Here is a 57,671-nt window from a genome sequence, read left to right on the forward strand (position 1 = left end):
CTGCTGGGGCAAAAGGTTTCTCGAAGAAAGTGTTATTGCCCGTAATGAGCTGCATCGGAAGTATATAGTTACCTGTCGATTTACTCATACGTTGCCCATTCATTGTCAGCATATTAGCGTGCATCCAATAACGTACGGGACTTTCACCGTGCCCTGCCTTACCTTGTGCTATCTCGCATTCGTGGTGTGGGAACTTCAAGTCCATTCCGCCTCCGTGTATATCGAACTGATTACCGAGATATTTGGTGCTCATCACGGTACATTCGAGGTGCCAACCAGGGAAGCCATCGCCCCAAGGAGAAGCCCAACGCATTATATGAGCGGGAGACGCTTTTTTCCACAGTGCAAAATCTTGTGGATTGCGCTTCTCTCCTTGACCGTCTAAATCGCGGGTATTAGCAAAAAGTTCTTCTATATTTCTGCGTGAAAGCTCGCCATAATTTAAGCCACGCTTATTGTATTCTAACACATCAAAGTAGACAGACCCATTGCTTTCGTAGGCAAAACCGTCTTTCAGCAGCTTTTCGGTAAGCTGTATCTGCTCTAAAATATGCCCTGTAGCGGTAGGCTCGATAGTAGGTGGCAAGAGGTTGAAAATTTCTAATACTTTATGAAAATCAACCGTATACTTCTGTACTATCTCCATAGGTTCGAGCTTCTCTAAGCGCGATTGCTTCACGAAGCGGTCGTTATTTACATCGCCATCATCAGTTAGGTGACCTGCATCGGTAATGTTGCGCACATAACGTACCTTGTAACCTAAAAACTTAAGGGCACGATAAATAAAGTCAAACGACATAAAGGTACGCACATTACCCAAGTGTACATTACTATACACGGTAGGGCCGCACACGTACATACCCACATTATTTTCGTGCAAAGGTACAAAGACCTCTTTTTCTCCTGTTAAGGAATTAAATATTTTTAATTGATGTTTCATTGCTATTATATTATTTGCTATTTTTTCCATTTACTAATTCGCTAATCTTATAGCGCTCTTCATTATTCTTGGTCTTCAGAATAATCTCACCCAAAAAACCTGCAATAAAAAACTGAGTGCCGATAAGCATTGTGGTTAGCGCCAAATAAAACTGAGGGCGGTCGGCTATGAGCCTTCCGTTAGGGTTGATAAACAGTTTATCAATACCCAAATAAGCTGAAAATAGAAACCCTATAAAAAACATCAGCACCCCTAATGCCCCAAAAAAGTGCATAGGTCGCTTGCCAAAATGCGACAAAAAGCTAATGGTAATAAGATCTAAAAAACCATTGATAAATCGGCTCATACCAAACTTTGTAACTCCGTATTTGCGCGCTTGATGCTGCACCACTTTCTCTGTAATACGATTGAAGCCCGCATTCTTTGCCAATACCGGTATATAGCGGTGCATTTCGCCCGATACCTCTACATTTTTTATCACCTCTTTCTTGTAGGCTTTCAGTCCGCAATTGAAGTCGTGTAGGGTAAGTCCAGAAGTTTTTCGCGCTGCCCAATTAAATAACTTTGAAGGAAGATTCTTTGCAAGCACCGAATCGTAGCGCTTCTTCTTCCAACCTGACACCAAGTCATAATTATCCTTAGTTATCATCTCGTACAAGGCAGGAATTTCATCAGGGCTATCTTGTAGGTCAGCGTCCATTGTAATGACCACCTCGCCTTCTGCAGCCTTAAAACCTGCGTGTAGGGCTTGTGATTTGCCATAATTGCGCAAAAAGCGAATACCTCGTACCTGTGCATCTTTTTCAGCCAACTGCATAATCACTCGCCAAGAACCATCGGTACTACCATCATCAACAAAGATAATTTCATACGAAAATCTATTGAGCGTCAGCACCTTAGTAAGCCATTGATAAAGCTCTGCCAATGACTCTTCTTCATTGAGAAGTGGTATTACTATTGATATTTGCATAGGGCGATATTCCGTTTAGCTGTTAATAAAGGGCAAAGATAGTAATTTTTTTATTATCTTCAGAAGATATTTACCTCAAATTCTAACGCAACACCAAATTTTTCAAATACTTGGTCTTTCACATAATGCGCTACGGCTAATATTTCTTTACCTGTAGCCTTTCCGTAATTGACTAATACTAATGCTTGCTGGGTATGTACGCCCGCATCGCCTACTCGATGACCTTTCAGTCCACAAGTATCAATAAGCCAACCGGCAGGCACTTTTACATTAAAGTCGTCTACTTTATATGAGGGTATTTGCGGATACAGCTGCTGTAGTTCTATATACTTCTCCTTTGGCAATATGGGATTTTTGAAGAAACTTCCACAGTTGCCTAACTCTGCCGGATTAGGCAATTTACGCTGCCTGATAGCTATCACTACTTCTGAAAGTTGCTGAGGGGTAGGAGTGGTTATGTGTCGCTCGCGTAGCACTTCCTCTATAGCTCCGTATTGTGTGTGTAGCAAATGGTTGCGCTTAGTAAGTTTGAAAGTAACCGCCGTGATGATATAATGACCTTTCTCCTCACCTTTGAAAATAGACTCGCGATAGCCAAAACAACAATCAGCATTGCTAAAGACGCGTTTTTGTAGGGTGCGCACATCTATCGCCTCGCAGCTGGTCATTACATCTTTAATCTCGACCCCATACGCCCCTATGTTCTGCACGGGAGTAGTACCGACATTGCCATAGATAAGAGAGAGGTTTTCAAGTCCGCCATAACCTTTGCTTAAGGTATATTGGACAAACTGATGCCAATTTTCGCCCGCAGCCGCCTTAATCAACACATAATCATCTGTTTCCTCTTGCACTTCTATCCCTTTGAGTAGGATATGCAGCACAGGCTGAGAGATTTTTTGAGTAATAAGCATATTACTGCCTCCGCCCAAAACAAACGGATTAGGATACATATGCAGCGCCTCGATAAGAGCCTGTTCAGAATGAATATCGAGCAAGACATCGGCTTCTGCCTCAACGTTGAATGTATTAGGTATCAACATAATAAAAAAGATTAAATGTGAATGCTGTAAGGAGTTTCTAATTTTGCCCCAAATCAGACCCGGCTATTTTAATAAAATAAGCGTAATTAGTTCATTATCAAACTAATTACGCCTTTCTTGTAGCGAAGACGGGAGGGTCTTCCAGAATACTAAAAGCCGTAACTATCTAATTATCAAGCCTTTCTTTTTTATGAAAGGTATATAAATATTACATATAAGTCCCAAAATAGTCCCAGACCACAAGGGTACTATATATAATAATAATTATTTTATTTTTTTACGTATATTAATAGTAATAATATTTATATGATTTATGTGCAGTAGGGTAAGTTACTGATTTACAGGGTGATTTTTGCACACAAACTGCACATAAATTCATTTCTGCACATAAATTATTTATGTGCAAGCTGCAAATTAGTCTTCAATAGGCTTGAAAATCTCATCAAAATACTTTTGGGTATCATCTAAGGTTTGTTCTAAGCTCTCAGTTTTACTTTGCTTATCATCTAATGTATCATCACTAAATGGCAGAGTAAATATCGACACATCAACGCCAAGTTCTTTGTATTTCAGCATTCCGAGTTTATCCAATTTTGCGTTTACCCCTGCGAGCAATTCATATATTTGCTCCATAAGTTCCCTATCGGTTAGCTGCCGATGGTTTCTAATTTTATTATTAGCTGCAAATTCTTCTTTCATTGTTTTATTTCTTTATTTTCTCCTCCATCAGCTGTATTATTTTATCTTTCAGCCCTGAGCTTTCTTGTGTCAATCGTTGGTTTTCTTATTTTCTCTCCACCAAGCTATTTTTATATGCTGAATTTCATCTTCATAATCTGAAGGAAAAATATTATAATATATTTTACTCCCGTTTAATACTTTTCCATCTGTTTTCACAAATAAAATATAGCTTTGTGCTCCTATTTGTGTTCTATCACTATTGAATGTCATAATAGATATAACACTGCCCCTTATAATTCCTTTGCAAAAAAAATTCTTTGTTTCCCCAAGAAGAGGTTTGGTTATAATTATTGTTCCTTTTATTTCTTGTCCAACTTGTTTTAAATAAATAGTAGATTTATCTATACCATCATCTTCATACCAAGTTCCTGCTACTATATATCCACTATAACTAATCTTCTTTAAAAAAGGAATTAATTTTTCACCCCATAATGATTTGAAAAACCATAATAAAAATGCTGTGACAATACCTGAAATAATTCCTAAAAATAAATTATAAAACATAACTACTTATTCAATATTTCCAAGTTATTATCCCCAAAAATAAGCTTCATTACTTGCTCCTTTTTGTCCTTTTTAAGTTCAATCTGCAATACCGCTTTTACCTCATCATCGCTATTGTTATATTCTCTATTAGGATAAGTAATAATATCTTTTACATCTACCCCCAGAAAAATAGCAATTTGCAATAAACGTTCTATAGATAATTCTCTCCTACCTTTCTCAATAAGGCTATAACTACCCTGTTCTATGCCTAAATGTTCCGCTACATTTTGTTGTGTAAACCCTTTATCTGTACGGATTTTTAGAATATTCTTTAATATTTGTTCTTGTGTTATCATAAGGCGTAAAATTAAACAATTAATAATCAATAACATATATTCTATCCGAAATAAATTATTACAAAATGATATATTTTTTATTGCATATTGAAATATTATTTATATATTTGCCCCCGAAATAGTAACCCAAAGTAGTATTCCTAAAAAGGCTGCCAAAAGAGAGTTCAAAATACGCACCTTATTTAAGCGACAAATATACGAACTATTTCCGAGATTTAAAACAGAAACCCAAAAAAAAGAACGTTATGTACACAGAAAGAAAAACAGAAAACCAAAAACGCATCGCCATAACAGAATGGCTCGAAGCACATCTTAGTCAGTTTGAAAACAAAAAAAACAACTTTTTAGAGATGCGCAATGCTCTCTTCAAAGCCATAAACTATAAGGTAAGCACACAATACCTTAAAACGCTTTTTGAAGAAGTAGCCCAACAGCAAGGGTATAATGTTAGCTTTGAAACAGAAACAATCAAAGCCGAAAGACGAAATATAACTGTTTTCGTTTTAACCCAAATACAAACCCCAAAAAGAAACGCTATGTACACAGAGAGAAAAACAGAAATCGAAAAACGCATCGCCATAACAAAATGGCTCGAAGCACATTTTAGTGAGTTTAAAAAAGAAAAAACTAACTTTTTTGAACTGTACAATGGCCTCAAAAAAGCCATAGGCTATAGTGGGTTAACCATACAATGTTTTAAAACGCTTCTTGAAGAAGTAGCCCAACAACAAGGGTATAATGTTAGCTTTGAAACAGAAACAATCAAAGCCGAAAGACGGAATATAACTGTTTTCGTTTTAACCCAAACACAAACCCCTCCAGAAACACCCCAAAAGGATACTATCGAAACGTCCCTAACCATAGACATTCGTGCCCACAGCTACAACCCCGATGTACGCAGCGGCAAAGCCCCCATTACCGCATTCGATGTACTACAATGGCTGCACGCTAATACAGACAGTGGCATAACCCCCAATATCACCGCTGACGGCTCTATATATCTTACTGTATCACTTAAGTTTAGTGATAGTTTTTTATACAAAAAAATAGCCCAATGGGATATACGTTACCCTTATTTAGACCAGCAACCTATATCGCTGATTAAAGCACTTGCTCCCTATTACCAGTCCACTAATTTCATAGAAAAAATGCAACACATTAGCAACGCTGCTAATAAATAAAACCGAAAAAACAATGAAAAAAGAACCTTCCCTACTGACCATTTTGGGCATCAGTGTTTGTCTTCTCGCGGCTCTTTATTTGTCCAAAAATATAACCGATAAGACTACTTATAAGAGTTGCATAGATAGTCTCGCTAACGCACTTTGTAAATACCAAAATACTAAGTACAATAAAAAGGATAGCAATCAGCCCCGTGTGAGTGAGAAAGTGAACCCGCCTATTGAAATACCACAATTGCATACGCCGCTCCTCAAAGGAGAGCCTACGCTCAACAGTGGGAGCGTTATCAACAGTAGGGGCGTCTCCCTTTTTGTTGATGAAATTAGCAATACTAAGCAACAGAGCCTGCCCCGCTTCTGTTTTAGCAATATTCTCGAGGAAATTGCTGCCATTGCTTTCCTCTTTGCAGTTGTCCTGCTTTTCTTGTTCGTTTTGCATATGTTATAAATGAATTAAAACACAAAGATAATAAATAAATATGATACAAGCCCACACCATACAAGTAAACCTAAAACCAGAGATAATAGCACAGATAGACGACACCGCTATCGCGCACCTGCATATTAAAACCTCCGAAAACACCAGCACCCTAAAGAAGTGGATGCGCTACGGAAGCGAAAAACTAACCCATTATTCATTCCTCATAGCCCTTTCAGAAGTATTTAGCCTGCCTGTAGAAGACCTTGTCGAGGTACACCGAAGCTAAAGCGAACACGTACCGAACACGAAGCGAACACGTACCCTATCAATAATCACAAATAAAACCATAAAAACAATGAACCAGATAGAACAAGTAGAAACGCACCTAAATGCCGTCCTAAACATCGATGATATTAGAACCAATATGATAACCATTGAGGATAATATGCTTATCATCGACCTAAATTATTACAGCGAAAACGCCCTTGCTAATCTTTACAACCGAGCTGCTGGGGGCTACCTCTCAATTCGTCCAGAGATAAGCGCGGGGCAACTCTCCTATGCCCTTGTACCAGAAAACACCTCAAAACCAGTAGAAGCATTTGCCCACCCATAAATAGTAAAATAACGTTAGTTAGTTGTTAGATAAGCCGTGCATAAGTGCACCACGTGCACGGCTTCTTTTATCTCTCACCTAACCTAACTGCTAACATCTAACAGACTATGAACGATTATAAATACACCGCCGAAAAACTCTATGAGCATACCGACAGAGGGCTTGACATACTCCACCGCTACCTACCCGACAGCGTAGGCTGCGAGCGCACACGCAAACCCTTTCGTTACCGCGACGAAAAAACCCCTTCAGCCTATCTATATCTACCCCCACAGGGCAAATGCTGGGTAGTAAAAGACTTTGGCGGCGATACCCATTCCCCTATACAGATATACCAGCACCTTACTGGCGATACCGATTTCCTAAACACCCTAAAAACACTATTCGCTGAATTTAATATAGGCGAAAACACCCTTAATCTCACCCCAAACAAAACATTTGCACCCCGTGGCGACCACCCCGACGGCTATTTTCGCATATACCCTAAAGAAAAAATAGAAAATGCCAAGCTTATAAATCGTTTTATCACCCCCGAAATATGCGCACGCTATAACGTTCACGAACTCCAAAAAGTAGAACGCATCACCTCTACCACAGGCAAACTAATGACCATCGAAGCCACCCCACAATACCCAATGTTTGCCTATTCTGATGACCTAAACGTATGGGCAAAAACCTACTACCCAGCCGAGAAAAAACGCAAAATAACCGATGAAAATGGACACACCAAAACCGAAAACTTCAAACACGGCTATTTAGGCAAAAAACCAGCCGTATATGTGCACGGACTGCAATATATAAAAAGCATCATCACCCCCGACCGCTACCAAAGAATAATAGACCTAAGAGAGCAAATAACCCTAACCGATTTTCCCGAAATGAAAAAGGAACTACAAGAGCAACTCGATGAACTCCTGTTGCCCTATGTTATCATTTGCTCCGGAGGCTCCGACGGGCTTACCCTCGCATCGCTTTCCCCCGATTTCTACCCCGTATGGGGCAATTCCGAAGGCGATATAATCAATCATACCGATTACCAATACCTAAAAACCATAAGTCAGCACCTTATCAACCTGCCCGATGTAGATACTTCGGGCATAGAGTTCGCCTATAAATACTCCCGCCGCTATTGGCAGCTGCCCACCGTATTCCTACCAAAGTACTATTTAGGCGAAAAAGGCAAAGATTTTCGTGATTACGTAGATTATTTTAAAGAAAGTGAACAACAAAGTATTGCCAACGAGTTCAAAAAACTATTAAACGTACCCGTTTGCTGCGATTTCGTAACTGTAGAAGACAAAAAATACACCATAAACCACGAAAATCTGTATTACTTCTTGCAAGTAAACCATTTTTTTGTATTTCAGTCAGATATAGCCGTCAATCTCGACAACGAAAACAAAGGCACATTAGTCAAAGTAGACGATTATAAGCTATCCGTACCGCAAACCGCTGCCGTACGCGAGTTTTGCGTCGATTACTATATACGCAAAGGCACCTCGCAAAAAGTATTGCGCCTATTACGCACCTGCAAAGCCCTAAGTGCTCCCGAACTCAAAAATGCTACCTACAAAAAATTCGACCTTACCAAGCACGACAAAGAATACCAGCTGTTTTTCTTTCAGAATACCGCTATAAAGGTAACCCCAGACCGCATTTTCACCCAAAACCGCGATGATATAAATAACTATATCTTCGAGAACGCCGTATTGCCCACCAATATCACCCTAATCAAAGAAACCTTTTTTGAACCCTATATTGATGAGCAAGGGCGCAACCGCGTAAATATCAAAACCGAAAAATGCGAATACCTAAATTTCCTTATCAACGGAAGCCGCGTATACTGGGCAAAAGAATACCCCTACGAAAAAGACCGTTGGGGCACCTTTTTCACCCTCAACAGTCCACACCTTACAGAAGAAGAGCAAATCACCCAAGAGCAGCATTTTCTATCCAAGTGCTACGCTATAGGCTACCTATTGCACCGCTACAAAATGCCCAATTTCGAGCGATTTGTATATGTTGTTGATGATGAGATGAAAGGAATGCTAAGCCAGAGCAACGGCGGAACCGGTAAAGGCATATTTTCAAAGGCAATCAAACTCACCACCAGCGTATTCAATTGCGCCGGTAAAGACAGCAAACTATTCGAAAACACCCATATATTCGACGAACTCAACGAAAACCACGATGTAATATGCTTCGACGATATGGCAGAACAACGTTTTGAAAAGCTGTATAACTACATCACCGACGGTATACGAGTAAACCCAAAATTCAGGCCCAGCTTTTTCATTCCGCCCGACAAAAGCCCCAAACTCTTTGGCACTTTCAATCACGGACTTAAGAACGGAGCAGACAGCGACTATCGTAGGCTATTTTTCATCACATTTTCATCTTATTACCACTATTCGCACTCCGAAATGGGCAAACAGTGGCAGCCCTCCGATGATTTTGGGCACAACCTCTATGACGACTGGGACGCTCGCCAATGGGACTTATTTTACAACTTTATGCTACGTTGCACCCAATTCTATATGCAAAACCGTATGAGCCCCTATTTTGCCCCTATGGAAAGAATAAATTACAACAATCTAAAAGCCTCAATAGGCGACAACTTTTTAGACTGGGCAGACGAGTATTTCACCCCCGACCGTCTCAATATCGAAGTAGCCCGCCGCGAAATGCAAGACGACTACAAAGCCTCTTGTGGTAATTTCAAACTAACGGCACAAGGCTTCCGCAACAAGTTAGGACAATACTGCCAGCTAAAAGGCTACACGCTATCCGATATAATCAAAAAGACCGAATACACTTTAGATAACCGCCGTACCTCTGTTGATTATTTCATCATAAAGACAGAAACCGACACCAAAAAACCAGAAGAAACCACCCCAGCTGCCCCAAAGACAAACAACCTTGCCGGCATCGAGGACGATATACCATTTTAATTATGCTGAAAAACCCGAATGAATTTGCAAAGGCGATGACCTATTTAAATGCGCACGGCATCAGTGTATATAAAACGGCGGTCAGCAACTTCGACCAGCTGCGCATCTACATAGATAACAACGGACAAATAAAGCCGAGCCAGCAGCTATACACCCATAAGAGCGTCACCGCCGCACTCGAAGAACTAGTCCTACTGCTATATAAAAAAGTAAGTAATCAGTTAAATACTAACACCTAATAACAATGAAGATAATAGACCTATTCAGCGGTATAGGAGGCTTTTCGCTCGGCTTTCAGCGAGCAGGCTACAATTTTACTGAACACTATTTTTCAGAGATAGACAAACACGCAATAGCTAATTATAAATACAATTTTCCAAATGCAAAACACATCGGAGACATTACCACTATTCAGCCCGCAAACCTTGCAGGAGCAGACATTATCACTTTCGGTTCGCCTTGCGTCGATTTCTCAGTTGCTGGACGGCGTGCCGGTCTCGCAGGCACAAAAAGTAGCCTTATCCAATACGCAATTGCCCTCATTACTTGCGTCCGACCAAGTGTATTTATCTGGGAGAACGTTAAAGGCGCATTCTCCTCAAATGCTCGCGCAGACTTTTGGGCAATTCTCCAAGCGTTTGCCAACATTGGGGGTTATAGACTTGAATGGCAATTGCTTAATACAAGCTGGGTATTACCCCAAAATAGAGAGCGGATATACCTTGTCGGACATCTTGCAGGAAGAAGTGAGACAGGAGTATTTCCTATCCGAGAAGATGATTTTTTTACTACAGAAAAAGCGCAAATACAATCACAAACCCCGATTTGTACCACACTCAAAGCAAGCGGTTCTATGAGACCAGAAGACACCTATATCATTCCTAAAGAAGCCAATACGCTAACAGGAGGCGGCAAATCTGGCGGCTTACATTCCGATATGACGGTAATAGGGGGCGTGCGCCGCCTCACTGAAATAGAATGCGAACGCTTGCAAGGCTTTCCAGACAATTATACGCAATACGGCAACTACAACGGCAGAATAAGGCGTATTTCAAAGACAAATCGCTACAAACTCATTGGCAACGCCGTAACCGTAGATATTGTAGAATTAATAGCAAAACGATTAAAATTTACAGAACAATGAATAACACCCTACACCTCACTATCAAAAAGCAGTGGTTTGATATGATACTCTCAGGTGAGAAAACAGAAGAGTACCGCGACATCAAGCCGTATTACAACCTTCGGTTTATCGGAAAAGAGTACGACACTGTCGTCTTTAGAAATGGTTATGCTCGTGATGCTCCAAGCCTCACCATAGAATTAAAATCTATACGCTTTGGCACAGGAAACCCCGAATGGGGCGCAGAAGCCAATAAGAAGTACTTCGTGCTATACTTAGGAAAAATTATTAACAAAAAAAATATCAACAAATGAAAACAAAAACATTTAAAGAATTATCAATAAAGGTTACATACTCTGTAGACCTTTCAGAGGTAGAAATACCAGAAAAAATTGCAGAACAAATGGAGCAAGCATACGATAGAAGAGAAATAATTTGTCTATCGAGCCCATTAAAATATCCGAATTTAGAACAATGGTTGATAAACTATGCCAAAGAAGAGGATAGTGAAGACCTTGAATACAAAATAGAAATTTTAAAAGCCGAATAAAATGAACACACAAAATTTAACAATCCAAGAACTTGTGCCCCTTATCCAAGAATGGGCAAAAAAAAGAGAAATCTATAAGAAAATAACAAGTTTTAACCAGCTCCTCAAAACACACGAGGATGTTGGCGAACTTATCAAAGCGTGTTATGACGATGACCGTCCTGCTATTCAGGACGCCATAGGCGATGTAATGGTAACCCTCATTAACTACTGCTATATGGAAAGAATAGACGTATTAGAGCAAATCAATGATGTTTTGAATTTTGAAAGAAAGCGAGCAGATAGCAAAGTGGTGTTAGCATTAAGCATTCAAGATAGTTTAACTCGTCTAATGCACGCTAATTTTAGATTGTTAGGGATAGGAGGAGAAACGCCCTTTTTGTATTTTTATGAAATCATTACTATAATTGGTTATTTAGATGATATAGCTTTCTTAGAAAATACCACCCTTAAGGAGTGCCTAAATATCGCCTACAACGAAATCAAAAACAGAACAGGAAGAATTATTAACGGAAAATTTGTAAAAGATTAATTAAAAAAGAAAATGATGCAAATTATAAATAATACAGGCGCTATAATCAAAGAACAAATTAACTTAGGTAACATTGATAATTTGAATATTGATGATTTGTTTAAAAATAATACTAACAATAAGAAAATGAAAAATAACAACTGTCCTAATTGGCTTGTCCCTTTTGATATAGCCTTTATGTTAGAACGAATAGGCTTTGATGAAAAATGTCTATTTGTATATCGCAAAAGCGATGAAATAAAATTCAAAATGGATTTAGATAAGGTATTTGAGGATACATCTGAATATTATTTTGAGGACTTAGAACCTTATGAGGAAGCCCCTTTGTTATGCATTCTATGCCCCAATTGGGAACAAGTATTTGCGTGGTTTAGAGCTCGTGGCTTATACAGCTATATTCGCCCTTACATTGCACCAGAAAATTTCTATATCTACTCTATTTACGATAACAATAATTTTGATAAATGCTGTGGACGTAGAGACACTTACGAAGAAGCCCAAAAAGAATGCGTAAAAGCCCTCATACAAACCTATAAAAATGAACTCAAAAAAAACAATCTTTAAACCCCATAATTACTATGAAGCACCTCCCTACTATTCGCACCAAAAAACAACTATACGAATATTACGCCCTCGAAATGAACAAGCGTGATTTTCGGTATTTTATCAACGATATAATAGAAGAATGCAGCCCCCATCGCTCCTGCTTTTGCAGAAGTTTAACCTTTAAAGAATTCCTCACGTTTGTTGCTCGCTATGGCACCCCACAAGGCTACGAACTCTCTCCCTATATCAAAGAGGAAATACAAAAAAGAGGCATTAATTAGCCGAAGCGTACCAAAACGTACCAGAGCGTACCAAAAGCCCCGCGCCCCACTGTATATTTGCCCCGACAATTATTCTATTTGCCAATACCTAACGGCAAATAGACAAATCGGCAAAGCAACGAATGACAACCAGCGAAATAAACAACTCTTTATACCGTCCTTTGCAGGCAGGCTCTTTATACGCTCCTTATATGCCCGCGTCCGACTGTAGTTCTAAGCTACTCGGTCGCGGCGATACTTCATTTGCCATAACCAATATGGCAGCCACAGCCCGCAAGTATCAGCATCACACCAAGTTACTTACATTACGTTTCTTTTCTTCATACAAATCTCTCTATTCTCTCTGTAGTGCCTTGCATCAGTTTCTTTTTTGGCACTTCCAGTACGCTATAGACGGCGATGCCCAGATGCTACGCTCCCCCGCCTGCAGCTGGGCATCTCGCTATAGCGGTATAGACTGCAAGAGTTACACCATTTTTGGCAGCACCGTGCTACTCAATCTGGGCATAAAGCACTATATGAGGCGTATTGTACAACCGTCCCACCCCGACGGCTACACCCACGTATATTTGGTGATACCTAAAAACCAAAAAACCGCCAACCTCAATAGCGGTTATTACGTAATTGACGGCACTATCAATACGGAAAAAGAACTACCGTATTTAAAAAAAGATGATGTGCTAATGAGCTCATCGGCAAATCAGTCCGTTGGCAAAGCCCTTAGTGCCCCAGCCCAACCAACCCTTACCGATGTGATGAACGCCAGCTATACCGCTTCAACACAGATAGCCCAGCTCACACACGAACAAATCGTAGCCCAACGCACTCAAGTAACCAACCTTGTAGGTACCATATTAGCCTCATCAGCCGAGATAACAGGCATATTTTTCCCGCCTGCTCTCATCGTTGGGGCAGCTATCGAGGCAGTAACCGCTATTGTATCGCTTGCTTTCCTCACCCTCTCCAACCCGTGCGGAGCTGCCTTTTACAAAGCCGATTATATCAATCAGCACCTAAAAGACGAATTTTACCCACAGTTTAGCCAGCGGATACAATACCTACAAAAACACCTCGAACAAGGCAGTTACCCAGCCGCTATCCCCGTGCTCAACCTCGTATTGCGCGAAGTCGATTTAGCTTATGCCCAATACCACGCCGAAATAAACCGCTCACACGAAAACGAATGCTCCAAAAATGCCCTTTTGGCATATCAATTCTTTTTCAATCATATCAAAACCACCGTCAATCAGCTATACAATAACATACGCATATTGCTGAAGATGCACGGCTATAGGCTCAACGAAAAAGAAGTCAAAGGCAGTTCCACAAGCCGAATATGGTATATGATAGTACCAATTACGGGCACCAAAGTAACCGCCCCTTATAGAGTGCTCACCCTCGATAGTGATGCACCAAAAGGTGTGTACCCGCTCAATCACCCAAGCCCCTTTGCTGCGTGGCTAAACGAACAAGCTGCTCATATAGCAAGCCTTTATGGCACCGACAAAGCCAATGCTTACCGTAGCGAAATGCAGCCTTTTGAAGCACAAATAGCTGCCATACGCCGAGACTTTAGCATCAGCACCATTATACAGCTTATCCGCGAACAGCGATTGCAAGACCAAGAGCACACCATTTACCAAAAATACGATACCGAATACCGTCGCGAGTTGCAAGCCGAAGCCGCTAAGCAAAAAGAGACTTTTGCCCGTGCTATTGCAGCCCAAGCTGCCGAACTCAAGCGTATTGCCAGTGTAAACCGTGCCGACAGCCTTACCCACCTGAAGAACGTAGGCAAAATAGCCCAAGACAACGCTAATAAAAAGAAAAAATTAGCCCAAGAAGAACAAAAAAAACTGCTGCTATTAGGCACCTTTGTCGTAGCAGCCTTATACCTAATAAAGTAACAACAATAATTAACAATTATATGGAAAACCCTTTTGACAAACCCCGTACAGCCCAACATTGTGCCCCTATTCCTGCTTTAGGGTGGGGACTAAAGAATATTTTTGGGGGTACTATAGTAGGCGACCTTGTAGGCAATTGCGGCGATGAGCGTTCAGACCGCGACCGCAGTAAAACCGCCTATTACGATACCCTAAAAGCTATCGAAAACCTCAAAGCAACCATTGCTACAAAGGAAAATGGTGAAAATATGCAAATGGTCAATGCTATGGAAAAAAACACCGAAGCCTACCGCCGCAAAGTAAGTGCCTTAAGCAACGAAGTAGCCGACCTTGAAGCCCAGCGCAAAGTGTGGGAAGACAACCCCGAAGTAGCCGAAGGGCGTTATGGGCTCACCGCCTTCAACCTCGATGCGCTTGATGCTCTTAGCCGCCCTTTTTTAGGGGTAAGCTTCACTTGTAATGATTACCGCAATGAAGCACTCGAATGGTCAGAAAAAACCAAATCTGTAGCAGAAGAACGGAAAGCATTAGAAGTAAGGATAAAACAGATAGAAGACCGTATTGCCCCCGATAAGGTAGCTCTATTAAGCAAAGACCTTGCAGATGAACGCCAGAAGTACAACAGCCTACAGGAGCAAGCCATACAGCTCAAAAAAGACATCAACCTGATGAGGCAAACGCGAATAATGGTAAAAGCCTCTGAAGCCAAAGCTGCCGCCGACAAAGCCGAGCAACTTAAACGCGAGGAAATACAACGCACCTTGCAAAAAGAAAGCGAGCAGAAGAAAAACAAAAACAACACCCTGCTTATAGGTGCTGGTATAGCGGTCGTTGCTTTTTTTGTGCTAACCTCTAAAAACTAATATCTATGAAAGAAGCAATGACCAATTACATAGTACAGAGCACCGCCGACAGCAAGCGGCGTACTGACGAGTTTTTAAACAAACCGCAAAAGCCCGACCACACATTTCTTTATCTACTTGCTGGCGTAGCCGTAGTAGCAATGATGATAAAAGTAATGAAATAAATCAAAAATCACAATTAAAAATTAATACAATGGAAAGTAAATTAGCCCTTTATCAGTTAGCAGCTCCGCAATTAGGCGGCTGCACCTCTTGTCGCTCGGCTATGAGCGTGCCTATTAAGCAGTGGAACTACTCATTCGATAATATTATGAACCGATTTACCCAGTTAGTAGGGGCTGCTGGTAGCGTTAATAATCTCATCAATGCGTTTCGCAGCGGACAAGATGTCCCCGGCACAGCAGGAATGAGCGAAGAGGACAGAAAATTCTACCTACAAATGGCACAAGCCAACGTAAACAACGGTGGAGGTAATGCCGGCAACGAAGCAATGATGCAGTTCCTTACCCAGATGCAACAACAGAATGCTGCAATGCTACAAGCCATCGCCAACCGTAGCAGCAACGAAACCCCTAAGCCAGAGAAAGACAACACCCCCTTATACATTGGGTTAGGTGTAGGAGGCGTAGTAATCCTAATGATGATGGTAATGATGATGAAAAAATCATAATTCACAATTCAAAATTAACTATTATGGGAATAGAACAATCATTATACGACTTACTAAACCCTCTATCAGATGCCCAGCTACAAGAAAAAATACAACAAGTAGAAAGCTATGTAGCACGTGGCACTGGGGAGGAAATAAGTAGGTTATGCAGTCAGCCTCTCACACCAGAGTATTTTACCCGTACTACCATACTGGTAAAACAGTTTCATATAAGTTATGTAGCCCGCAAGATTTTACAAAGTCGCAAAGACGGTAAAAACTTTACCTTATACGAACCTCTACCAGTGCACACCCCTGCACCTATAGGGCGCAATGCTGCCGAACAAGAACAAATTAACCAACTATCGGCAAACCAAAAAGTAAATAAACAGCACACCGCCGATAAGTTAAAAGACAAAAACCTAACAGAGGCTAAAGAATATATAGCTACCGAAAAGCGTTATTACCTTACCGTCTTAGCTTATGTAGATGCTATCGAGCGCATAATATCTTTAGCTAAAGCAGGCAAATTTCCTTTTAGTATTAGTGTAATAGAGCATTATTTATTACACAATTATCGCCAAGCCCTTATAGTTTTGTACGACATAACCACCGAAGTAAACACCGCTATAGCCCTTACGGTAGCACGTGTAAAAGGCACAGAGGCAAATAGCAATACACCCCCACCCGCTCCCACGCCGTCCCCAACTCCTTCAGCTCCCACCGCTCCCGCACCAGAGCCCTCAAAAGAGGAAGAAAAGGAAGACAAAAAGGGTATTAGTATCACAACCATACTCATCGGTGGCAGCCTACTTTTAGGGTTTATTTTTTATCTAAAGAAAAAAAATTAGCCAGAGCGTACCAAAGCGTACCAAAGCGTACCAAACGCATTTTGCACTACCGTATATTTGCCCCGATAATTTAAAATTCAAAATTTAAAATTCATAATTAAAATGAAAGTCAATCAAAAGCAATTTATCGAAAGCGCGGCTTTTTCAGCTGGCGCAACCGTTGGCGCAATGGGCTCTCGTGTGGTAGCCGATAAGCTCACCACTACGCTTAAGAGTGGTGCTGTTAGGCACGGCTTATTAGGGATAGTAGGAGTAGCCGTCGCCGCCTTTGTCAGCCCAAAAGACAACGCCACCAAGTTCGCACAAGGTGCCGGCGTAGGTATCGCCGCCACACAGCTAACAGCCGCCCTCAAAGCCGTAATGACAGAAGACGGCAAGAAAACAATGGAAGAGGGAATAATGAAAACCGCACTCGGTAACCCAGAAACCGAAGTAGTATATGTAGATAGCACCCCATCACTCGATTACTACCCATATGAGGAAGTAAGTGCTACCACCACTACCCAGCCTACGGCATTCCTAAGTGCGCCAAGCCAATTCGCAGAAGTATAACAATTAATAATTATTAAATATGTTTGACAACATCTTATTGAACGAAGAAAAATTTTTACGCGTGGCTACATTTCTAAGCCGCCAAGCTCAACGTTTTAATTTGACACCTGAGCAGATGAACAGAATGAAACCTACACCAAGTGAGCTCTTTATAAATACAGAGTTTTCATCAGGTGGAAACGTATCGCTATTAGACGGCAATACTACCCAACAAAAAGGGGTTACAAACTTTGACGGCAACCGCCTTGAAAACGGACGCTTCTTTGTCATAGAAGCATTAACACTTCTATATGGTGAAGCAGCAGATGGTACTAAAGTATGGGACGTAACTTATAACAAGGCTCTGCCTGCAGTATTGCAATCTTCAGACTTTGTTGTCCGTCAAAATGGTGAAATTATTGTAAAATTGCCTGTGGCTGCTATCGAAAACGCTAAGAAATCGACAGAGGACTACTATCGCGTTTTAGGAGCGTTGGCTGTTATCGAGCCTACACAAACCATCGAAATGATGATTGAAACCCCTGTAGGCAGTAGCATTACCCCTGCTACCAGCGGACACAAGTCATTCGTTCGCGTGCTATTACGAGGCTTCGAGACCTACGTGAAGAGATAATAATAATTAGGCGTTAGCCGTTAGTGGTTAGTCGCTTGCAAACGACAATATTCTAACGGCTAACAACTAAAAAACTAACACCTAAACTATGACAAGTAGTATCATAACTAATAGAATTAAAGTAAACATCGCATCAGGTGGCAATGCCCAGAGTGATTATGTTACGCTTGAAAAGGGGCGTTGTATAGGCGTTTATTTTCTCCCATTTGGCTCTTATGAACCAGAAAATGCTGTAGAAATATCGCTTCGTGACCCGCAAGGCAATGTAATCATTGAACCTGTAGACTATCGCGACTTCAAACACAAAGGAGGTGGCTATGTACAAGGTATGAAGCAAGTGAATTTTGAGTGTAACAATAACAAATTCCAAGTATCAGTACTTAGCGATACTGCCCTAACCGGTGATTTTAAAGGAGAGTTAGTATTACTCATTCAGCGTGATTGTCTATGCGATAACAACCCTCAATAATTATGAAAGGACTATTACACAGTATTCGTATTACCGATGATATAGTATTCAATCTATTTTCAGACACACAAGGCAATGGTGCTGTAGGGCTATCATTGCGCAATACTGGTGAAGTCCCTCTTATCATCGAAGATGGGGCTAACGAAGAGATAGCACCCGGTCAATATTTTTTTGTAGAAAGCGAAACGGCTATTGTAAACACTGCTTTTCGTATCACATTCAAAAAAGAAGCGGGCAAGCGCCCAGAGGCTATAATGCGCTATATAGTGCCACAACACCTTTAGAAGAGAAGTATGTATCAAAAAATTCAGCAGTTTTTAAGCGAACACCCTAATAATATCGTAACCGTCACGCAAGGAAAAAAACGGCTCGCTAAAGATACAATGCCTAAATATGGCTTCACCCTTGCCGATATAACCAAGCTGTACGGTACGGTTGAAGCCTTTATTTTATCATTGCCAGCACAAGGTTTTGGCAATGGTACCCGTATAGACCTACGTAGGCTATATGGTAGTGGGGCAAGCCAATCAAGTTATAAACACGACACGTTTACGCTCAATTTTAAAGAAAAAGAAACCGATATGACACCCGAACTCATCGCACCTACAGCCCCCGCATCTGTTGGGGAGAATGGCAATTTACCCGCTCCTGCACAACCCTCTGTGCCCCAGCAAGCTCCTGCAGCCGTCCCACCCGCTATGGGATACCCGCAGCCAGCTATGGGTATGCCAATGCAAATGGGCTTAGGATACACCCCTGTAGCTACTACTGAATGGATTGGTAGCAAGGTAATAGAGGAGCGATACCGAGACCTACAGCGCGACAATGATAACCTGCGAGAAGATAATAAAGACTTGCGAAGCCAAGTGCGCACTTTATCCGAAGAAAAAGCTGCCTTGCGGTTACAGTTAGATACTGCCGATAAAGCACACGAATTGAAGCTAAAGGAAGAGCTGCTAAACAAACAGAGTTTTTGGGAAAGCAAAGGATTTGAGCGAGTAACCGAAGCACTGGGGGCTATTGCACCTATGGTAGTAGAGCGAATGGCTGGAGCATCTGCGTCAGCTGCAGCTGCAGCACCTGCCCTTGCTGCCCCGCAGTTATCACCTGTAAAACAAGAGTTTATTAAGATTATCAGTGCCCCTAATATCACCGATGAGCAAATAGGAGCACTATACGAACAATTAATGCAGACAAATGATGAACAACAAACAGCAAGCCCTCAAGAAATTGGAGCAGTTAGAGGATAAGGTATTAGAACGCTTAGCTTCTTTAGCTGACAATAAAAAAGCCTTAAGCTACTTCACTAATCCTATATTGTGGAACACTCTTAAGGCATTCCTTAAGCTATAATTAATGATGAAAACGACTGAACAAAATAAACTATCTGGCGCAGCGAGTGCTATCATAGCCCAGTCAGCAGTGGAAAATAACAAAAAGGCTATCACTACTACCATTAATATAGGATTTATTTTATTTGGCGTAGCAGTAGTAGGTGTAGGCTTCACTGCGTTTTACTTTTTGTATTGGAAAAACCGCTTCCGCCCAATGAAGTACAACCCATATGCAGCTAATAGCAACGTACCTCCAGCAGCGGCTGTAGCCAAAGCCAATGCCTTATACGAGGCAATGAAAGGAGCAGGTACGGACGAAAAGGCTATAAAGAATGCTTTGCGTAATGTTAATTACAACGGATACGTAGATGTTTACAATGCCTTTGGCAAACGTGAACCTGGCGGACTATCATTCTCATTAGGCAATGGCAATTACGAAGACCTTACAAGTTTCTTACACGGCGACCTCAATGATAAAGAACTACAAGACTTACGCCGTGCTATGGCTCCAGATGCCGCAACACTTATCTAATACTAAGAAAATGATGATGAATGTTTCAAAAAATAAAGCCTTTTTAATAGCAGGTGTCGCTGTGCTGGGGTTAGGTGTAGGCGCGTACTTCCTATTTTTTCGACAAAAAAAAGGAGCATACAACCCTAACGACACTAACCCTAATGCTAACCCAGCTGCTACTGCTGATTATCGCAAGCAGTTACAAGCCTTTTCAAAAAGCCAAAAATTAAAGGATACTACTCGTTCGCTCCTCGCAACGATGAACCAACGCGGAATTATCAATAAAGAGCAGGTTAAAAACCTTATCTATAATAACATACCCGATGATGAGCATATGAAGATTTTAAAAGGCTATTTTCGTTGCCACCTATATCAAGGTAATCTACTCTCTGTTAATGACAAACGTATGGACTTGGTAGGCTGGCTGCAAGAGAGCCTTAGCAGTGATGATTTTGAAGACCTTTTGGGCAAATACCCATCACTTAATTATAGAATAAACTGTTAATGCCCGTGCCCTATGAAAACAATATTGCAAAATCCACAGACCAATGCCACTGTACAAGTGGGAATGATTAACGAATTTAGCCCTCATTGCTATATGAATACAACCAAACCAGCTACTACCACTCCAAAACCAGCGGTAGTAGCTCCTAAAACCGTATATAAACCGCGCCCAGAGGAGGGCGTAAGCACACAAGATAGCTATAATGAGCAGGTCAAAAAAAGTAAAGATTGGATATGGCTTGCCATAGCCGCCGTTATTGGTGGCGGTATAACTTACTACGCAACCAGAGAAAAAAAACAACCTAAAAAAGTAAACGTATAATATTATGATAGGAAAATTTTCAAATTCAGTAAATGTAGAGCAAAACAATAATGGTGGTAACTCTGGTGGTGGCTCTGGCGGTAATAATAGCTTCCCGCTACCCATTCTTGAAGAAGATGTTTTTTTACAAGGTAATATCGGAAGTCCATTTAGTGTAATGGATATTCATCTCAATCAAAGAGAAAGAATGGGAGGTGCACAACCAGAAACTGATGTTATTAGGCAAAAAGATTTCAATTCTACATTAAATGAGGACTTATATATTGAAGAAACCTTTTGGGGTTCAATTGAAGTTGATAGTTATTACAACTTCTATGTTAATCCTTTAGGGTTACCTCAAAAAAAAGATAGATTTTATGGCAGAACAATCGTTGCTAATGGAGAGTGTACCATTACTATTCCTCCGAATAAATCAGTACGGATATTGAAAAGGTCTGATGCCAGCAAGAAACTAACAATAAGTACACATAATGGGCAAGAAAAAGAGTATGTTGGCTCTCCTGCTGGTACTGTATTCTTGGTTACCCCTGTATTTAATTCCAGAGTTTTGGCTATCTCTGAAGTACGCCCGTTTGGCTATGAAGAAATTAGCACTAATTAAACCCATAATCTCTAATAATATATTAAGAAAACAATGCTTGAATTTATAAATAAATACGGCTCATTTATGCTCGCTGGAGCAATAGGCGTTTCTATCAAAAAATTAAGACGCCGAATGACTTGGAGCCGTTTTTTTCGCTCTTGCTTAATCGCTATATTCACCAGCTTATGTGCGGGGGTGCTCTTCCTGCATTTCTTGCAGTTACCTATCCCAGTAGTGAACGCCTTGTGTGGTGTAACGGGAGTATTCGCCGAAAGTATTTTAGATGAAATAGAAGATATTATAAGCCACTTTTCAGACTACATTGACAAGAAACTTAATAATTAACCTATGAAGTGCAAAACCCTCATCATCATAGCCCTACTGCTAAGTGCCTGCCGCACTCCACAGCAGATTTTTAATTCAGAAAGCATAATAAAGTCTTCTGATACCCTTTATATAGAGCGCACCCCACCCGTGCACGACACCCTCTATATACCCCTGCCAGCCGTACACACCGGCAGTGCCCCCTGCGATAGCCTATGCCAACAACAGCTCACCGATGCCCTCTCGCGTCTGGCTACGGCTAAACACTCCAGCGGCAACAGCTACGGCATCTATTACGACAAGTACCGCCAGCAGCTCGTACTATACCAGCAGCTACAAGAGCAACTTAACAGCCGACAACGCTCAACCGTCAGCACCCAGCAAACCGTCGTACAAACCCAGAAAATACCAGTACCCTACACCCCTCTATACACCAAAATCCTCGCTTGGATAGGAGCTGCAGCCGTAGGATACCTAATTTTCAGAATTAGCAAATTAATAAAATGAAAGCAAAGCATTTAATCATTGGCGGGGTAGCCGTATTAGCCATAGGGCTAATGAGCTTTACCAAAGCCAAAATATCGCAAGGCAAGGAACTCTTTAAGCGAATATTATTCAAAGTATCCCTACCTAAGAATTTCGATATAAGCACCCAGCGTATGCGCTTTTATATCGACCTTATTTTGCAAAACCCAACAGCGCAAGACTTCTCCGCAAGCTCTGCAGGCTCTATTTCTGCCAAAAGCTACCGTGTGTATGTAGGCAACAAGCTATTGGCGTTCGGCAGCTTGGGCTCTATCAGTGGCGTAACCCTACCGGCAGGCGGTAGCTATACATTCCCCAATATATATGTAGAAATCCCCACTATCGAACTCCTTAAGCACGCCTACAGCCTCACGGGCGAAGCCGACAACTGGAAAAAACTCTTTGCCGGCAAATCAGCCCAACAGCCCAACGGCACCACCTCGCTTAACGACTTTACCAACGTAGTCAAAGCCAATGCCGTAACATTTATGCGCGATTTGCGCTATGAATTAGATGTCGAAATATTCGGCATTACCTACCTTTTTAAACAAAACGTATTCTAATATGGACTTCAGAAACACCCCCTACAAGCGTGGCATACGCAACAATAACCCTGGCAATCTTGAAAAGCGCGACACTCCCTGGCAAGGCAAAGTACCGCACTCACAAAACACCGATAGCCGCTTCGAGCAGTTCGACAGTATCGAAAACGGATTGCGTGCCCTAATGATAAACGTACATACAAAGGTTACCCGCGACAAACTCGACACCCTTACCAAAATCATCAGCGTATGGGCTCCCCCCAGCGAGAATAACACCAGCGGCTACATTGCCCGCGTAAGCAAAGCGTTAGGCATAAGCCCCACCGCGCCCCTTACAGCCGATAGTTTTACAAAGGACTTTTACATCACCATTGCGCGTGCCATAGCCCAGATAGAGTGCCACCCTGACCACACCCGCATACCCGACAGCAGCTACCAAGCCGCCTACGATATGATACCATTAGCCAAGAAAGCATTAAAAAAAAAGTAATCATCAGTGGTAGCGGCTTACTGCTCATAGTCGCCGGCTACCTCCTATATCGCCACTTTAAGCTAAAAAATAAGCTATGACAAATTTTACAAAGCATTTCAAAGTATCTGAATTTACCTGCAAAGACGGTACCCCCGTACCGCCCCAGTACCTACATAACGCCAAAAAGGTAGCCGACAACTTAGAAGTATTGCGCGCCGCACTGGGTGGTAAACCCATTATCATCACCAGCGGTTACCGCACCCCAGAGCACAACAAAAAAGTAGGCGGAGTAGGAGGTTCAGCCCACCTAACCGCCAGTGCAGCCGACATTGTTGTACGCGGTATACCGCCCGCACAAGTAGCCGCCACTATCGAAAAACTCATCGACGCCGGCAAAATGCAAGAGGGCGGTATCGGCATATACCCCAACTTTGTACATTACGATATTCGTGGCACCCGCGCACGGTGGAATGGCACAAAAAAAAACGGCGGTAGCACCACAGGCATCACCCCCGCATTACCAGCAGATAGCGAGGGCAACGAAGACCAAGCCGGCGAACAGCTAACACCCACCACCCCCGATAGCCCACCCGCTAACGACGACAAAAAGAATTACACCCCCTACCTCATAGCAGCCGGCATACTCGTCTTAGGAGGTATAGGGTACTATATTTATAAGAAAAAGTAACCTATGGCAAAGAAAACAGCCCCTAAAAGCCCGCCAAAGAACAAAGATGCTCACTATTGGCAAATATCAATAGCCCTTTCAGCTCTTAACGTGCTTATTATGCTTTACCAGATGAACAAAAAATGAAAGGTATAATCACAGGATATACTAACGCTCTACTACGCACCCGCGCTGAAGTAGAAGCCGAAGCCGCCCGCAGGCTTGCCATATGCCGAAAATGCCCCTTATATCGCAACACTTTTGGCTTAGTAGAACGCTGTGGGCATTGTGGCTGCCCATTATCCGCCCTTACGCGTCAAAACGAAAAAACTTGCCCCAAATGGAAGAATTTATAAACCTACATAACCGCACCGTATTGCGCTCTGAAGTAGAGCGTGTGATTTCTATTGCTAAAGAACAAAATAACACAGAGGTCATTTACCGCCTCTCTCGTATACTCAATGCTTATCCTACCGAACAGCGTTTTGTCATCAATATAAAGGACTATCCAACCCCTCCTACAGCCCTTGCTGGCGCACACCACACAGGCGACTACCGCGAAGCCCTCGACGATTGTGGACGCCTCAAAAAAGGCTGGAAATTCTCTAAAGGGCAAGTTGTAAAAGTTACTCCAAAAGCAAAAAAAACTTCTGATACTCCCACAGCTACTACAGCTGTAGAGAGTAAACAACTTGTGCCTTATACTGCCGAAAAATTTGCGAATGATTTAGACATCAACAAACTCGAACGTTCTTTACATTGGTTATCTTTTGACCCAAAAGGGCGTGCTCAACGCGAACAAGAAAGTTTTGGTAATAGCATTGCCGAACTCTATACCAGTAACCTTGAGCAAGCAAAACAAACAGGCGCACTCGAAGCCTATAATTATGCATTCGACAAAGGATATAGCTATATTCTAAAAAACTACCTCGAAATGGTTGGTATTCGTGCTCGTACATTTAGTACTGCTATTACTGGAGGTGCTGGTATCACTGAAAGAAAAATAGCAAGTAACGAAAAACTTATGCGCAGTGAGCACGAACGCTTGCTGAAACATATAGATTTACAAGAAAAATTACAAGAAAGATTAGCTAAAATTGCTAAAAACAAACCCGCAGACCAATATGAAGAAGGTGATGTTATCAAAAGTACTGATAATAATGCTATAACAAAGCTACAGCAGAAGCTAAAAATGTTACAAGACAGAAAAACAATGTTAAAAAACGGCGTTGTAGCAGCTAAAGAGTATCAAAAAAGCAAAGATATTTCAGTATTTAAACAGTACAATATTGACAGCGAAACAACAGAACAAATAATAAACCATATAGACAAAGGCGGAAAACCAACTGAAAAAGATATGTACAGCTGGTTTACAATGCCATACCTAAATAGAGATATAAAAGAAGTAGAAAACCGTATAGCAACCCTCGAAAAAAATCAAGCCAAAGGCACAGATGAAACACTTATTGAGGGTGGAAAAATAATATATAACGGCGAAGCACAACGCTTACAAATATTCTTTGACGGCATTCCAAGTAAAGAAGTACGCGAAGCCCTCAAATCCCACGCTTTTAAATGGGCTCCTACTGCCAAAGCGTGGCAACGTACCCTTACCGAAAACGCCAAATATGCAGTAAAGCAATACCTAATAAAAACAGGCATACTAAAACTGCGTACAGCTTTATCTGTACCCTCTCAAGATGACGAGCTAACATTTCTTGCTGCTGCTGGCATTGACTACTTCGAGGAAGCTCCCGATGATGAAGCAAAAGGGCTTGGCAAGCCCGTCCCCGCTGCCGATATATACAAAATGATAACCGACAAAGTTATCAGTATGTTCAAAACCGCCAAAGCAAGCGACTACCACCGCCCGTGGAAAGACGATGCTTTCTTTATACCCCTCAATTTCGACAGCAAAAAACCATACAGAGGCGTAAACCGTCTATTATTGCAAGAACGCATCGGCTTTGCTGGCGCGTTCCGCAATCCCTATTTTCTAACGTTCAATCAGATAAAAAAACACGGTGGACGCCTTAAAAAAGGCACCAGAGGTTATGAGGTAGTATATTATTCAATCCGCTATATTGTCCCAGCCGACAAAAATACCGGACGCAAAGCCTATTCATCTACCAACACCCAAAAAGTCATCGACTATCTTGCAAAAAACAAACTCTCTGAAGACATTGTTACCCGTATCCCAATGATACGCTATTACAACGTGTATAACGGTGCCAGCATCGAGGGCATAGACTTTCAGTTAGACAAGCTACAGATAGGGCGTGCCGTACCCGATACCGCTTCCGAAAACCAAGCCGCCGCCCTTATAGTCGAAAACTACCCTAACCCTCCTGCTATCAAACACGAGGGCAACCGAGCCTATTACAGTCCCTCTGGCGACTATGTAAAAATGCCTAAAAAAGAACAATTCGACAGCATAAACGACTACTACCGCATTCTATTCCACGAGCTCACACACTCCACCGGACACGACAAGCGTTTAGACAGAGGCATACACCTAATGTTAGAGAAAGAAGATTATGCCAAAGAAGAGTTAGTAGCCGAATTTGGTGCCGTATTCCTATCAGCTTGGGCAGGTATAATGTGGTACACTAACAAAAACCACGCTGTCTACCTAAAAAACTGGAACAGTGCCATAAAAGAAGCCGAAAACGACAACAAATTCCTAATGAAAGCCGCCTCATTGGCGCAAGCTGCCACCGACTACATTCTAAACCTTGATGCAGCCGGACAACCCGCTTTCCTCTCTAAATACGAAAAAACCAATAAGAAAGCTGAAAAAAACAAGCCAGAAGCCAAAAAAGCTACTGAAAAAGCAGATAATACCGATAAGAAATATAAGTTTATTGCGTTTTATAACAGTTACGGAAGAATAAATGGCATATATTCATACCAAAATCTTACCATAAATGATTTTTATCTAAAAAATACTTTTGATGATGGCATAAAGGTATATGCCCCATTAAGGTCTCTTGAAAAAATAGAAGAAGCAAAGCGTATTATTGAAGAACAATACATTGAGGGGAAAGATTTCGTTTGTTTAAAATTTGAAAGTAAAAAAAGAGAAGAATATTATTCTTTACTAATACATAGCAACGAAAAAACCAAACCAGAAGCCCCAAAAACTAAAAAAAACACTAAAGTTGGGCAATATACAGGCGTTAAAACCATACCCCTAAGCGACCTATACACCGATGAGAAACGTTTTCAAAATCGAAAGAAACTCAATGAAGAAATAGTCGAAAACATCGTCAATAACTTCAAACCTACCGACCTCGACCCATTAGTCGTATGGTACGACAAAAAGCAAGGCAAAACCTTTGTTTTGGCAGGGCATCACCGCTTTGAGGCACTCAAACGCCTCAAACATAAAAACGTGCCCGTAAAGTTCGCTAATGATGATTACCCTACCGAAGCCGATGCCATACGCTATGCCAAAGAGATAAGCAACGCCAACCGTACCCTTGAGGAACCCTATGAGCGCGCCGCTATCTATCGCAAGTATCGTGAAGAGGGCTACAGCGAAAAAGAAATAAACGACAAAGCAGCCCTTGAGGGCAAAAACCGCTCTTATATACTCAACTTATCGTGCCTAAACCCCAAAGGAGCTACGATGAGCACCCTTGTACAATTCAGTCAGACGCAAAGCAAAGCCGATAAAAACGAAGCCGAACGCGTAGCCGATTGGATAGGACAAGCCCGCCGCAACGCCCCCGAACTAACAGACGCGCACGAAAAAGAAATGTTCGACTTCCTAATGAATAAAGAAGCCAGCAAACGCACCACCACTAAAGTAAAATTCCTTGAGTACGTACGCGCTTGTTGGAACCCTTTCGAGCCTACGGCACCCCTCAATCTGGCACGTATGAAATACCAATCAGAGGGCGAAAAACAATATGATGAAGAGGTAGAACGCTATAAAACCCTTATAAGCGACCTACAAAATAACATCGGCAACCTAAAAGACCGCTTTATAAACCCTGCTAATAAAGACTTCGTAAACCCCGAAGCCCCCGACTATATGGCGGTAAAGAAAATAGCCGACAACAAAATAGCGGAGTACAACACCCAAATACAGTACTACCAAAAAGAGCTGCTTAAATTATACAACAACAAACAGTCCTACCTAAAACCTACCGGACAAATAGCACTTTTCGGCGCGCTCCCGATTTTCAAAACCCTAAAAGAAGCTAAAAAATACTTTCTTTCTTGGGCTTTAACACACCTAAGAGGCAAAAAAGTCTTTCATAAAGAGCTCGACAAGTATGTTGTATTCAACCGAAAGGGTATTGAGCATACTTTATCAAGTAAAATATCATTTGAAAAAATGAAACTCATATTACAAGCAGAAGAAATGCTTAAAAACTCTCATCTGATAACCTTTGCAGAAGACTATAAAGGCAGAGAGCATATAAAAGGAGCTTACAGAATGAGCACTAAGGCAACCCTTGAGGGCGAAGAATTAAATGTAATACTTACCCTTAGAGAGGGCGAAAATGGTGTTATCTACTACGACCACAAAATAGAAGAAATAGAAAAGAGCACTACCCCACCACGAAGAGGTCGTGCCAAATCGTTCTGTGGCGATAGTGCTCCCACCAATATCCCCGCAAAAACCGTGCCTAACACATTGGTAAATAAGCAAATCGACAAATTAGCAAATCCAATAATGCCGCCTACCGTATACGTAGAGCACCTGCCAGAAATCAGCACGTCGGCAAATCAAAACACCCTCGATGCCAAAATGGCAGCCTTGCAAACGCGCAACTGGGAAACCTTTGTCATCGCCAACCCACAGCTACAACGCTTTTTAGGCGATGTAGAGCGCAAAACTTCCGAAAGCACCGTTATCACCATAGCCGGCGGAGCTGGTAGCGGCAAAACACGCTTCGCTTTTCAGTTCATCAACGCACTTGCGCAAAACTACAAAGTAGGACACGCCAGCCTCGAAGAGCACCCCGACAGCAAACTATATTACGACAAAGTACAACAGTACATTGATGAGACCGCCCTACCTAATATCGATGTCCCCGAAATTAAGGACTTAGACCAACTCGAAGCCCTGATACAGCGCAACGAAGTAATAGTAATCGACAGCTTCGCCAAGTTACAAGAACTCAACCCGCGCTTCCTCCTCGACCGCGACCTACGCAAGAAGTACGACGGCAAGCTATTTTTGCTCATCTACCAGCTTACTGGCGAGGGCAAAATGCGTGGAGGCAGCAAATCAGAGTATGACGGCGATATAATTCTACTCACCCACGTAGCCCCCGACTACCGAGAGAACTATATATACCCCAGCAAGAACAGGTACAATGCCCTACCAGCCACCCAGTTGCGCTACAGCACCTACTATCAGCAGATGCTGGATATACCCAAAGAGTTAGGCACAGGCAGCCGCCCGCCCGAAGCAATTAGCTTGCCCCCAGCCCCACAAAGCAATGTATACGAAGTAATTTATTAGAATATGAGCACCACTGTAATAACAAACGTAGCGTCTTATCAAATAGGCGTAGATATATTAGGCTTCCCAGTGTATCACGAACACTATTTTGCCGAAGAGCACATAAGCGAATGCAGTACCAAAAAGCAAGGCAAAAATATGAGTAAGAACAAAATAACATACAAGGTAATACCCTATATATTCAGCTACCTTGTAAAACAATTTTAATAACCAATAAATATTTCAATTCCAATGGCAACAAAGAAGAAAAACAGCCCCACACGCACTACCCGCAAGGTAACCGTACCAGTAACTATTACTGTAAGAGTAACCCCTAAGGCTCGCAAGAAAACCAGCCGCCGCAAGTAGTGCCACGCTCCAGCCCCGTAAGGCTGGAGTTTTTTATTCGGCTGGTGCTTCCTTATCATCAATAAATAACATCATTTTTTCGCCACAAATATAGGCTTTTTTTCTCCTCCGCCACCAAGCGGGGGAGTTTTTGTTTTTTTCCGCTTCCGCACCCCGCGCCCAAAAAATAAAATTTATGTGCAAAATGGTAAGTTTATGTGCAAAAATAAAATTTGTGTGCAGTTTGTGTGCAGCATACTTCACTGAAAATCAAATCATTAACATCTAAAAACACCCTCTGCACACAAATCACATAAAAAAAACACGTTCTAAACGTCATCAAACATTAAAAAGAAAAAGCTGCAGTTTTCACTATTTCATCAGCAAATTTATTGCGGGCGGTATAGCTTTCAGTAATCTTCAAATCGTAGTGCCTTGCTTGGTCGCGTACCTTAATAGCAGGAATACCACTGTTGAGCAAGTCCGTAATCCCAGTATCTTTAAGAGAGTAAAACTGATATTTGCTATCAAACTTATGTAGTTTGCGAAACTTAGCCCACTCGTCAGAAATCTTTTTAGGAGTAATAGGAGTAGTACCAGCTTTAAACTTATTCGCGCTAAAAAGGTAGTCGCTATTTTTAGCTTTGCTTAGGTGTAGGGCGAGGTCTGGCAAAAATACATCGGGTATTGTTACGCTTTCTGTTTTTCGGTTTTTAGAGTTTTCACCGTCAATTACTATATAGCCGCCGTGCAGGTGCACATCGCCCACCTTTAGCTTTGTCAGTTCTGTACGCCTAATGAAGCAGTAGTAAGTCAGCATACAAAGCACGTAGTAGTGAAAATTAGTATCGTGTAGCGTTCTTACCTTATCTTTAATCTCGCCAGATAGTACTTCACGCTTCTTTTGTACCTTGTTTTTAGGTTTTATGCTTTCAGCAGGATTAGCATTTATAAAGCACTTGGTTTTGCACCAAATTAGAAATATATTGAGAAATCTCAAATGATTATTATAAGTACTTGGGCTATTTTTACGCTCGTAATAGAGGTAGTCCAGATAGTTTTGCAGAGTATAGGTATCAAGTTCTACAATAAATTTCATTGATATTTTCTTATCGGTAAAATACTTTTTCAATAGTTCTATGCAAGAGGTATAGGCCCTAAGTGTATCGGGGCGTTTAATACCGTCTTGTACTTCTTTTTCTTGCATTTTTATAAACAAGTCAGCGCAATATTCTAATGATTTATATTTTACATTAGTGTCTTCATAGAATGGCGACCAGCCGTTATCTAATTTTTGGTTAATAGCGGCAATCATCTTTTTAGCATATTTCTCACGTTCGCGAGTAGGGGACATTGGAGGCACTCGCTTACGGAAGCGTTTAAATTCGTTTTGTGCAGGTATTTTGGCGAAGAATACAATGCGCCATTCATCATTTTGCCCTTTTTGTAGCACTGCGGGCTTATAGTCAACGTATATAATACGTGAAGAAGTATTTTTTTCGTTTGTAGGCATTTTTTTATTTAGGGCTACCTCCCAGCACTGTAAAACCGTGCAAAGAAAAAGCCCCAAATCAGACCCAGCTATTTTAAAAAACTTGGTGTAACTAACTGTATATCAATTAGTTACACCAATTTTGTAGCGAAGACGGGATTTGAACCCGTGACCTTTGGGTTATGAATCCAACGCTCTAACCACCTGAGCTACCTCGCCAATTATATTCAAAACCTATTCTTTCTGTTTTGCGGGTGCAAATGTACTACTTTTTTTTATTCTACCAAATTTTTATAACACTTTTTATTCATTAAATCTTATAAATATATTACAAATAAATGATTATCAACATTATACATACTTCTTTCTCACTCTTATACTTATTAACTTTCTAATAGGTCAAACATTCAAATTAGTTTAACTTAGAGGAGTGATTAGTGGCTAGCTGAGCAGTGGCAAGAATATTTTTCTATTTTGAAGATGATTATTAGTCGTTTATTTTTCGCTAATTTTTCGCTAATTGTTCGCTTATCCTATATTGTTCCTATATCATTTGTATAGGGTAGGTGGCTACAGAAAATTTTTCTGCTTTTATGATTTGTCATTTGTCATTATTTTATTATCTTTGCCATATCAAAAAAATCAACCGAAAAATATGTTAGTAAAAATTTACGGAAGTGCCGTTTTTGGAGTAGAAGCAACGACCATTACTATTGAAGTCAATATTGATAAAGGGGTGGGCTATTACCTTGTAGGGTTGCCCGATGTGGCTATCAAAGAAAGTAACTATCGCATCGCTGCGGCTCTGCAAAACAACGGCTATAAGATACCTGGAAGGAAAATCACTATCAATATGGCTCCTGCCGATATGCGAAAAGAAGGCTCTTCCTATGACCTTAGTCTTGCTATTGGTATTCTGGCAGCTAACGAGCAAATACAAGCCGATGATTTAGATAAATACATCATTATGGGCGAACTCTCTTTAGACGGAGGACTTCAACCTATAAAAGGTGCCCTACCCATCGCCATTCAGGCACGTAAAGAGGGGTTTAAAGGCTTTATTTTGCCTGCTCAAAACGCTAAAGAAGCCGCTATCGTAGACCAATTGGAGGTGTATGGAGTAGAAAACATAAAAGATGTAATAGCGTTTTTCAACGGCGAAAGACAGTTAGAGCGCACCATAATAGATACACGCAAGGAATTTTATAAGAACTTAGAGTTCCCTGAATTTGATTTTGCTGATGTTAAAGGACAAGAGACTGTAAAACGCTGTATGGAAATAGCGGCTGCTGGAGGACACAATATCATTCTTATAGGGCCTCCTGGGTCGGGGAAAACGATGCTTGCCAAACGGCTGCCCAGCATTCTCCCTCCTATGACGCTGCACGAAGCCCTCGAAACTACCAAAATACACAGCGTAGTGGGGCGCATTAAAGACAGTGGACTGATGAGCCATCGCCCTTTTAGAAGTCCTCATCACACCATTTCAGATGTTGCTTTAGTGGGAGGCGGTACTTATCCACAACCAGGTGAGATATCATTAGCGCATAATGGCGTGCTTTTCCTTGACGAACTGCCAGAGTTTAAAAGGGCTGTGTTAGAAGTGATGCGTCAGCCTTTAGAAGACCGAGAGGTGACGATATCAAGGGCTAAATTCTCTATCACTTATCCTGCGTCGTTTATGTTAGTGGCCAGTATGAATCCGAGCCCGAGTGGTTATTTTAACGACCCCGATGCCCCTATGAGCTCTTCGCCTGCTGAAATGCAACGCTATATGAGCAAAATATCAGGACCGCTGTTAGACCGTATCGATATACATATAGAGGTAAATCCGGTGCCTTTTGAGAAACTTTCTGATGAGAGAAAAGCGGAAAGTAGCAGCGAAATACGCAAACGTGTAATAGAAGCGCGCAATATACAGACTGAGCGTTTCAAAGAGTATGAGCACATACACTATAACGCCCAAATGAATACCAAACAGATTCAAAAATTCTGCAAGGTAAGTGAGGAATCTCTAAAGCTCCTAAAAAATGCTATGACACGCCTCAACCTTTCTGCTCGTGCCTACGACCGCATTCTGAAGGTAGCACGGACTATAGCTGACTTAGAGAAAACAGAAAAAGTAGAACCTCACCATATTGGCGAAGCTATTCAGTACCGCAGCTTAGACCGCGATGGATGGTTCAGCTAAGAAATAACTATTAATAAATAATAATTAACACTATAAAACAATGAAGAAATATTTTTTATTAGCGACTTTTGGTTTATTAACACTCGCCAGCTGTAACCAAAGTAATAAGTTGGACAACAGCGATGTAACCGACCTTATCACCGATTACTTAGAAGAAAATCCGCTATACGAAACAGGTAAGTTCAACACCAACAAGCAAAAACTAAGCAACAGTTCAGACCAAGAACTCATTGAGGCTATTCAAAGGCTAACAGATGAAGGATTTATTGAAATCAATGATGAAAAAGTGCGCAAAAAGTGGTTTTCTAAAGACAGTGTACATATTATTACCCCCGCACTTACGAAAGAGGCATTGCCTTATTTGGTAAAGCAAAATAAAAACAATGCCGAAGTAAAAACAATTATCTACAAATTTAATGATAAGAAAGTAACCTTGGAGAAAAGTACAGAAAATGTATCTGTTTGCACCGTTATTTTAGATAAAGAGAAAACGCCTTTCTACTATTTTGGCAAAGACCCTTACCCTAATGCCTCGTTTATTACTCAGAAGTTTAAACTAAAATACAACGAAAAAACAGGTTGGAAGATTATAAAAAAATAAACTATGAAGAACCTTAGTATCCTTACATTAATACAAGCCTTATTAAGCCTCGTATCGGGCATACTCATCTCTAAAATGTCTTTTATTGGGAAGATAGGCGTTAGCACCTTCTACAGTCAGTATGCCGTATTTAAAACTTGGTGGAAAACTGCTCTTATTTTATTTATTGTACAGTTTGTGTTATTGCTTTTCTTACAAACGTTTAGAGCTAAAGTAAGCGTGGGTTTTTCCCGTTTGTTGGCTGTCCTATTAACAATAATAGGAGCCGTAGGGGCTTATCTGACTTATATAGATTTTACCACTACGGCTCATAAGGTGATGAAGTTTAGTTTTCACGCAGGTTTTTATCTGTTCTGGATAACGTGGTTTATCACTTGTTTTTATTTTCTTTTATCAAAGGGAGCAAAGCAAACGACAGACCTCCCAGAAGAAGCGTCATAGCAAATTGTGATGTCCATACTATCCAACCGAAGGCGGTGCCTACAGGTGTTGCTACCCCAAAGAGGAAAAGCACCTCAGCAATAAAGAAAGGATATGACCCAAAGCCTGCATTGGTAAATGTCATTGCAAAGCTACCCACTACAAAAGCTGTAAGCACATTAGCCAGACTGATGGTAGCTGTTTCGGGCAAAGCAAAGAAAGGAATGTAAAACATCAGGAAATACATAGCCCATATAAAAATGGTATGCAATAAAAACAAGGTTTTATGGCGTATTTTCATCACTGAAAGTACGCCTTCTTTTATACCACTTAAAAAGCCTTTTACCTTTACAAACAGTTTTCTTTCAGAAGTATAAACCAAATATAAAAATACTACAAACGATACTCCGCCAATAAGTGCTATCCACAATAGTTTCTGAAAAGGAATTTTAGACAATATAAAACTGCTAATTACATCGAACTGTAGCACAAATGCAACTCCGGTAAATGCTGTGAGCAGTAGCAGGTCGATAACCCGCTCTGAGATAATGGTGCCAAAGGATTTTTCAAAAGGCACTCCGTCATAATTACTGACAAGCAGAGCTCGCGATACCTCTCCAGAACGCGGAATCGTAACATTTACCAAATAGCCCATAAACACTGCCATAGCGCGGTGTAATAGAGAGGTACGGTATCCCATAGGGAGCAATAAAAACTCCCAACGCACAGCCCGCGACATATCGGCGAAAAAGCCTAAAAAGACTGATAAAATAATATAAAAATAATCTGCTGAAAGAAAGGTTTTCTTTATCTCAGCAAATTGCTCTTCAGTAAACTGTTGGTAGGCGTACCAACACAAAAAACCTCCCACGAGTAATGGGAGGGTAAGTTTAAGCGTTTTTTTCATTCTAAGAGATTCGTTTGTTCATTAGGGAAAATAACAGAAGGTTTAAAGGTTTTAGCCTCTTCAAAATCCATTAGGGCATACGAAATGATAATTATTATATCGCCTCGTTGTACTTTGCGAGCCGCAGGCCCATTGAGCACTATAGCCCCTGAATGGCGTTTCCCTTTGATGATGTAAGTATCTAAGCGCTCACCGTTATTGACATTTACTATCGAGACCTTTTCACCTTCTATCATTCCAGCAGCTTCTAAAAGTGCCTCGTCTATAGTGATGCTACCGATGTAATCTAAATCAGCACCTGTTACTTTTACTCGATGTATTTTAGATTTTAATACTTCTATTTGCATTTTTTGCTTGTATTTAAAAACGCGGCAAAAGTACAAATAATTAGGTAATTAGCAATTTTCTTCTACTTATCGCAGAAAAAAGTTTCTTTTCGTTTTTTAATAACTCGCTGATAAATAACCACATAAGAAATAGCAATTACGAAAAGTTATTTATTTTATCGAATAAAAATTGTACAACTCAAATAAAATACTTATCTTTGCTTCAACTAAAACTAAAAGTTAATCGCAATGAGTGTATTAGTGAATAAAAATTCAAAGGTGATTGTACAAGGCTTCACCGGAAGTGAAGGTACCTTTCACGCTGAGCAAATGATTGCTTACGGCACAAATGTAGTAGGCGGTATTACCCCTAACAAAGGTGGACAAACACACTTAGGAAAACCCGTATTTAACACCGTAGCCGACGCTGTAAAAGCCACAGGAGCTGATGTTTCTATCATCTTCGTACCGCCTGCATTTGCTGCAGATGCCATTATGGAAGCAGCAGAAGCTGGTATTAAAGTGATTATTACCATCACTGAAGGTATTCCTGTTGCCGATATGGTAAAAGTGGCTGCTTATATCAAAAATCGGGACTGCAGGCTTATAGGGCCTAACTGCCCTGGAGTTATCACTCCAGAAGAAGCTAAGGTAGGTATTATGCCTGGTTTTATCTTCAAAAAAGGACACGTGGGCATCGTTTCTAAATCGGGTACTCTTACTTATGAAGCTGCTGACCAAATAGTACGTCAGGGCTTGGGTATCACTACCGCTATAGGTATCGGTGGTGACCCTATTATTGGTACCACCACTAAAGAAGCCGTTGAACTACTAATGAATGACCCTGAAACTCATTGTATAGTGATGATAGGCGAAATAGGTGGTCAGTTAGAACCTGAAGCTGCTCGTTGGATAAAAGCTAATGGCAACAAAAAACCTGTAGTGAGCTTTATTGCTGGTGAGACAGCTCCTAAAGGGCGCACTATGGGGCACGCTGGAGCTATAGTAGGAGGTGCTGAAGACACTGCTGAGGCTAAAAAACGCATTCTTAGAGAGTGTGGTGTACACGTAGTGGATTCGCCTGCTAAAATAGGTGAAAAAGTAAAAGAGATAATGAGTAAATAGACTTTATTTTTGTTTTTATCGTAAAAAAAAGCTGTTAGAGTATTTTCTAACAGCTTTTTTATATTTTATTACATTATCTTCATCTTTTTTCCGCTCATAATTACTATCTTTGCGCCCTGAAAAAAATAACTCATTACAAATGAAAAAACTAACAACCATTATCGTGTTTTCTACTATTATCTCTTTCTTTAATACTCTTTTCGGGCAAAGAAAACTATCTGATACAGAGGTTTTTAAAAAGAATCCTTCTGAAGTTACCTCGTTTGAAGAGGCTAAGACTGAAGCTGAAAAGATATTGTACTACCTTATTCAAGAGGAAATTATACCAGGGGCATCAGTCACGGTTACTAAACAAGGGAAAATTATTTGGCAAGGAGGGTATGGCTATGCCGATATTAGCAAAAAAACGTCTGTAGACCCACAAAAAACTATCTTTCGTGTAGCTAGTATGAGCAAAGCTATCACTGGGGTATTATTGGCACGCCTACAAGAGCAAAAGAAATTTGACTGGAATCTTTCGCTGTATGAATACGTACCTAACTTCCCGCCCAAACCGTTTGACTTCACTATTAAACAGCTTGCTGGACATTTGGCAGGTATTCGCTCTTACAAAGCAAATGAATATACCCTCAACAAGAAGTACACTATAGAAGAGGGAATAGACCTATTTAAAGATGACATACTACAATCGGCACCAGGCACTAAGTTTTTATACAGCAGTTATGGTATTAATCTTATTTCATTAGCTATTGAAAAGTGCCTAAACAAGAAGTTTGAAGATATAGCTAAAGACGAGGTTTTTAAACCACTGAATATGTGGCGCACCTTTCCTGACAGAGGTAAAATTATCACTGATGAAGCTACTCCGTACACCCGTACTAAAAAGGGATTAGACAAGGCTACTGAGGTGAATAACTACTTCAAATTGGCAGGTGGAGGCTTCCTTTCTACCTCTCACGATATTGCAAAAATGGGTACTGCCATAGAGCGACACAGCTTCTTATCGCAAGCTGTAGAAAATGAGATGCTCAAAAAACAATGTACTACTGACGATGTAGAGATAAACTATGGTATAGGTTGGCAAAACCAACGCGACTGGAATGGACGCGACTACTTTGGACATACCGGTATGGGGGTAGGTGGTTTTGGTTGGCTATCAGTATACCCTAATGAACAAGTAGTTATTGTGATGCTCTTCAACGTTACAGACCCTCAAATAAGTATTTATCTACAGCGCCTCACCGATTTTATTTTAGAAGGCGCTAAGCTAACTAACCAACCTACCCTCATTGAAAATCCTTAATTTAACTCAATAGGTTTCCCCGTTTTTTTATTAATAGGTAACTGCGCTTTTACTCGCTTAAGGTAATGGCGCAGTTTTTTTGTGAGCTCTTGTGTCTTGCGCGGGTATTCTGTATCCAAATTGTACTGCTCTCCTATATCATCTTCGAGGTTAAAGAGTTCTTTTTGCCCTGTTTTGTACATATACACTAATTTCCAATCGCCTAAGCGTATGGCACTCGAAGCTCCGTAACCATAACCTTCTACTGTATACCAATTGTTAGGGCAATGCCAATAAAGGGGACGGGACTTCCCTCCTACTCTTTTCCCCTCGAGCAAAGGCAAAAAGCTCTTACCATCTACCACCTGCGGCACTTGGTAGCGGTAATGCTTTAGCTGAGCAACACTCAACAAAGTCGGAAAAACATCTTCGATAATAACCGGCTGCGAAGTACGCGTACCAGCAGGTATATGTCCGTGCCAAGCTGCTATCATAGGGATACGCACGCCCCCCTCATAAGCAGAACCTTTGCCTGCTTGTAGCGGATAGTTGTGTGTGTTAGGCTCGCCACCTCGCGCTACAGCACTAAGTCCGCCATTATCAGAGAGAAATAAGATAAAAGTATTATCGGCTAACTGATGTGCTTCGAGGTAATCTAACACATCGCCGAGGCTTTTATCCATAGCAGCTACCATAGAGGCATAGCGCGCCTCTATAGGGTCTAAATGCTTATAGGCATCAATAAAACGTTTGTCTTCTTCTATAGGAATATGTACCGCATAATGCGAAAGATAGAGAAAAAACGGACGGTCTTTAGGACGGCTGTCTAAGGTAGCAAGAGCCTCAAGGGTGAGAGCTTCGGTAACAGAAATATCTTTTCCCCAATACTTTTGCAGGTCGGGGATAGCAAAAGCAGATGATGGTTTGCCGTCTGTACGATTGCCAAAATTAGTAAGCCCCGAGTAACTGGCAGGCCCTCCGCCTGCGTGTCCTGCTATATTCTTCTCAAAACCTAAGTTCAGCGGATCAGCGCCTAACGTTTGGGTAGCCCCAAAATGTGCTTTACCTATACAGATAGTGTAATAGCCCACATCTTTGAGCAACTGCGGAAGAGTACGAGCGTAATAAGTGCGAGGAATATTAGGTACAGGCGAAATGCCATTGACATTCCACTCAGGAGGTGAGATAACTGTGTCTTCTACATCGGTAGGAGTATTGTAGTGAAGCGTCCAATTGGTTACACGATGGCGAGCCGCATTACTACCCGTCATTAGGCTAACCCTACTAGGCGAACATATAGAGGCAGCATAGCCTTGCGTAAGCTGTATGCCCTTAGCGGCGAGACGCTCCATATTAGGAGTGTGGTAAATATCATTATTAGGTACACGCTTTTCGTAAAAAGGCAACGAAGTGTCTTCCCAGCCCATATCGTCTACTATAAAGACAACTATATTAGGGCGTTGAGAGGTAATAGCTTGTCCCCAGCTGTTAGTAAACAGCAATGCTAATAGTATCAAAAAAGTTGGTTTCATTTCTTAATGGTTTAGTTATTTAAAAATAGTAAACAAATTAGTATTTATTGCTTCTATTCTCTTTTTAGATGAAGAGGCTGTATCAAATTTATAGGTCTTACCTTTTTCTTTTATTATAACTAATTGCCAATCAGAAGTATTAAATATAGACTTCAATTTTTCTGCAGGAATTGTAGTAGAAAAACGCGACTGAAAGTTATTTTTTTCTCTTTCTACAAACAACAATTTGACGTCAGAAAGTTCAAACTCTGTATTATTAACATACAAATAAGCTCTTGTTAAGCTATGTACGGCTTCTGGCATATACACGCTAAAATTCACCTGTGCTGTACCCTGCAAACTCTCTTTACTTCTGAAGCTAATATCTAATGTAGCTTTTGCCTCTTTGTATTCACTTACTAAGGCTAAAGGTTTTATAAAATATTGATTACCTTCATCACCTGCATAATAACTCTCGAAGTATTTTTTACTTCCAGCTGAAGCTGCGGGTCTTACCCCTAAGCAACTATTAAAAGTAATGGATAAAGAGACAAGTAGTAAACTAAGTAGTAAAAAACGTTTCTTCATAAAACAATATTAAAAAAAAAGAAGAAAAGAACTATCTTGATGTATTTTAGATAGTTCTTTTTCTTCTCTTAAGTTAAAAAAAACTATTCACCAGTTACAATAGTTTCATAAGAAACTACGATACCAAGAATACTTTTGTGTTTGATATCAACTGTTGAAATTTTAGTGATACCACCATTTTGAGCTGCTTTTTGGATACTTGCATCAGCACCAAAGAACAATACACCAAGATAACCAGTAGCGGTAGCAGTTCCTACTTTTTTACCAACTGGATTGCTAGTAGCTGCTACTGGCAATGTAAGAGAGCAGCTTGTTAGAGCAGTAGCTAAAGCTGCTGCAACGAATAATTTTTTCATAAAAAAATACATTTTTATTTGTTATGTTCCCTACTCTTATGGATTTTCAGTTCCTCCCTGTTGATAGTTTAACAGCTCTAATTAGGGTACAAATGTACGTTTTTATACAATACCACACAAATTTCTGCTAAAATATTTCTGTTTTTTAACATTTACCAGTTTATATTTTACTTGGTAATTATTTAAGGCTACCTACCATATCTTCTGGGCGTACCCATTTATCAAAGTCTTCTGGAGTAACATAACCTAAACGTACTGCTTCTTCTTTAAGAGTAGTGCCGTTGCGGTGTGCTGTTTGAGCTATCTCGGCAGCTTTGTAGTAACCTATCTTAGTATTGAGAGCTGTAACTAACATTAATGAATTATCTACCAACTCTTTGATACGTTTATAGTTAGGCTCAATTCCACTTGCACAATGCTCTTCGAATGACACGCATACATCACCTAAAAGCTCTGCTGATTTTAGGAAGTTAGAAGCCATTAACGGTTTGAATACATTGAGTTCGTAATGCCCTTGTGTACCTCCTATAGTGATAGCAACATCATTACCCATTACTTGAGCCGCTACCATAGTCATCGCCTCGCATTGGGTAGGGTTTACTTTACCAGGCATAATAGAACTACCAGGTTCGTTAGCAGGAATAAGGATTTCGCCTATACCAGAACGAGGACCTGAAGCCATCATACGAATATCATTAGCTATTTTGTTAAGCGAAACAGCTAATTGTTTGAGTGCCCCGTGGCTTTCTACGATAGCATCGTGAGAGGCTAAGGCTTCGAATTTATTAGGAGCGGTAACAAAAGGTAGTCCTGTGAATTTAGCAATATACTCAGCAACCTTTACATCATACCCCTTAGGAGTATTAAGCCCTGTACCTACAGCTGTACCACCTAAAGCAAGTTCTGAAAGGTGTGCAAGTGTATTCTTAATCGCTTTGATGGCGTGGTCGAGTTGGGCCACATAACCAGAGATTTCTTGACCAAGTGTAAGAGGGGTTGCGTCCATAAGGTGCGTACGACCTATCTTAACTACATCTTTGAAAGCTTCAGCTTTAGCCGCAAGGGTATCACGTAGTTTTTTAACCCCTGGAAGCGTTTTCTCTACCACCATTTTGTAGCAAGCAATATGCATACCTGTAGGGAAAGTGTCGTTAGACGATTGCGATTTATTTACATCATCATTAGCTTTTAACACAGGGTCGCCCTCGCCTATCTGTTTGCCAGCCAATACTTGAGCACGGTTAGCAATCACTTCGTTTACGTTCATATTTGACTGCGTACCAGAACCTGTTTGCCAGATAACCAATGGGAATTGGTCATCAAGTTTGCCTGCAAGAATTTCGTCGCATACTTGAGCAATAGCATCGCGTTTTTCAGCTGAAAGCACGCCTAAATCAAAATTTGCATAAGCAGCTGCTTTTTTGAGGTAAGCGAAACCACGAATGATTTCTTTTGGCATAGAGGCAGGAGCACCAATTTTGAAATTGTTGCGAGAACGCTCTGTTTGTGCCCCCCAGTATTTATCTGCAGGGACTTTCACTTCGCCTAAAGTGTCTTTTTCAATTCTGTAACTCATTTTGTTTGTATTTAATTAATAATAATTCGGTGATAATAACGCTACAAAAGTACGTTAGTTTTTTGAGATATTAAAATTTTTTTAAGTTTTTTTTCAATATATTTTTCTTTCATCCTTTAATCTATTTCAAACTACACATCAGCTAAAAATCCTCTCGTACTTTGCTATCGCATACTTTTCCCCGAAGGAAAGGAAAATCCGCCTGAAGTAGTATATTTTTCTGGTTTTAAGATAATAATTAGACGGTTATACTCTGATGATTGTTCGTCACATACTCGGCTGCGCCAGCTCGCCGACTTTCCTTCGCTCTTCCTAAAGGGTAGGTATATCTAACCTAAAGGGAAAAGATAAAAGAAATTTTCTCTGGGAGGGCTGGGAGGATTGTGAAGGCTGGGAGGATTGTGAAGGCTGGGAGGATTGTGAAGGCTGGGAGGATTGGGAGGACTGGAAAAAATGGGGGAGATATAGGTTATTGTGGAAAGTTGAGCATAGGAGAAAAAACTGTCATTTTGTCAGTTGTTTTTAGTTTGGTACTCTTTTAGCTATAGAAATATCCAAAAAACTAAAATTGATTGAATATATGAAAGGAAATATTAACGTTTCTGTAGAAAACATCTTTCCGCTTATCAAGAAATTCTTGTATAGCGACCACGAAATCTTTTTACGAGAGCTCATCTCTAACGCTACCGATGCTACCCTTAAACTAAAACACCTGACCAGTATAGGCGAGGCTAAGGTAGAATACGGCAACCCTATCATAGAAGTAAAAGTTGATAAAGATAATAAAACCTTACACATCAGCGACCAAGGTATCGGTATGACGGCTGAAGAGGTAGAGAAATACATCAACCAGATAGCTTTTTCGGGGGCTGAAGAGTTCTTGGCTAAATATAAAGACACCGCTAAAGACAGCGGCGTGATAGGTCATTTTGGGCTCGGTTTCTATTCGGCTTTTATGGTTGCTAATGAGGTGGAAATCATTACGAAATCATACACTGACGCTCCTGCTGTACGCTGGGTATGCGATGGCAGTCCGGAGTTTACTTTAGAGGAAACAGACCTACGCAGCGAGCGTGGTACGGAGATTATACTGCACCTTAACGATGAATCGCTTGAGTTTTTAGAAGAGTATCGCATAGAACAGCTATTGCGTAAGTACAACAAGTTTATGCCTGTACCTATTAAGTTCGGCACTAAACAAGTACCCCTACCCCGCCCTGAAAACGCTCCTGACGACTATAAAACAGAATATCGCACTGAGGATAACATCATCAATAACCCTACCCCTGCGTGGACAAAACAGCCCGCAGACCTAAGCGATGAGGATTATAAGCAATTCTATCACGAATTGTACCCTACCCAGTTTGAAGAACCGCTATTCCACATACATCTAAATGTAGATTATCCGTTCCACTTAACGGGTATACTCTATTTCCCTAAGCTATCTAACGATATGCAATTGCAGAAAGACCGCATACAGCTATACCAAAATCAGGTATTCGTAACGGACAATGTAGAGGGTATCGTGCCTGAGTTCCTCACTATGCTTAAAGGGGTGATTGACTCGCCTGATATTCCGCTAAACGTATCGCGTTCTTATCTACAAGCTGACGGTAATGTAAAGAAAATTTCGTCATACATTACTCGTAAGGTAGCCGACAAGCTCAAATCGCTCTTTACCAACAATAGAGAGGACTTCCAAAACAAGTGGAATGACATCAAGATTGTATTAGAATATGGTATGCTTACCGATGAAAAATTCTATGAAAAAGCAGGTGACTTCGTACTTTACCCTACTACTGATGGGCAGTATTACACTCTTAGCGAGCTAAAAGAAGCTATCAAAGCAAATCAAACTGACAAGAATGATACATTAGTAGTGCTATACGCTCAAAACAAAGAGCAACAATACACCGCTATAGAAGAAGCAAAAGCTAAAGGTTACCAAGTAGTGCTATTAGACAGTCCGATAGTATCGCATCTTATTCAGAAGTTAGAAGAAAAGAACGAAAAACTCACTTTTGCACGTGTAGATGCCGCTCCGCTCTCTAAATTGATACAGAAAGACGAGCCTATCCTTGCTAAGCACAGTGAAGAGGAGAAAAACACGCTAAAAGCAGATATAGAAAAGGTACTCCCAAAAGAAGGATATATGGTGCAAGTAGAAGATTTAGACAGTGATGACACACCGTTTGTTATCAATCAGCCAGAGTTTATGCGCCGTATGAAGGAGATGAGTGCTACTGGCGGTGGCGGTATGTTTGGGGCTTTCCCAGAGATGTACCACGTGGTGGTAAACGCCAACTCTCCGCTAGCCGATGCTATACTTGCCGCTGATGAAGCTGCTAAAGAAAAACTTATTAAGCAAGCCTTCGATTTGGCACGCCTCTCACAAGGACTCTTAAAAGGTAAAGAACTATCAGAGTTTGTAAAGAGAAACTGGGAAATTTGCTAATTTGACAATTTGACGATTTATCAATTTAAAGAGACTGTTCTAAAAAGTTTTATTTCACCTTAAAAAAGCTTGTTAATACAAATAATCTTTTTATAACTTGCTGATTATTAACACCTTAATTTTACATACATACTCAGCTATACTAGTTTGCTGACTACTTTCAAAAGAGGGAATGTAACGGTCAGCATACAAAAAAACTTTTAGAACAGTCTCTTTTTCTTGTGTAATTAGAAAAAATACTGTACTTTTGCGCCCCAAAAAAATTGATTAGCAAATCGAAAAATTGAAAAATGATAGAAATCTTGAAAGCCCGTAGTGGTAACTGTTGTGAGCTCTGTGGAGCTACTGAAAACTTAGGAGTATATACCATACCGTCTGCTAGAAACGAAAGCACAGACAATAGTCTGCTGGTATGCGATACCTGCCTAAGCCAAATAGAAAACCCAAGCACTATGGATAGCAATCACTGGCGTTGCCTAAATGATAGTATGTGGAGCGAACACCGCCCCGTAAAGGTAATGGCATGGCGATTGCTAAATCGGTTAAAAGATGAAGGCTGGTCGCTCGATTTGCTGAATATGATGTACTTAGACGATGAGGAACTCGCTTTTGCCAAAGATTCTGACGACCACCTTGACGAAAGTGAAAAGGTAATACACAAAGATAGCAATGGTACTGTATTAAGCAACGGCGATAACGTAGTACTCATCAAAGACCTAAAAGTAAAAGGTACGAGTATGACTGCTAAGCAAGGTACCGTAGTGCGCAAAATTACTCTCGACCCTGAAAACGCCCAATATATAGAGGGTAAAGTAGAGGGACAACAGATTGTAATCCTTACGCAGTATGTGAAGCGAATGAGCTAATATTTAACTATTTAATAAGATAAATATTAACAAATGAAATTATATATGAAACGATTATTTACAATGGCAGCTTTGCTGTGTATGAGTATAGGTTTTGCGCAGAAAACACTTCCTTTTGCTCAACCGCAAATGCCCATTGTTACTGAAAAGGAAAACACACTTACCTCTTTTGCTCTTCCTATTGAGAAGGGTGTACAGGTAGAAGATGTAGTACTCGCTTTCAAAACTAAACACCGAATGATAGACCTTGCTAATCTATCGGTATATGTGAGTACTAGAGATAAGCGTGAAGCGGCTACACTATTAGCACAAACTACTAAGATACGCAAAAAAGTTAAGCTTTCAGGCAACTACAAAGCAGCAAAAGACACCGTATACTTTTGGGTGACTGCTCGTACGACGGCTTCACCAGACTTGCTAAACAAACTTTTGCTGACAGGCATAAAGGTGAAAACCTCTGCTAAGAAATACGTACTATGCAACAAAAGCAATGAAGGACAACGCTTTGCTATCACTCTACGCCATCGCCAGCAAGACGGTATTGCGTGCTACCGCATACCAGGACTTGCTACTACGAATAAAGGAACACTGATTGCTATCTACGACAATCGTTATAACAACTGCAAAGACCTGCAAGAAGACATCAACGTAGGAATGAGCAGAAGTACTGATGGCGGACAGACTTGGGAGCCAATGAAAGAAGTAATCGATATGGGCGAATGGGGCGGAAAGCCTAACCGCTTAAATGGGGTAGGCGATGCGGCTGTATTAGTAGATGAACAAACCAATACCATTTGGGTAATGGGCTTATGGCAACACGGATTAGACCCTAAGGTGATGACTTGGTGGGGTTCTAAACCCGGATTGACTCCTGATGAAACAGGACAAATAGTAGTAGTAAAAAGCAATGATGATGGCAAGACGTGGAGTCAGCCCCTAAATGTAACTGCACAGATGAAAAACCCAGAGTGGCATCTGTTCTTTGAAGGGCCTGGTAAAGGTATTAGTATGGCAGACGGTACCCTAGTATTTGCAGGGCAATTTAAAGATAAAGACCAAGTGCCACACTCTACCATTATCTACAGCAAAGACCACGGTGCTACTTGGCAGGTAGGCACAGGGGCGAAATCGCACACTACAGAAGCACAAGTAGTACAGCTAAGCGATGGCTCGCTAATGCTAAATATGCGTGATGACCGCAACCGCTCTAACTACGAACTTTCTGATGCTTATAATGGTAGATCAGTGGCCGTTACTACTGATATGGGGAAAACGTGGGTAGAACACTCTACTTCGCGTACTGCTTTGGTAGAGCCTAACTGTATGGCAAGTATCATATCATATAAAAATAAGAAAGGTAAGCAATACTTATTCTTCTCTAATCCGGCTGATGCTAAAAAACGCATTAACCTAACGGTGAAAGTAAGTGATGATGAGGGCAATACTTGGGATAAACACCCACAAATATTGCTATATGAGAAAGATAATATGGGGTATTCTTGCTTAACAGTAGTAGATAATAAAACTCTTGGTATTATTTACGAGGGAGACGGCGATTTGTATTTCCAAAAAATTGCTATAAAAGAGTTTATGAAGTAAGTAGTATTATAATGTTATTAAAAAGCACTGCTTTTGGCTTAAACAACCAAAGCAGTACTTTTTAATTTTTTTTACTTGATACTATTATTTATTTACACTTATTTTTAACTCATAGCTACAATTATACTTCATTCATAAAAACATAAACAAAAAGCAATTTAACACATAAATATCTCTTAAAGAAAGTATAATTAGAGACGACACACATAGGATTAACAGATGATTAACACAACATCTTCAAAAATAATGATTTTTAATTACAAATGTTAACAATATCTTAAAACTGATAATCAGACAGTTAAGATAATAACATTATATAAACTTCAATTTTTTAACAAAATAATTTGATAAAACGCTTGCATATTTAAAATTTATCAGTAACTTAGCCTTCAAAATAATGAAAGATTAAATAAAACGTAAAAATACTTTACGTATATTTGCTAAAAAAAGATTTTTTTAATTTTAATTTAACGTGAAAGAGAGATAATATTTTATGAAAAAAAGATTAGTTACTATGTGGCTGTTATTAACAGCAGGGGTCGTAGGTTATTCCCAAAAAAACATAAATCAACCCGATCCTAACAACATTACTATTGATCGCGAAAATCCTTGTCGGGAATTTATGATGGAAGTATTCCCAGATAAAGGAAATTGTTCTGCACAAATTTTGAATGTATACGCTTGGGGCGTAAAAGAAAATGAGCAGATAAGCTGGCAGCTATTAGATGCTAATAAAGCATCAAAAGCCAGCGGTACATTTACGGCAACCCAAACACGCAATGTAAATCAGCGTATTGAGCTGCCTAACTTGCCATCAGGTAATTATACCTTTGTGGCTACAAGTACTTCTTGTCCTAAATCGCCCAAAGAATACTCTTTGCACCTACAAGCTCTTTTGCAGATGAGTCTTTTAGAAAAACAAGACATAGGCTGCAATAATAAGAGTAGTGATAAGGGCAGCGTGCTCTTGCGTGTATCAGGAGGCGAAAAAGGTAGCTATATCTATGGCTACGAAAAGATAGAAGAGGGACACAAACCTTGTGGTGATTCTTTTGATATTCGCAAGCCTGATTATGCAGATGACAATATAGATGGAGCTCCTACTTATGACGGAGTACCTTGCTGGCAAAAAGGAACCACAAATGGTAATACTTTTATCAGCTTAGATGAGGGCATATGGCGTATTTACGCTATGGATCCTGTTAGAGGATGTGTGGTATCGGATACTGTTACCATTCGTCGCTACCCTATCCTCTCTATAACCTCTATTGTAGCACAACTCTGCCAAGTGCAAACTGATGGTAAAATACCTGTGCATATCACCCTTGCACAACGCGGACAGGGCAAGCATTATTATAAACTCAATGAGCAAGCCGAGCAACCTATACAGTTTACTGAAGGCAACACTTTCGTACTAAATGTATTGCCTGACAGCTACAAAATAACTATACGCGATGAAAAAGGTTGCTATGCCGATGGAGGTTTTGAGGTGAAAGTCCCTACCCCTATACAGCTAAATGTTAGAGCCGCAAAAGCTACTTGTGCTACAGATAAAGGACAACTCTCCCTTAGTGTTATACCTAAAGAAGGTACTCTAGCTAAAATAAGTGGGTTCAGCTATCGTCTAACAGCAGGTAGTACTGTAGTAACAGGTACTACAACTGATAATAACACAGCCCTTCAGTTGCCTGCAGGCTTCTACCAAATAGAAGTAACTGTAGCTGAAACTGGTTGTAAGCTTTATGATAAAGTACTAATGCCAGAACCGCCTACTGTTATACAAGTAACCGCTACCCCTCTATACAGCAAAAATTGTACGCAAGAGAATGGTGAGATAGCTTTGCATATATCAGGAGGGCAAGCTCCTTATAAGGTGCGATTAGTACATCAAACCACTAAAAATGAACTTACCCAAACGCTTAATTCTTCTGTTTATACTTTTACAGGAGTAACTGCTGGTAATTATACCATAGAAGTTCAAGATGCTGCTGGCTGTAGTCGTTACGAGGGGACTACCTCTGTAACTGTTCAACCTTCTTTTGTACTTAAAAACATTAGCTTCGAAACTCTGAAAAAAGCTACTTGTGAGCGCAAAGAAGAGGTACTTGTAAAAGTAGCTGTAACTCCTGAATACGTAAAAGGAACGTGGCTAAAATATATCATCACAAGTGAAGATAAAAAATACAGAAAAGAGATACGCCTTGATGATACCTCTTTACAACTTAATGGAACTGAAGCCCTAGGTGTTGGTAAGTATCATATAGAGGTATTGAATGAACAAACCAAATGTAGAATAGGTGAAGATTATGAAGTGAAGTCTGTTGCAGAAGACTATAGGTTAGTGGTAGGAACTCCTGTAAAAGCCACTTGTGCTTCAGATAAAGGACAACTCACCCTTAGTGTTATACCTAAAGAAGGTACTTTAGCTAAAATAAGTGGGTTCAGCTATCGTCTAACAGCGGGTAGTACTGTAGTAACAGGTACTACAACTGATAATAGCACAACCCTTCAGTTGCCTGCTGGATTCTACCAAATAGAAGTAACTGTAGCTGAAACTGGCTGTAAGCTTTATGATAAAGTACTAATGCCTGAACCGCCTACTGCTATACAAGTAACCGCTACCCCTCTATACAGCAAGGATTGTACGCAAGAGAATGGTGAGATAGCTTTGCATATATCAGGAGGACAAGCTCCTTATAAGGTACGATTAGTACATCAAAACACTAAAAATGAACTTACCCAAACGCTTAATTCTTCTGTTTATACTTTTACAGGAGTAACTGCTGGTAGTTATACCATAGAAGTTCAAGACGCTGCTGGCTGTAGTCGTTATGAGGGGACTACTTCTGTAACTGTTCAACCTTCTTTTGTACTTAAAAACATTAGCTTTGAGACTCTAAAAAAAGCTACTTGTGAGCGCAAAGAAGAGGTACTTGTAAAGGTAGCTGTAACTCCTCAGTACGTAAAAGGAACATGGCTAAGATATATCATCACAAGTGAAGATAAAAAATACAGAAGAGAGATACGCCTCGATGATATTGCTTTGGAGCTTAATGGAACTGAAGCCTTAGGTGTTGGTAAGTATTATATAGAGGTATTGAATGAACAAACCCAATGTAGTATAGGTGAAGATTATGAAGTGAAGTCAGTGGCAGAAGACTATAGGTTAGTGGTAGGAACACCTGTAAAAGCCACTTGTTCGTCTGGCAAAGGATTGCTTACCCTCAGCATACAGAATAAAGAGGCTTCTGCTACTAAAGTGAGTGCTTTTGATTATCGCATAACCGCTAACTCAGTAGTAACAGGTACTTCAACTAATGGTAGTGCTATGATTCGCCTTTCAGCAGGTTCTTACCAAATAGAAGTGACTGTAGCAGAGACAGGCTGTAAGCTCTATGGAAAAGTAATAATGCCAGAACCACCTGCTGCTCTCAAACTTGCTACTACAGTACAAGCCTCAGCCAATTGTGAGGATGCTAAAGGAGCCGCTATCGTACAAGTGAGTGGAGGTGTCTCTCCTTATACTATCACCCTCACCCACAAACGCACAGGAACTGTATACAGTGAAACAAATGTAGGTGTAGGAGCGAATGCTATCACTCTCAACTTTTCTGACCTAAAATCAGGTTATTACTATGCACACGTACAAGATGCTGCTAACTGTGAGGCTATGGGATCAGTTACTATTGAAGAATACACTCCCATCGTTCTTAGCAAACTCAATGCTGAAGCCATAGCACCCTCTTGCGGCGATGCTAATGATGGCAAACTTATATTTGAAGTGCAAGTAAGTGGAGGTGTACCTCCGTATAAATACAAATTAGAGAAAAAGACAGAAAAAACATCTGAACATACTCTCATAACTGTTACTAATGGCAAAGGATATATAGAAAACCTTAGTAGTGGTAGTTACCAATTATTAGTAGAGGACAGTAAGAACTGTATCGCTACCATAACAGAAACCACTATTATAGCGCCTAAACCTATCACTGTAGATATTAAGGTAAATAAATCGCACTCTCAAGCCTGCGATGACAGTCAAAACGGTAGTGTAACCTTATCGAATATAGCAGGAGGCTCTGGTTTTTATCGTATTTATCTCATCAACCACGAGAAAAAGACAGTGGTAGATAGAAAAATAGGTGTAAAGGCAGGAGAAACCGTTACTTTTGGCAATTTAGCTTCCTCTTATAATATTCATTACGAAATCGCTATACAAGATAGTAAGGGCTGCCTATTAGCTCATTTAGCTCCTTTTACTATTGATGAAGAACCTGATGTAGCTGTACAATCAGTAGAGAACGAAATTAACTGTGACCCAACCTCAAACAAAGGATATGTACATACCTTAGTGGTTAAGTTTAACAACAACGTAGTGGATTATGATAAGATAAGTTATAATCTAAACAACGGAACAGAACGTTTATTTACCCGTACAGCTGGCAATATCGCCTTTATTGATGACTTTGATGCTGAAACACTTACCCAAACGCTTACAGTTAACTATAAGCCTATGGGAGTTGGTCGCCCTATATGTCCTGCTTCAATAGTCAATTTTAGTCTTACACGCTTCCCTCAATTCACTTTAGAGCGCGTACCTAACGACGATTTGAATGTAATAGAAGTTATTGCTAAAGGCGGTGTAACTGACCCTTTATCAGGCTACACTTACTACTTCAACGGTGAAAATCAGGGTAATAATCCCGTGTATACTATCAAAAACACTGACCCTGAACGTATAGAAGCTGGAGGGGTACGCATCAAAACCATAGAAGTGAAAGCTAAAGATGCTAAAGACTGTATACGCACTTTAGTAGTAGAAGTACCTTATATCGATATAGATATACCTAACTATTTCACCCCTAATGGAGATGGAGATAATGACCGTTGGCGCCCTAAAAAAATGGAAGATTTTCCTAACGCTTTCGTTCACGTATTCGACCGCAATGGCAGACGTATGGCTACCTTGAAACCTGGAGAATCGTGGGACGGTATCTATGCTGGTAAACCAATGCCTTCGGGAGACTATTGGTATACTATAGACCTAAACGATGAGTTGCGCGACGGACGAAAAATATATGGGCATTTCTCTCTTTATCGTTAGAGTAGTTATACTACAGATTGACGAATAATACTTTTAGTTAAATTGGATATTTACTTTGCCAAAGGTTAATTTTGCTATACCTTTGGCAAAGTTTTTTTGTTAATTAGCAATTGTTTCATACCTTTGCAAGGTCTTAGAAAAGAAACAAAAATGAACAACAAAATAGTAGTTTATCAGGTGCTTACAAGACTCTTTGGCAATACTAACACTACCAATAAACCGTGGGGCACCAAGGAAGAAAATGGTGTGGGAAAATTCTCAGACTTCACTGAAAAAGCCCTGTTGGAGATAAAAAAGTTAGGAGCAACACATATCTGGTTTACAGGAGTATTGCACCACGCCCTTACTACTGACTATACAGCTTATGGCATCAGCAACGACTTTCCCGCAGTGGTAAAAGGACGTGCCGGTTCACCTTACGCTATAAAGGATTATTACTCGGTAAATCCTGACCTTGCTGATGACCCTACACACCGCTTAGAAGAATGGGAAGCTCTTATAGCACGTACTCACCAATGCGGACTAAAAGTAATAATGGATATAGTGCCTAACCACGTAGCGCGGCGCTATGAAAGCATTGCTAAGCCTAAAGGAATACGCGGTTTTGGTGAAGATGATGATACAAGTATACAATATGCTGTAAACAACAATTTTTACTATAACCCCAATGAGGCTTTTCAATTACCTGAAGGTATTTATGGTGAGTATCACGAGTTCCCTGCTAAATGGACAGGCAATGGAGCGCGGGCTTCTAAACCAGACCGCAACGATTGGTACGAAACTGTAAAACTTAACTATGGGGTACGTCCTGATGGTACTAAGGATTTTGCTACGCTGCCTATAGGTTTTGAGAATGAAGATACCGAGGTACATTACCATTTTTGGCAAGACCAAATAGTGCCTAATACTTGGCAAAAATTTAAAGATATCGCTTTGTATTGGCTTGCTAAAGGTGTAGATGGATTCCGTTATGATATGGCTGAAATGGTACCTGTAGAGTTTTGGAGTTACCTCAATTCGGCTATCAAACATCAGAATCCAGAGGCTTTCTTGTTGGCTGAGGTATACAACCCCAATGAATACCGCCCTTACTTGCACTTGGGCAAAATGGATTATCTATACGACAAAGTACAACTATACGATACACTGCGGGCTATTGTCAGCTATGGGCATACCACTGACGCTATTGCCCCTATACAGCGTGAACTTGCTGACATTTCAGACCGTATGTTGCACTTCTTAGAAAACCACGATGAGCAACGCATTGCTTCTCCTGAATTTGCTGGCTATGCTGAAAAGGCTAAACCTGCGATGACAGTTTCAACCCTTATAAGCGAGTCGCCAGTGATGTTATATTTTGGTCAAGAAGTAGGAGAAAGAGCCGCTGAATGGGCAGGCTTTGGCAGTCCGTCGCGTACCTCTATCTTTGATTATATAGGCGTACCTGCTCATCAACGTTGGGTAAATGACAAGCGTTTTGATGGCGGTCAGCTTTCGGATGCCGAGCGAGCTTTACGCGATTTCTATCAACGCTTACTCACCTTAAAAATAGCAGGTTCTTATATCGATTTGCACCAATATAATCGCCAAAATACTATCTATTACAATGATAAGGTATATAGCTTTGCAAGAGGTAATGAAGACGAACAATGGATAATAGTAACCAATTTTAATGAGCACGAAAGTTATGGTTTTGACTTGCAATTACCTTCTTGTCTCTTAGGTAGTTGGTTTTTGAATGATGGCAAATACCCCCTAACTGAGGCATTATACAGCAAAAAAGAAACTACCTTATATATTGAAAACGGTAAAGGGCATATGCGTGTAGACATAGCCCCTTTAGAATCCTTAGTATTTAAAATTAACTCATAGACAAATTAGCAAATTATGAATATACATTTTATAGTAGCTCCTAGTACACATTTGCGTCCACTGATGAAAGAACTCAGTAATAAACATCATATCACTATCCTTCCTGAAGAAATGTCAGGCAGTACTGATTGTGTAGTGGTAGACCCGCACCTTTCAGAGCATCACCCCGACCTACTACAAGCACAACAGTTAGGGCTGAGACTTCTATCACCTACTGAATTTTTATATGAATATTTCAAAGATAAAACTCGTGTAGTGATAGCGGGCGGACAAGGTAGACAAGAAGTCTTAGCGCGTGTGCTACATACTATGGCTTTCTACAATAAACCTTTAAGTTACTGTTTGCAACAACCTATAGCAGGACGACAAGTGCATTTGGCAGATACAGAGTTTGTGCTTATAGAAGCCGATGCCCAAAGTGCTGCCTTGCGCCCTATTGTAGCTCTTATTACCGACATAGCCCCTACAGACAATCCTGCTGCGTATGATGCTTTTATCAGTGCTATTACTAAAGGGGGAATATTGATTTACAACGAGGAGGATACTGCCCTGAGCAATATAGTAGAAGCTAATGAAAACCCTATTAGGAAGATGGAGTACCGTACCCCTGCTTTTGAGACGCACAACGGTGAGACTTATCTGATTACCTCAGAAGGAGAGCTTCCTTTAGGAGAACTTAGCGCAACATCTGTAAGCAATATAGAAGCTGCTAAGTGGGTATGCCAAAATATGGCTATTGATGAGGCTGATTTTTATGAAGCAATGGCAGATTATCATTTATAAAAAAATCATTTATGGGAAAACTTTCTTTTACACCTATAGCACCACAGTGGATTGCGTTCCCTGCTTATACTGAATTTACGATAGGCTGGCGTATGGGCGCTGGCGAAGGTTATAAATGGGAGTTTTGGGACTGGTATGAGACCCTTACCCCGACACAACAAGAAGAATACCAAGCACTTTTTCCGTATCCTTGTTTTTGGCATTACAATAGATGGGAAGAAGATGAGCAAGATATAGATGACGAAGAGGATTATTACTACGAAGGAATTCCGGTTTGGCAACCTAAAGGCGCTTATAAGTACTCCATAGCACTCTTTATCCATTCGGCAAAGAAGCTCAAGTTTGTTTTCTTTTGGAAGCCCAATGCAGAGGTAGTTGATGAATCTTGTTTTTCACAATGGCAACCCTCACCTTTTTCTGTAGATGGTGATGAGTATTACTGTGCTGAGCAGTATATGATGGCTGAAAAAGCGCGTTTGTTTGACGATGAACAAGTGAGGGAGGAAATAATGAACACGTCCGACCCTAAACTGATGAGGATCTTAGGTAGGAAAGTGCGAAATTTTAACGATGAGGTGTGGGATAAAGCCAAATATAGTATTGTGCTCAATGGGAATTATTACAAATTCACTCAGAATAAGAAAATGATGGACTTTTTGCTTTCTACAGGCGATAAAATACTGGTAGAAGCGAGTCCGATGGATACCATTTGGAGGATAGGCTTAGGGAAAGACAACGAGAAAGCACATAACATCGCCTCGTGGCGTGGCAAGAATCTGTTGGGCTTTGCTCTAATGGAAGTAAGAGACGAGATAAGAAAGGTATATCAGAATGTACATTTACTGAAAAATAGAAATGAATAGACTCAAAATCAATGTAGTTACACTAAAAGAAGACGAATACCTTATTCGCGATAGTATTCGTTTTGAAAATTGTAGTTATCTACAGCTTTTCATTGACGATGAGGATATATAGCTACTTATCCTGATTTTGAAGATATACTGATAGTCCCCACTGAATTATACAAAAGTAGTTTACAAAGTGGTGAATATCTATTGTTTACTTGTGCTTGTGGTGTTGCAGACGATGGAGGATGGGCAACAATTAAGGTAACACATTCAGAAGCTATTGTTCAATGGGATTTTTTGAGAGACAAACCTTATTGTTTTAAGTTTCCTAAAGAAAATTACTTAAAAGAAGTTCAAGTTATCAATAAAGAAGACTATACTTTCATTCCTAAAGAGATTATTTTTCCTGAAATTTAATTTTTAAGAAAGAATAAGTTAGAAGTGATATATAAGCAAAAAACAAAAAAATGAATAAACGATACGAAAATATCAGTAAAATGAATGATATCCTCTTGCGATTAGAAGGCATTCTTACTAATGCTGAAGCTCTTTTAGAAGAGTGGAACGCTATACAGCCAGAATATGAGGCCTTAGAGGCATATTATGACAGTCCACAATGGCGAGAAGATTATTTCGACAGTAATAACGGTAAAATACCAGATGAGGTACCGCAATGGGTTCTGACCCAAGATGCTATTTTTGATGCTATAGGCACTCAGTTTGACCTTGCTGATAGTTTTCAACCACTATTAGACGGCATCAATGCGAGGAAATGGCAAGAATAAACATAGAAAAGCTGTCCTAAGAAGAATTTTGCTTAAACTTCTTAGGACAGTTTTTTATGATATTTGAATTACTTTAGTCCACGTGCTTTGAGTAAGGGTTCAATAGCAGGGGCTTTTCCTCTGAAATTGAGATACATTTTTTCGTAATCCATTGTATTGCCTTTAGATAGAATTAACTCTCTAAAACGTTGTCCATTAGCACGAGTAAGTCCTTCGTTTTCTTCAAACCATTGATAGGCATCGTGACAAAGCATTTCTGTCCACTGGTAAGAGTAATAGCCTGCACCATAACCACCTCCAAAGATATGAGCAAAGTAAGAAGAGCGGTATCTTGGCGGTACTTCTTTCACCCATAAACCGGTCTTCTCAAGAGCTGTCTTCTCAAAATCATTTACATTATTAATAATAGTATCTGCAGGGATTGTATGCCATTGTAGGTCTAAATTAGCGGCTGCTAATACTTCAGTAAAAGCATACCCCTCATTGAAAGTACTCGCTTTCTTTATTTTATCAATAAGAGCTTGCGGAATAGGTTGTTTAGTTTGATAGTGTATCGCATAATTCTTAAGAATATCAGGATATAAAGCCCAATGTTCATTGAATTGTGAAGGAAACTCTACAAAATCGCGTGCTACTGCTGTTCCTGAAAGACTTGCATACTGCTGATTAGCAAAGAAACCATGCAAAGCATGTCCGAACTCGTGGAAAAGAGTAGTAAGCTCATCATAAGTAAGCAAAGCAGGTTTG

At 40.5% G+C, this 57,671-nt stretch carries 65 protein-coding genes and 1 tRNA gene (2 of these 66 running past the window's edge); 49 read left to right on the forward strand and 17 right to left on the reverse strand.

All coding sequences use genetic code 11. The features are described 5' to 3' along the window. The 6 genes from cysS to FOC45_RS07025 all read right to left on the reverse strand — a co-directional run. Positions 1–940, reverse strand: partial view of a cysteine--tRNA ligase gene (cysS, locus tag FOC45_RS07000; RefSeq protein ID WP_034540840.1) — the 5' portion only. It extends 539 nt beyond the left edge of the window; the window shows 940 of its 1,479 coding nt (coding positions 1–940); its start codon is at positions 938–940; the stop codon falls past the left edge of the window. Positions 941–950: 10 nt separating this feature from the next. Continuing rightward, positions 951–1,910, reverse strand: coding sequence for a glycosyltransferase family 2 protein (locus FOC45_RS07005; RefSeq protein WP_009390712.1), 960 nt, complete (start codon positions 1,908–1,910; stop codon positions 951–953). A gap of 59 nt (positions 1,911–1,969) precedes the next feature. Further along, the gene (gene murB / locus FOC45_RS07010) at positions 1,970–2,953 is read right to left on the reverse strand and encodes a UDP-N-acetylmuramate dehydrogenase (protein WP_009390713.1); all 984 of its coding nucleotides are present in this window, start codon (positions 2,951–2,953) and stop codon (positions 1,970–1,972) included. 414 nt (positions 2,954–3,367) lie between these two features. Continuing rightward, a complete protein-coding gene (locus FOC45_RS07015) occupies positions 3,368–3,652 on the reverse strand; it encodes a hypothetical protein (RefSeq protein WP_009390715.1) in 285 nt (94 codons plus the stop codon). Positions 3,653–3,721: 69 nt separating this feature from the next. Further along, positions 3,722–4,198: a hypothetical protein gene (locus FOC45_RS07020; protein ID WP_009390716.1), complete on the reverse strand. Its 477-nt coding sequence runs from the start codon at positions 4,196–4,198 to the stop codon at positions 3,722–3,724. Between the two features lie 2 nt (positions 4,199–4,200). Beyond that, complete coding sequence (locus FOC45_RS07025; protein WP_009390717.1) at positions 4,201–4,536, reverse strand: helix-turn-helix domain-containing protein; 336 nt, start codon at positions 4,534–4,536, stop codon at positions 4,201–4,203. A gap of 245 nt (positions 4,537–4,781) precedes the next feature. Here FOC45_RS07025 and FOC45_RS07030 point away from each other — a divergent pair, with 245 nt between their 5' ends. Next, a complete protein-coding gene (locus FOC45_RS07030) occupies positions 4,782–5,717 on the forward strand; it encodes a hypothetical protein (protein ID WP_009390720.1) in 936 nt (311 codons plus the stop codon). 31 nt (positions 5,718–5,748) lie between these two features. On the opposite strand, the gene FOC45_RS07035 is transcribed toward FOC45_RS07030, so the two are convergent. Then, positions 5,749–6,156 carry a hypothetical protein gene (locus FOC45_RS07035; RefSeq protein WP_009390724.1) on the reverse strand — a complete coding sequence of 136 codons (408 nt, stop codon included), beginning with the start codon at positions 6,154–6,156 and terminating at the stop codon, positions 5,749–5,751. A gap of 40 nt (positions 6,157–6,196) precedes the next feature. On the opposite strand from FOC45_RS07035, the gene FOC45_RS07040 reads away from it, so the two are divergent. The 34 genes from FOC45_RS07040 (at position 6,197) to FOC45_RS07195 (ending at position 30,117) form a co-directional block, all read left to right on the forward strand. After that, positions 6,197–6,424 (forward strand): hypothetical protein, encoded by a 228-nt coding sequence (locus tag FOC45_RS07040; protein WP_095912999.1) that lies wholly within the window; start codon positions 6,197–6,199, stop codon positions 6,422–6,424. A gap of 69 nt (positions 6,425–6,493) precedes the next feature. Then, positions 6,494–6,754 carry a hypothetical protein gene (locus FOC45_RS07045; protein ID WP_009390727.1) on the forward strand — a complete coding sequence of 87 codons (261 nt, stop codon included), beginning with the start codon at positions 6,494–6,496 and terminating at the stop codon, positions 6,752–6,754. Positions 6,755–6,861: 107 nt separating this feature from the next. Continuing rightward, the gene (locus FOC45_RS07050; RefSeq protein ID WP_009390729.1) at positions 6,862–9,705 is read left to right on the forward strand and encodes a primase-helicase family protein; all 2,844 of its coding nucleotides are present in this window, start codon (positions 6,862–6,864) and stop codon (positions 9,703–9,705) included. A gap of 2 nt (positions 9,706–9,707) precedes the next feature. Next, positions 9,708–9,944 (forward strand): hypothetical protein, encoded by a 237-nt coding sequence (locus FOC45_RS07055; protein ID WP_009390730.1) that lies wholly within the window; start codon positions 9,708–9,710, stop codon positions 9,942–9,944. Between the two features lie 5 nt (positions 9,945–9,949). Next, positions 9,950–10,849 (forward strand): DNA cytosine methyltransferase, encoded by a 900-nt coding sequence (locus tag FOC45_RS07060; protein ID WP_009390737.1) that lies wholly within the window; start codon positions 9,950–9,952, stop codon positions 10,847–10,849. Next, positions 10,846–11,142, forward strand: a complete 297-nt coding sequence (locus FOC45_RS07065; protein ID WP_009390738.1) for an ASCH domain-containing protein — start codon at positions 10,846–10,848, stop codon at positions 11,140–11,142. Before FOC45_RS07060 ends, FOC45_RS07065 begins: the two co-directional genes overlap by 4 nt. Continuing rightward, positions 11,139–11,378, forward strand: a complete 240-nt coding sequence (locus FOC45_RS07070; protein ID WP_009390739.1) for a hypothetical protein — start codon at positions 11,139–11,141, stop codon at positions 11,376–11,378. Before FOC45_RS07065 ends, FOC45_RS07070 begins: the two co-directional genes overlap by 4 nt. A 1-nt stretch (position 11,379) precedes the next feature. Beyond that, positions 11,380–11,910 carry a MazG-like family protein gene (locus FOC45_RS07075; RefSeq protein ID WP_009390740.1) on the forward strand — a complete coding sequence of 177 codons (531 nt, stop codon included), beginning with the start codon at positions 11,380–11,382 and terminating at the stop codon, positions 11,908–11,910. 12 nt (positions 11,911–11,922) lie between these two features. Beyond that, positions 11,923–12,474, forward strand: a complete 552-nt coding sequence (locus FOC45_RS07080; RefSeq protein WP_155846632.1) for a hypothetical protein — start codon at positions 11,923–11,925, stop codon at positions 12,472–12,474. A 14-nt stretch (positions 12,475–12,488) separates the two neighbouring features. Further along, the gene (locus tag FOC45_RS07085) at positions 12,489–12,737 is read left to right on the forward strand and encodes a hypothetical protein (RefSeq protein ID WP_009390743.1); all 249 of its coding nucleotides are present in this window, start codon (positions 12,489–12,491) and stop codon (positions 12,735–12,737) included. A 122-nt stretch (positions 12,738–12,859) separates the two neighbouring features. Next, complete coding sequence (locus FOC45_RS07090) at positions 12,860–14,644, forward strand: hypothetical protein (protein ID WP_155846633.1); 1,785 nt, start codon at positions 12,860–12,862, stop codon at positions 14,642–14,644. A gap of 20 nt (positions 14,645–14,664) precedes the next feature. After that, positions 14,665–15,507, forward strand: a complete 843-nt coding sequence (locus FOC45_RS07095) for a hypothetical protein (RefSeq protein WP_155846634.1) — start codon at positions 14,665–14,667, stop codon at positions 15,505–15,507. Positions 15,508–15,512: 5 nt separating this feature from the next. Further along, the gene (locus FOC45_RS07100) at positions 15,513–15,671 is read left to right on the forward strand and encodes a hypothetical protein (protein ID WP_155846635.1); all 159 of its coding nucleotides are present in this window, start codon (positions 15,513–15,515) and stop codon (positions 15,669–15,671) included. Between the two features lie 29 nt (positions 15,672–15,700). Then, entirely contained in the window at positions 15,701–16,177 is a 477-nt protein-coding gene (locus tag FOC45_RS07105) for a hypothetical protein (protein WP_155846636.1), read from the forward strand. A 23-nt stretch (positions 16,178–16,200) separates the two neighbouring features. Continuing rightward, complete coding sequence (locus tag FOC45_RS07110; protein WP_155846637.1) at positions 16,201–17,007, forward strand: hypothetical protein; 807 nt, start codon at positions 16,201–16,203, stop codon at positions 17,005–17,007. Between the two features lie 102 nt (positions 17,008–17,109). Continuing rightward, positions 17,110–17,559, forward strand: coding sequence for a hypothetical protein (locus FOC45_RS07115; protein ID WP_009390429.1), 450 nt, complete (start codon positions 17,110–17,112; stop codon positions 17,557–17,559). Positions 17,560–17,578: 19 nt separating this feature from the next. Next, positions 17,579–18,172, forward strand: coding sequence for a hypothetical protein (locus FOC45_RS07120; RefSeq protein ID WP_155846638.1), 594 nt, complete (start codon positions 17,579–17,581; stop codon positions 18,170–18,172). Between the two features lie 88 nt (positions 18,173–18,260). Beyond that, positions 18,261–18,641, forward strand: a complete 381-nt coding sequence (locus FOC45_RS07125; RefSeq protein ID WP_009390380.1) for a hypothetical protein — start codon at positions 18,261–18,263, stop codon at positions 18,639–18,641. 2 nt (positions 18,642–18,643) lie between these two features. Next, complete coding sequence (locus FOC45_RS07130) at positions 18,644–18,925, forward strand: hypothetical protein (protein ID WP_009390381.1); 282 nt, start codon at positions 18,644–18,646, stop codon at positions 18,923–18,925. A gap of 9 nt (positions 18,926–18,934) precedes the next feature. Then, positions 18,935–19,891 carry a hypothetical protein gene (locus tag FOC45_RS07135; protein WP_009390382.1) on the forward strand — a complete coding sequence of 319 codons (957 nt, stop codon included), beginning with the start codon at positions 18,935–18,937 and terminating at the stop codon, positions 19,889–19,891. Continuing rightward, complete coding sequence (locus FOC45_RS07140; RefSeq protein WP_155846639.1) at positions 19,839–19,994, forward strand: hypothetical protein; 156 nt, start codon at positions 19,839–19,841, stop codon at positions 19,992–19,994. The genes FOC45_RS07135 and FOC45_RS07140 overlap by 53 nt, the downstream gene beginning before the upstream one ends. A gap of 3 nt (positions 19,995–19,997) precedes the next feature. Next, entirely contained in the window at positions 19,998–20,507 is a 510-nt protein-coding gene (locus FOC45_RS07145) for a hypothetical protein (RefSeq protein WP_155846640.1), read from the forward strand. Next, the gene (locus FOC45_RS07150; protein WP_155846641.1) at positions 20,446–20,994 is read left to right on the forward strand and encodes a hypothetical protein; all 549 of its coding nucleotides are present in this window, start codon (positions 20,446–20,448) and stop codon (positions 20,992–20,994) included. Before FOC45_RS07145 ends, FOC45_RS07150 begins: the two co-directional genes overlap by 62 nt. 12 nt (positions 20,995–21,006) lie before the next feature. Further along, positions 21,007–21,315, forward strand: a complete 309-nt coding sequence (locus FOC45_RS07155; RefSeq protein ID WP_009392312.1) for a hypothetical protein — start codon at positions 21,007–21,009, stop codon at positions 21,313–21,315. Between the two features lie 4 nt (positions 21,316–21,319). Beyond that, on the forward strand, positions 21,320–21,916 hold the full coding sequence (locus FOC45_RS07160) for a hypothetical protein (protein WP_009392311.1): 597 nt from the start codon (positions 21,320–21,322) through the stop codon (positions 21,914–21,916). A 33-nt stretch (positions 21,917–21,949) separates the two neighbouring features. After that, positions 21,950–22,243, forward strand: a complete 294-nt coding sequence (locus FOC45_RS07165) for a hypothetical protein (RefSeq protein ID WP_155846642.1) — start codon at positions 21,950–21,952, stop codon at positions 22,241–22,243. A gap of 3 nt (positions 22,244–22,246) precedes the next feature. Beyond that, positions 22,247–22,729, forward strand: coding sequence for a hypothetical protein (locus FOC45_RS07170; RefSeq protein ID WP_155846643.1), 483 nt, complete (start codon positions 22,247–22,249; stop codon positions 22,727–22,729). Beyond that, positions 22,726–23,310, forward strand: a complete 585-nt coding sequence (locus FOC45_RS07175; RefSeq protein ID WP_155846644.1) for a hypothetical protein — start codon at positions 22,726–22,728, stop codon at positions 23,308–23,310. The genes FOC45_RS07170 and FOC45_RS07175 overlap by 4 nt, the downstream gene beginning before the upstream one ends. Before the next feature lies 1 nt (position 23,311). Then, complete coding sequence (locus tag FOC45_RS07180) at positions 23,312–23,779, forward strand: hypothetical protein (RefSeq protein ID WP_009389230.1); 468 nt, start codon at positions 23,312–23,314, stop codon at positions 23,777–23,779. Positions 23,780–23,855: 76 nt separating this feature from the next. After that, a complete protein-coding gene (locus tag FOC45_RS07185; RefSeq protein ID WP_155846646.1) occupies positions 23,856–24,449 on the forward strand; it encodes a D-Ala-D-Ala carboxypeptidase family metallohydrolase in 594 nt (197 codons plus the stop codon). Positions 24,450–24,452: 3 nt separating this feature from the next. Further along, on the forward strand, positions 24,453–24,575 hold the full coding sequence (locus tag FOC45_RS12185) for a hypothetical protein (RefSeq protein WP_255488563.1): 123 nt from the start codon (positions 24,453–24,455) through the stop codon (positions 24,573–24,575). Further along, entirely contained in the window at positions 24,572–24,784 is a 213-nt protein-coding gene (locus FOC45_RS11970) for a hypothetical protein (protein WP_196774052.1), read from the forward strand. Before FOC45_RS12185 ends, FOC45_RS11970 begins: the two co-directional genes overlap by 4 nt. After that, the gene (locus FOC45_RS07190) at positions 24,769–29,910 is read left to right on the forward strand and encodes a zincin-like metallopeptidase domain-containing protein (RefSeq protein WP_196774053.1); all 5,142 of its coding nucleotides are present in this window, start codon (positions 24,769–24,771) and stop codon (positions 29,908–29,910) included. Before FOC45_RS11970 ends, FOC45_RS07190 begins: the two co-directional genes overlap by 16 nt. Positions 29,911–29,913: 3 nt before the next feature. Continuing rightward, entirely contained in the window at positions 29,914–30,117 is a 204-nt protein-coding gene (locus FOC45_RS07195; protein ID WP_008623472.1) for a hypothetical protein, read from the forward strand. A gap of 174 nt (positions 30,118–30,291) precedes the next feature. On the opposite strand, the gene FOC45_RS07200 is transcribed toward FOC45_RS07195, so the two are convergent. The 3 genes from FOC45_RS07200 to FOC45_RS07210 form a co-directional block, all read right to left on the reverse strand. Then, a complete protein-coding gene (locus FOC45_RS07200) occupies positions 30,292–30,501 on the reverse strand; it encodes a hypothetical protein (protein ID WP_009391771.1) in 210 nt (69 codons plus the stop codon). 82 nt (positions 30,502–30,583) lie between these two features. Next, complete coding sequence (locus tag FOC45_RS07205; protein WP_009391772.1) at positions 30,584–31,750, reverse strand: site-specific integrase; 1,167 nt, start codon at positions 31,748–31,750, stop codon at positions 30,584–30,586. Positions 31,751–31,874: 124 nt separating this feature from the next. Continuing rightward, positions 31,875–31,948: transfer RNA gene (locus tag FOC45_RS07210), tRNA-Met, on the reverse strand. 436 nt (positions 31,949–32,384) lie between these two features. On the opposite strand from FOC45_RS07210, the gene FOC45_RS07215 reads away from it, so the two are divergent. The 3 genes from FOC45_RS07215 to FOC45_RS07225 are packed head-to-tail and all read left to right on the forward strand — an operon-like array spanning position 32,385 to position 34,962. Further along, a complete protein-coding gene (locus tag FOC45_RS07215; protein WP_009391773.1) occupies positions 32,385–33,920 on the forward strand; it encodes a YifB family Mg chelatase-like AAA ATPase in 1,536 nt (511 codons plus the stop codon). Between the two features lie 40 nt (positions 33,921–33,960). Then, positions 33,961–34,521, forward strand: coding sequence for a hypothetical protein (locus FOC45_RS07220; protein ID WP_009391775.1), 561 nt, complete (start codon positions 33,961–33,963; stop codon positions 34,519–34,521). 3 nt (positions 34,522–34,524) lie between these two features. Next, positions 34,525–34,962, forward strand: coding sequence for a hypothetical protein (locus tag FOC45_RS07225; protein WP_009391778.1), 438 nt, complete (start codon positions 34,525–34,527; stop codon positions 34,960–34,962). On the opposite strand, the gene FOC45_RS07230 is transcribed toward FOC45_RS07225, so the two are convergent. Continuing rightward, complete coding sequence (locus FOC45_RS07230) at positions 34,892–35,848, reverse strand: lysylphosphatidylglycerol synthase transmembrane domain-containing protein (protein WP_009391781.1); 957 nt, start codon at positions 35,846–35,848, stop codon at positions 34,892–34,894. The two genes, FOC45_RS07225 and FOC45_RS07230, sit on opposite strands and share 71 nt — an antisense overlap. Further along, positions 35,845–36,195: an aspartate 1-decarboxylase gene (gene panD / locus FOC45_RS07235; RefSeq protein WP_009391783.1), complete on the reverse strand. Its 351-nt coding sequence runs from the start codon at positions 36,193–36,195 to the stop codon at positions 35,845–35,847. The genes FOC45_RS07230 and panD overlap by 4 nt, the downstream gene beginning before the upstream one ends. 228 nt (positions 36,196–36,423) lie before the next feature. On the opposite strand from panD, the gene sucD reads away from it, so the two are divergent. After that, positions 36,424–37,299 carry a succinate--CoA ligase subunit alpha gene (sucD, locus tag FOC45_RS07240; RefSeq protein WP_009391786.1) on the forward strand — a complete coding sequence of 292 codons (876 nt, stop codon included), beginning with the start codon at positions 36,424–36,426 and terminating at the stop codon, positions 37,297–37,299. 139 nt (positions 37,300–37,438) lie between these two features. Beyond that, complete coding sequence (locus FOC45_RS07245) at positions 37,439–38,602, forward strand: serine hydrolase (protein WP_009391787.1); 1,164 nt, start codon at positions 37,439–37,441, stop codon at positions 38,600–38,602. On the opposite strand, the gene FOC45_RS07250 is transcribed toward FOC45_RS07245, so the two are convergent. The 4 genes from FOC45_RS07250 to fumC form a co-directional block, all read right to left on the reverse strand. After that, positions 38,599–40,113, reverse strand: coding sequence for a sulfatase (locus tag FOC45_RS07250; protein WP_009391789.1), 1,515 nt, complete (start codon positions 40,111–40,113; stop codon positions 38,599–38,601). The genes FOC45_RS07245 and FOC45_RS07250 overlap by 4 nt on opposite strands. A 15-nt stretch (positions 40,114–40,128) precedes the next feature. Then, on the reverse strand, positions 40,129–40,680 hold the full coding sequence (locus FOC45_RS07255) for a hypothetical protein (RefSeq protein ID WP_009391791.1): 552 nt from the start codon (positions 40,678–40,680) through the stop codon (positions 40,129–40,131). 83 nt (positions 40,681–40,763) lie between these two features. Continuing rightward, the gene (locus tag FOC45_RS07260; protein ID WP_034540020.1) at positions 40,764–41,036 is read right to left on the reverse strand and encodes a TRL-like family protein; all 273 of its coding nucleotides are present in this window, start codon (positions 41,034–41,036) and stop codon (positions 40,764–40,766) included. A 178-nt stretch (positions 41,037–41,214) separates the two neighbouring features. Then, the gene (gene fumC, locus FOC45_RS07265) at positions 41,215–42,612 is read right to left on the reverse strand and encodes a class II fumarate hydratase (protein ID WP_009391794.1); all 1,398 of its coding nucleotides are present in this window, start codon (positions 42,610–42,612) and stop codon (positions 41,215–41,217) included. Positions 42,613–43,192: 580 nt separating this feature from the next. Here fumC and htpG point away from each other — a divergent pair. From htpG to FOC45_RS07310, 9 genes are all read left to right on the forward strand, one after another. Continuing rightward, positions 43,193–45,067 carry a molecular chaperone HtpG gene (gene htpG / locus FOC45_RS07270; protein WP_009391796.1) on the forward strand — a complete coding sequence of 625 codons (1,875 nt, stop codon included), beginning with the start codon at positions 43,193–43,195 and terminating at the stop codon, positions 45,065–45,067. 290 nt (positions 45,068–45,357) lie between these two features. Next, complete coding sequence (locus tag FOC45_RS07275) at positions 45,358–45,933, forward strand: alkylphosphonate utilization protein (protein ID WP_009391797.1); 576 nt, start codon at positions 45,358–45,360, stop codon at positions 45,931–45,933. 45 nt (positions 45,934–45,978) lie between these two features. Then, positions 45,979–47,532: a sialidase family protein gene (locus tag FOC45_RS07280; protein WP_034540021.1), complete on the forward strand. Its 1,554-nt coding sequence runs from the start codon at positions 45,979–45,981 to the stop codon at positions 47,530–47,532. A gap of 493 nt (positions 47,533–48,025) precedes the next feature. Next, a complete protein-coding gene (locus FOC45_RS07285; protein WP_034540012.1) occupies positions 48,026–52,636 on the forward strand; it encodes a T9SS type B sorting domain-containing protein in 4,611 nt (1,536 codons plus the stop codon). A gap of 150 nt (positions 52,637–52,786) precedes the next feature. Beyond that, the gene (locus tag FOC45_RS07290; protein ID WP_009391803.1) at positions 52,787–54,508 is read left to right on the forward strand and encodes an alpha-amylase family glycosyl hydrolase; all 1,722 of its coding nucleotides are present in this window, start codon (positions 52,787–52,789) and stop codon (positions 54,506–54,508) included. Positions 54,509–54,523: 15 nt separating this feature from the next. Next, the gene (locus tag FOC45_RS07295) at positions 54,524–55,291 is read left to right on the forward strand and encodes a Mur ligase (RefSeq protein WP_034540014.1); all 768 of its coding nucleotides are present in this window, start codon (positions 54,524–54,526) and stop codon (positions 55,289–55,291) included. An 11-nt stretch (positions 55,292–55,302) separates the two neighbouring features. Beyond that, complete coding sequence (locus FOC45_RS07300; RefSeq protein WP_009391807.1) at positions 55,303–56,154, forward strand: NADAR family protein; 852 nt, start codon at positions 55,303–55,305, stop codon at positions 56,152–56,154. 192 nt (positions 56,155–56,346) lie between these two features. Continuing rightward, positions 56,347–56,556, forward strand: coding sequence for a hypothetical protein (locus FOC45_RS12135; protein ID WP_009391813.1), 210 nt, complete (start codon positions 56,347–56,349; stop codon positions 56,554–56,556). Positions 56,557–56,606: 50 nt separating this feature from the next. Then, entirely contained in the window at positions 56,607–56,924 is a 318-nt protein-coding gene (locus tag FOC45_RS07310; protein ID WP_009391815.1) for a DUF4298 domain-containing protein, read from the forward strand. Between the two features lie 68 nt (positions 56,925–56,992). Here FOC45_RS07310 and FOC45_RS07315 read toward each other — a convergent pair whose 3' ends face one another. After that, a protein-coding gene (locus tag FOC45_RS07315) for a M3 family metallopeptidase (RefSeq protein ID WP_009391816.1) crosses the window boundary here: on the reverse strand, positions 56,993–57,671 show its final stretch. Its footprint extends 1,289 nt past the window's final position; the window shows 679 of its 1,968 coding nt (coding positions 1,290–1,968); its start codon lies off the right edge, out of view; the stop codon is at positions 56,993–56,995.

Origin of the sequence: Capnocytophaga sp. FDAARGOS_737, assembly GCF_009730375.1 — a bacterium.
Taxonomy (GTDB): domain Bacteria; phylum Bacteroidota; class Bacteroidia; order Flavobacteriales; family Flavobacteriaceae; genus Capnocytophaga; species Capnocytophaga leadbetteri.

Coding starts and splice junctions, on each gene's coding strand:
- FOC45_RS07160 (WP_009392311.1), top strand. CDS start 21,320: ATGATAGGAAAATTTTCAAATTCAGTAAATGTAGAGCAAAACAATAAT.
- FOC45_RS07175 (WP_155846644.1), top strand. CDS start 22,726: ATGAAAGCAAAGCATTTAATCATTGGCGGGGTAGCCGTATTAGCCATA.
- FOC45_RS07020 (WP_009390716.1), bottom strand. CDS start 4,198: ATGTTTTATAATTTATTTTTAGGAATTATTTCAGGTATTGTCACAGCA.
- FOC45_RS07180 (WP_009389230.1), top strand. CDS start 23,312: ATGGACTTCAGAAACACCCCCTACAAGCGTGGCATACGCAACAATAAC.
- FOC45_RS07165 (WP_155846642.1), top strand. CDS start 21,950: ATGCTTGAATTTATAAATAAATACGGCTCATTTATGCTCGCTGGAGCA.
- FOC45_RS07045 (WP_009390727.1), top strand. CDS start 6,494: ATGAACCAGATAGAACAAGTAGAAACGCACCTAAATGCCGTCCTAAAC.
- FOC45_RS07170 (WP_155846643.1), top strand. CDS start 22,247: ATGAAGTGCAAAACCCTCATCATCATAGCCCTACTGCTAAGTGCCTGC.
- sucD (WP_009391786.1), top strand. CDS start 36,424: ATGAGTGTATTAGTGAATAAAAATTCAAAGGTGATTGTACAAGGCTTC.
- FOC45_RS07130 (WP_009390381.1), top strand. CDS start 18,644: ATGAAAGGACTATTACACAGTATTCGTATTACCGATGATATAGTATTC.
- FOC45_RS12185 (WP_255488563.1), top strand. CDS start 24,453: ATGGCAAAGAAAACAGCCCCTAAAAGCCCGCCAAAGAACAAAGATGCT.
- FOC45_RS07115 (WP_009390429.1), top strand. CDS start 17,110: ATGAAAGTCAATCAAAAGCAATTTATCGAAAGCGCGGCTTTTTCAGCT.
- FOC45_RS07185 (WP_155846646.1), top strand. CDS start 23,856: ATGACAAATTTTACAAAGCATTTCAAAGTATCTGAATTTACCTGCAAA.
- FOC45_RS07035 (WP_009390724.1), bottom strand. CDS start 6,156: ATGCAAAACGAACAAGAAAAGCAGGACAACTGCAAAGAGGAAAGCAAT.
- FOC45_RS07005 (WP_009390712.1), bottom strand. CDS start 1,910: ATGCAAATATCAATAGTAATACCACTTCTCAATGAAGAAGAGTCATTG.
- FOC45_RS07260 (WP_034540020.1), bottom strand. CDS start 41,036: ATGAAAAAATTATTCGTTGCAGCAGCTTTAGCTACTGCTCTAACAAGC.
- FOC45_RS11970 (WP_196774052.1), top strand. CDS start 24,572: ATGAAAGGTATAATCACAGGATATACTAACGCTCTACTACGCACCCGC.
- FOC45_RS07140 (WP_155846639.1), top strand. CDS start 19,839: ATGATGAACAACAAACAGCAAGCCCTCAAGAAATTGGAGCAGTTAGAG.
- FOC45_RS07230 (WP_009391781.1), bottom strand. CDS start 35,848: ATGAAAAAAACGCTTAAACTTACCCTCCCATTACTCGTGGGAGGTTTT.
- FOC45_RS07095 (WP_155846634.1), top strand. CDS start 14,665: ATGGAAAACCCTTTTGACAAACCCCGTACAGCCCAACATTGTGCCCCT.
- FOC45_RS07040 (WP_095912999.1), top strand. CDS start 6,197: ATGATACAAGCCCACACCATACAAGTAAACCTAAAACCAGAGATAATA.
- FOC45_RS07090 (WP_155846633.1), top strand. CDS start 12,860: ATGACAACCAGCGAAATAAACAACTCTTTATACCGTCCTTTGCAGGCA.
- FOC45_RS07290 (WP_009391803.1), top strand. CDS start 52,787: ATGAACAACAAAATAGTAGTTTATCAGGTGCTTACAAGACTCTTTGGC.
- htpG (WP_009391796.1), top strand. CDS start 43,193: ATGAAAGGAAATATTAACGTTTCTGTAGAAAACATCTTTCCGCTTATC.
- FOC45_RS07055 (WP_009390730.1), top strand. CDS start 9,708: ATGCTGAAAAACCCGAATGAATTTGCAAAGGCGATGACCTATTTAAAT.
- FOC45_RS07085 (WP_009390743.1), top strand. CDS start 12,489: ATGAAGCACCTCCCTACTATTCGCACCAAAAAACAACTATACGAATAT.
- FOC45_RS07220 (WP_009391775.1), top strand. CDS start 33,961: ATGAAGAAATATTTTTTATTAGCGACTTTTGGTTTATTAACACTCGCC.
- FOC45_RS07015 (WP_009390715.1), bottom strand. CDS start 3,652: ATGAAAGAAGAATTTGCAGCTAATAATAAAATTAGAAACCATCGGCAG.
- FOC45_RS07135 (WP_009390382.1), top strand. CDS start 18,935: ATGTATCAAAAAATTCAGCAGTTTTTAAGCGAACACCCTAATAATATC.
- FOC45_RS07205 (WP_009391772.1), bottom strand. CDS start 31,750: ATGCCTACAAACGAAAAAAATACTTCTTCACGTATTATATACGTTGAC.
- FOC45_RS07145 (WP_155846640.1), top strand. CDS start 19,998: ATGATGAAAACGACTGAACAAAATAAACTATCTGGCGCAGCGAGTGCT.
- murB (WP_009390713.1), bottom strand. CDS start 2,953: ATGTTGATACCTAATACATTCAACGTTGAGGCAGAAGCCGATGTCTTG.
- FOC45_RS07285 (WP_034540012.1), top strand. CDS start 48,026: ATGAAAAAAAGATTAGTTACTATGTGGCTGTTATTAACAGCAGGGGTC.
- FOC45_RS07080 (WP_155846632.1), top strand. CDS start 11,923: ATGATGCAAATTATAAATAATACAGGCGCTATAATCAAAGAACAAATT.
- FOC45_RS07065 (WP_009390738.1), top strand. CDS start 10,846: ATGAATAACACCCTACACCTCACTATCAAAAAGCAGTGGTTTGATATG.
- FOC45_RS07300 (WP_009391807.1), top strand. CDS start 55,303: ATGGGAAAACTTTCTTTTACACCTATAGCACCACAGTGGATTGCGTTC.
- FOC45_RS07310 (WP_009391815.1), top strand. CDS start 56,607: ATGAATAAACGATACGAAAATATCAGTAAAATGAATGATATCCTCTTG.
- FOC45_RS07025 (WP_009390717.1), bottom strand. CDS start 4,536: ATGATAACACAAGAACAAATATTAAAGAATATTCTAAAAATCCGTACA.
- FOC45_RS07100 (WP_155846635.1), top strand. CDS start 15,513: ATGAAAGAAGCAATGACCAATTACATAGTACAGAGCACCGCCGACAGC.
- FOC45_RS07255 (WP_009391791.1), bottom strand. CDS start 40,680: ATGAAGAAACGTTTTTTACTACTTAGTTTACTACTTGTCTCTTTATCC.
- FOC45_RS07225 (WP_009391778.1), top strand. CDS start 34,525: ATGAAGAACCTTAGTATCCTTACATTAATACAAGCCTTATTAAGCCTC.
- FOC45_RS07250 (WP_009391789.1), bottom strand. CDS start 40,113: ATGAAACCAACTTTTTTGATACTATTAGCATTGCTGTTTACTAACAGC.
- FOC45_RS07030 (WP_009390720.1), top strand. CDS start 4,782: ATGTACACAGAAAGAAAAACAGAAAACCAAAAACGCATCGCCATAACA.
- FOC45_RS07070 (WP_009390739.1), top strand. CDS start 11,139: ATGAAAACAAAAACATTTAAAGAATTATCAATAAAGGTTACATACTCT.
- FOC45_RS07075 (WP_009390740.1), top strand. CDS start 11,380: ATGAACACACAAAATTTAACAATCCAAGAACTTGTGCCCCTTATCCAA.
- FOC45_RS07150 (WP_155846641.1), top strand. CDS start 20,446: ATGATAAAGAACTACAAGACTTACGCCGTGCTATGGCTCCAGATGCCG.
- FOC45_RS07295 (WP_034540014.1), top strand. CDS start 54,524: ATGAATATACATTTTATAGTAGCTCCTAGTACACATTTGCGTCCACTG.
- fumC (WP_009391794.1), bottom strand. CDS start 42,612: ATGAGTTACAGAATTGAAAAAGACACTTTAGGCGAAGTGAAAGTCCCT.
- FOC45_RS07060 (WP_009390737.1), top strand. CDS start 9,950: ATGAAGATAATAGACCTATTCAGCGGTATAGGAGGCTTTTCGCTCGGC.
- panD (WP_009391783.1), bottom strand. CDS start 36,195: ATGCAAATAGAAGTATTAAAATCTAAAATACATCGAGTAAAAGTAACA.
- FOC45_RS07125 (WP_009390380.1), top strand. CDS start 18,261: ATGACAAGTAGTATCATAACTAATAGAATTAAAGTAAACATCGCATCA.
- FOC45_RS07105 (WP_155846636.1), top strand. CDS start 15,701: ATGGAAAGTAAATTAGCCCTTTATCAGTTAGCAGCTCCGCAATTAGGC.
- FOC45_RS07195 (WP_008623472.1), top strand. CDS start 29,914: ATGAGCACCACTGTAATAACAAACGTAGCGTCTTATCAAATAGGCGTA.
- FOC45_RS07280 (WP_034540021.1), top strand. CDS start 45,979: ATGAAACGATTATTTACAATGGCAGCTTTGCTGTGTATGAGTATAGGT.
- FOC45_RS07110 (WP_155846637.1), top strand. CDS start 16,201: ATGGGAATAGAACAATCATTATACGACTTACTAAACCCTCTATCAGAT.
- FOC45_RS07120 (WP_155846638.1), top strand. CDS start 17,579: ATGTTTGACAACATCTTATTGAACGAAGAAAAATTTTTACGCGTGGCT.
- FOC45_RS07245 (WP_009391787.1), top strand. CDS start 37,439: ATGAAAAAACTAACAACCATTATCGTGTTTTCTACTATTATCTCTTTC.
- FOC45_RS07050 (WP_009390729.1), top strand. CDS start 6,862: ATGAACGATTATAAATACACCGCCGAAAAACTCTATGAGCATACCGAC.
- FOC45_RS07190 (WP_196774053.1), top strand. CDS start 24,769: ATGGAAGAATTTATAAACCTACATAACCGCACCGTATTGCGCTCTGAA.
- FOC45_RS07155 (WP_009392312.1), top strand. CDS start 21,007: ATGAAAACAATATTGCAAAATCCACAGACCAATGCCACTGTACAAGTG.
- FOC45_RS07275 (WP_009391797.1), top strand. CDS start 45,358: ATGATAGAAATCTTGAAAGCCCGTAGTGGTAACTGTTGTGAGCTCTGT.
- FOC45_RS07215 (WP_009391773.1), top strand. CDS start 32,385: ATGTTAGTAAAAATTTACGGAAGTGCCGTTTTTGGAGTAGAAGCAACG.